This is a genomic window from Streptosporangium sp. NPDC000239, from assembly GCF_040300765.1.
Taxonomy (GTDB): domain Bacteria; phylum Actinomycetota; class Actinomycetes; order Streptosporangiales; family Streptosporangiaceae; genus Streptosporangium.
Window position 1 is genome coordinate 510,786 of sequence record NZ_JBEPEI010000004.1, and the last position, 51,193, is coordinate 561,978.

The following is a 51,193-nucleotide window of genomic DNA, read 5'->3' on the forward strand; positions in this document are numbered from 1 at the left end:
CTCCAGGTCGGGTTCGCGCTCGATGAGCGCCCGCAGCCCCATCCGTACGACGGCCTGGTCGTCGGCGAGCGCCACCCGGATCGGCGCCGTGCCCGCGCGCTCGTTCATACGACCCTGGGCGGGAGGCCGGTCGCGGACGGGAGATCGCCCTCGGGCGAAAGGCCGACTCCAGATGGAAGACCGGCTTCGGACGAAAGACCGGTCGCGGACAGAAGATCGGCTCCGGACGGGAAGTCGGCTCTGGAGGTGTTCGCCTTCACCGGGAAGTCGGTCTTGGTGGAAGCCGTCCCCGGCGGGAAGTGGGCCGTGACGTGGAAGCCGCCGTCCTCCCGGGGGCCGGCCTCGAACGAGCCACCGGCCCGGACCACCCTGGCCCGCATCCCGGTCAGCCCGCGTCCCTCGACGGGCGTGCCCGCCGTACCGGCCGGTGCGCCCGCCGTACCGGAACCCCGGTCGAGGACCTCGACGCGCAGGCCGTCCCGGTCGTGCGCGATCCTGACGGCGGCCTGGGTGGGACCGGCGTGGCGCAGCACGTTGGTCAGCGACTCACGCACCACCCGGTAGACCACGTCCTCAAGCTGCGGCGGGACGTACGGCCTGGCGGGCTCGACCGTGACGGCGAGCCCCGCGGCCCGCACCCCGGCGAACAACTCCGACAGGTCGTGACCGGAGGGCCCCGACTCGACGAGGTCGAGTGCGGAGCGGAGCTGGCCGAGCGCCCGTGTGCTGGTCGCGCGGATGGCCTCAAGCGACTCGCGGACCTGGTCGGGGTGTTCGTCGAACATCAGCAGGGCGAGCCCGGCCTGCATGGCGATGGTCGCCAGGCCGTGCCCCGCCGCGTCGTGCACCTCTCCGGCGATGCGTGCCCGCTCCCCGGCGATCAGCCGGGCCAGGTCTCCCTCGGCCCCGGGCTTCCCGGCCCCCGGCTCCTCGGCCTCCCCGGCGCAGGGTTCCTCGGTGCAGGGCGGGACCGGTGACGGTGGTTTGACCAGCGTCGGCGGAGGCGCGGCGGGCGCGGCGGCGAGGGTCCACGCCGTCCCCGCGGCTGCGGGCCGTACGGCGGGGGCGGCGGGGGCGTCCATGTCCTGGACGCCGGTGGTCAGGCCCCTGGCCTGGGTCAGGCCACTGGACGGCCACGGGATGGCCAGCCAGCCGACCCACGCCAGTGTGAGGATGACCGGCAGGTCACGCAGCCGCCCCAGCCGGGACAGCGCCGCCGCGGCGGCCACGAAAGAGCCACGTGGACGGTGTTCCTGAGGCGTGTGCTCGGTCACCGTCCCCCCTCGGGTCTCCCCCAGCACAGGGCATATCCCTCTGATCCTAACCATTACCGGCCCGGGGTGTGGGGTTCAAAGTGTGGCCGTGACGACGGTCAGGACGCCGCTCAGCACCGAGACGGCCAGGCACCACAGGGCGAGCTGGATCAACCGGTACTTCGTGGAGACGATATGGCTGATCGTGTGGATCTGGTCGGTGAGCCGTCCCAACTCGTCGGGGGACGGCCCTTCGAGCGAGGCGCGCAGAGCCTCGGGGCCGGAGTGCGCGACCACGTCCCCGAAGTAGGCGTTGACGAACGGGCGGCGCAACCCGATCCGCCTCGGATACAGGGCCATCAACAGCATCGTGACCGACAGGAAGGCCGCCCCCGCCGCGGTCCAGCGCAACCACGGCCAGGAGGCCCCCCACGACCCGTTCACGACGCCGTTCACCATGTCGCCGACCACACCGCTGACCGCGATACCGATGGCCCCCAGCAGAATCGACGCCTTGGTGTCGGCCCTGTTCACCTCCTCGCGGGTCTCGGCCAGGATCGCCGTCGCCCGCATCCGCGCGTCCGGTGCCTCACTCCGGGCCCGAGCCGACCGAACCGCCCAAGCCACCGGCCCGGTCCGCGGCCTGGCCTCCGCTCCCGTCCGCCGCGAACGCCTAGTCCTCACGTTCCCCCTCCCCCATCCGGCCGGTCGAATCCGTCCGGCCGGTCGAATCCGTCCGGTCCGCCGATGCCGTACGGCCCGCCGGTGTCCCGCTCCACTGGGCCGTCAGCCGGCCGCGTACCTCGGCGAACTCCCGCTCCAGTTCCCCCGGCTCGTACCTGCGCAGGACCTCCTGCACCTCCCGCAACGCGCCGTACTCCGGGACGGGGCCGGCCACCCCGGAGAGCTCGTCCCCGATCCACTCCGGCAACGGTGGCTCCCCCTCGGTCCCGCCGGAACCCCGGTCGGCCCTCCTGGAACCGGGGACGAACACCGGGGGCAGTTCCCCGGCCTTGCCGTGGAACCCCCGGGCGTAGGTGATGAACCGGTAGGCCTCGCCGTACCGTTCGATGACCCCGGCCACGAGGTCGTCGCGCATGGCCCGCAGGTCGCTCCAGGCCGTGACGTGCAGGCGCAGCCTCCCGCCCGCGCGCCGTACCAGAGTCCGCTCCGACCTGCGGGCCCGCGCCAGGCGGCGCCGTACCTCGGACTCCCGGGTGACGTAGGGGTCATGGGCGGCGACCTTCACCGCGATCGCGCAGAGCGACAGCGTCACGACCAGGACTGCCACGAAGTCCGCCGGGAGGGGCAACCTGCCTCCCGCGTTCACGTCCACCACCCGGAACAGCGCCCACAGGGTGGCGACCACGAGCAGCAGCGCGGGCAGGACCAGGCGCAACACCCACAGACCGAGGTTCGCGAACAACCGTGCCGCCCCGCCCCTGCTCTCCCGACGTTCCTCGTGGGCACGTCTGGCCTGGTAGACGGCCTTGCCGAGGGTGGTCCCCGCGATGACCATGCCGAGTGTCAGCACGACACCGGGAAGCAGGGTGATCACCTGCTCCAGGAGGGAGACCGCCCGGTTGCCGACGAGCCGCTGGAAGACCCCCTGGAAGTACCAGGTGTCGAAGGCTCCGGCCGCGACGATCGCCGGCCACGCGACCACCCGAAGCCACATCGGGGGCCGGACCTTCCTGTCCGCCATGACGTCGTCGAGCCGTTCCCGTTCCCTTACGGCCCTCGTCAGCGCGCCCTCGTCGGCGAACGCCCTCAGCTCGCCCAGGGCGACCGTGGCCTCCCCGTGGGTCTTGATGAGCCTGCGCCGCCCCAGCGCCATGGGGTCGAGGTGCCGGTGCAGATGCCGTACGGCACGGCCCTTGGCGGTCAGCAGCGCGTGCATCTCCACGCTGTCGAGCTGGTCGGGCTCCCGCTCGGGGGTGACGGCGAGGTAGCGGTCGAAGTTGCGCTGCCAGCAGTCGCAGCCGTGGTGGCACAGATGTACCTCACGGGTGTCCAGCGGGGGAGGCGCCGTCTTCTCCGACACGACACGGCCCTGGATGACCGTCTCGTCCCCGGAATGGGAGTGAGCGCCGTTCGTGTAAGCGTCGTCCATGTCAGCCACGCACCCTGTAGACGATCTCGACGCGCCGGTTGCACGCCTTGGTGTCCCCCGCGCTCGGAGAGGGGCAGTTCCCCGCGACCTCTCCCCGCCCCTCAGTGCGGACGCCGCGCAGTCCCGCCTGTCGCAGGACGTCGCCGACGGCCCGCGCCCTGCGCCGGGAGAGGTCCTCGTTGTAGGTGGTGCCGCCCCGGTCGTCGGCGTATCCCGCCACCCTGACCGACTCGGGCGCCTGCCCGGCCAGTTCGTCGGCGAACCGTGTGAGCAGTTCCCGCCCACTCGCGTGGAGCACCGCGGACCCGGTCGGGAAGAGCAGGTCCTCCGGGAGGACCTTCTTCACGAAAGGGTCGGGGGCCCGTTCCGTGGAGGAGAAGGCGATGACCGGGTCGGCGACGCTCACGGGAACGCCCGGGGTCCCCTGGGCGGGGTCCGTGGGGCGACCGTCGGCGATCCGGCACGGGTGGGCGCCCGTCGCGGCGCACAGCCCGCTCCACAGGCTGGTCAGCCACTTCCTGTGGCTCTGCCGTGGCTGCGGCCTGTCCGCTCCCGGGTGGCCGAGCCATGGCATCTCCACCCGCCATCCCCGCAGGTCCGGCACGGCCCGCTGCCCCTGGCAGGCCCGGACGATCCTGCCGACGATGGTGAGGTCCCGCATGGCGGTCCGTTCCAGGGAGGCGCACCCCTGTGTCGACAGGCCGTCGGTGGCCACCACGAGCCGGTGTTCGGCGTCCGGCGCGGTCGCCGGGGCGCGGTCGACGTCGAGCGCCCCGAGGACGGCGCTGCCCGGTTCGCGGGGCGGGGACGCCGCGGCGCGGCCGACGGCGTCCCTGAGGCAGTCGCCCACGTTGAGCGCGTAGGAGGAGCGGTAGCCGTCCGCCGTGGCGGTGAGGTGGGGCAGCAGGAGGTCGCCGACGACCCATTCGACCGACCCCTCTCCGTCGAACGCGCCGATCCTGATCCTCGCCGGGGTGGGGAGGCGTGTGTTCGGGAACGTGACGGCGTCGCCGACGGCCGTGCCCTCGCCGCCGAAGACGGCCCGGTACCAGTCCCACGCCCTGCCCTGCCCGTCACGGGCCGAGGCGCTGCGGTCCACGAGGAGAACGAGGTCCAGCCGGGCCTGGGCGGCGTCGGCGGCCTGTTCGCCGAGCCACCGGCACGCCTGGCCTGACGTTCCCCCGCCCGGCGCCTGGGCCGTCTGGCCGAGCAGGCCGCCGACCGAGCATCCCGTGACGGCCGTCATCGCCGTGACCGCGAGCAGGTGACGCGCCTTCATCGCTCCTCCAGCCAGGGCAGGTCGGAGGCGGGGGGCGGGACGGGCACGCCGAGCCGTTCCAGGGCGATCCGCAGCACGCCGTCGCTGGCCGCGACGAGGTCGAACACGTCCACGCTCTGCTGGGCGGCGACGACCTGTTTGACGACGTCCAGGAAGCTCTGCGCGTCCTGCCTGCGCTCCTCGACCATCGTCGTCATGACCCCGGCGACCTCCCTCGGGCTCTCGGCGAGCCGTACGGCGAAGCGCGCGGTCCAGTCCTCCATGCCCTCCGTGAGGAAGCCCCGCCAGGCGTCGCGGGCCTGTGTCATGTTGGCCATGATCATCGCATCGATCTCCGCCTTCGCCTGGATCTCCAGGAGCACCCGGCCGAGCTGTTTGCGCAGTTCACGAACCTCCTCGGTGAGGCCGACCTTGGCCTTGACGGTCGCGGTGATCGTCACGTCGTCGCACTGGTGCGGCGGGCGGGCGAACTCGACCGTGAGGGCCTCGTTGACCGCCTCCTCCGCCTCACCGGGCAGGTACGGTTCGAACCGTCGGGCGACGCGCCGGATGACCTCCTCCGCGCGCTCGTGGATCTTCGGCCGTTCGGCGGCGATGTCGGCCTTGAGCCCCGTCGTGGTGCGGCCGTCACCCGAGGTCACACACCAGGCGACCGTGACGACGACCTGGAAGGAGAAGGCGTCCCCACGGGCGGGGACGGTGAGCTCCAGCGGGGCGTCCCGTTCGTGCAGGCCCTGCTCGTCGTAGATGGAGTGCGGCGCGGGCGGGGGCTGGAAGAACCGGCGCACCGAGCCGATCGGACCGTCCTCCCCGTCCTTCCAGGGGTGGGCGATGCCGGCGGCCGCGCGGCGGGGGAGCCTTCCGAGGAGCCGGTACACGAATCTCATGAGCCTTCCGTCCTTTTCATGTGGTGGTCCAGGCGGTGGTAGAGGGGGATGTCGACGATCCGCCGCAGGTACCAGTGGCGCAGGTGGAAGCGGAGCGGCCCGCGCAGGTGGTGGTGTCCGGCCGCCTCGAAGACGGCCTCGACGACCGGCCGCACTCCGGGCGTCGTGCCCCAGTTGGCGACCCACTCGGCGAAGACATCCCAGGCGGCGCGGATCGGACTACCCGTGACGCCCGTCGGCCTCCGGGCGAACAGCCCGCATCTGAGGGCGTTTCCCCACAGGGTGACGAGGTGTTCCCGCGCCCAGCCGTGTTCCTCTCCGGTGAACTCCGTGAGCAGCAGCCTGCAGGTGTCGTTCTCCACTCCTGAGGCCAGCCGGGTCAGGGCGAGCGCGGCCGTACGGCGCAGCCCTGGATGGCCGCCGACGGCCCACTCCGCCAGTTCGGAGAGGATCTTGGACGCTGTCCCGGGGCCGTAGATCTCCATGAGTGTCCGCGAGACGGCGTCCTGGGTCGTGGAGCGCGAGGAGCGCAGCGCGATCTGCCTGAGGGCGGGCAGCGCCCGGTCGATCTGTTCGACGCCGACGCCGAGGCCGTACGCCCTGGCGACGATGGCCTGCTTCGCCGCGCTTCCCGCGGCCCACTCGCGCAGCCGGTCGAGCAGCCGGGGCACGACGTGCGGGGACAGCAGTGCCGCCTCGATGGCCCAGGCCGCGAGCCAGTGGTCGCGGGTCCTGCCGGAGACGCTCCAGCGGCGCAGGAACTCACCGTCGATGACGTCGAAGTCGTAGGTGGCGAGCCTGCCGATGGCGTGGGCGGCCTTGATGCGGACCGCCTGGTCGGGATGTTCGCACAGCCGTCCCAGCCAGGCGAGCAGGGCCTCCCTGATCGTCGGGTGTTCCTGCCAGGCGACTTCGAGCACGACGGAGGCCATGGAGGAACGGCTCAGCCGGATCCGGCTGCCCTGGCCGTGCTCGTCCGGCACCTGGGACGCCTGGGCGTAGCTCACCCACTCCGACAGCGCGTCCCACGACTCGGGATCGACGAGCACGTGGTCGGGGTCGGCGAGGATCTCGGTGAGCCGGAGTGCCGCCCGCGTGATCGTCACCGAGGGCAGTTCGTTCAGCACGGCCACTCCGAGCAGGAAGCAACGCCGCCGTACGTCGTGCTCGGGGGAGAGCAGGGCGCAGACCTGGGCGCGCAGCCTGCGCGGTTGCCCCGCGAGCGCGTTGTCGAGCCCGCCGCCCCCGCGCAGGGCCTCCGCGACGTCCTTGGCGAGCTGTACGGCGTCGGCGAGGGCGCAGCCCTCCTTCAGGTGCTCCTGGACGCCGTCGTGAGCGGTGACGTCCACCGGGGCGGCGCCGTCCAGCTCCCAGGACAGCCACCGTTCGAAGACCTGGCCGGGGGGTGGGGCGTCGTGGTCCACGGCCGACACGACGCCGGGGAACCCCTGGTCGACGAGGACCACGATCCTGGCGTTCCGCACGGCGGCGACGGCGGCGAGGTGCTGGAAGAGACCGTCCGCCGACGCGCGTGTCCACGCCCTGCCCGTGACGTCGAGGACGTAGCCGCCCTTCTCGTCGAGTTCCTCCCCCGTCAGGTCCAGCGGGTTGACGGAGTCGCGCACCCATCCGACGGGCGTCCCCTCCGTACGGCGGAACCCGAGCAACGCCATCCAGCCGGTGTCCCTGCGACCGCTGCCCCGCCCGCCCCGCAGCGCGACGACCGGCTCGTCACGCAACAGTTCGGCGAGACGCCCGCACGAGACGGTCCTGACGTGTACCCGGTTGAGGAGTTCCCGCTGGCTCGGCGCGAGGTGGACGACGCCCCCGCGCCCCTCCTCCCCCTTGCCGCCGAAGAAGATCCGGTCGGCGTGGTAGATGTTTCCCGACCTGACCCGGTAGGCGCTCCCGGCGATCGCGTCGCGCCCGGCGCGCGGAGCCTCGCCGTATAGGTCACGCAGGTTGGCCTCGCGCAGGTGCCGTTCCTCGTCCTCGGCGGCCATGCGCTCGCGCAGGGGAAGGTCGAGCTCGCCGTCCTCGTCCTCGATCTCTCTGGAGGTCTCAGCGCGTGCCTTCTCCGCCGGGGGTTCCTTGCCGGCCTTGGCGGGCTCGGGCTTCGCGGGCTCCTCCGGCGGCCTGTCGCCCGGCTCCTGGGGCGTGGGCTCGGCGCTCATCGTCCACCGTGTCCCGCGTCGAAGCGCATGTCGCCCTGGGACTGGTAGATGTTGCCGTTCTTGACGCGGTGCTGGTCGCCCATGATGACGTCACGCGCGGCGCCGAAGGGCTTCGTCGGGCGCGGGCCTTCCGCATCCCGCGCGGGGACCGGGTCGTCGTCGGCGGGTGGGTCGAAGGCGTCCAGTTCCCGCAGCTCGTGGACGTCGACGTTCGGCAGGTAGAGATAGGCCAGGAAACGCTGCCTCTTGACCTGGACCGTCACGGGACGGAACCGCACAGGGCGGGGGTGACCGTACCCCTGGGACAGGTAGTCGTCGAAGACCCGGTCGGAGACGATCAGGACGAGGTCGGCGGCCGGGCACACCCGCAGGGCCGCACAGGCCGCGGGCGCGTTGACCAGCCGGTTCACCTGTACGGCGTGCGGCCCCGGCACGCCCATCGGTCCGGCGGGGAGCACGGGCCCCACGTGCAGGGCGACGCGCAGCCGTACCCGGGTCCAGTTGTCGCCGTACTGCCTGCGGTTGTGCACGGCGAGGGCGACGTCGAGCTCACGCACGAAGGGGTCGGCCAGGTCGAGCACGGAGGCGGGCTCGGTCAGCACCGAGAACTCTCCGTCGCCGGACACCTGTCGCGACCAGCGCGGGCGTTCGAGCCTGGCCTCCCTGGCGGCGGTGTCGAGGAGATCCGCCAGGGTCGTCTGCAGGACGGCCTGTTCACCGGCGTTGCGTGAGCCGTAGTCCTCGATGTCGCCGGAAATCATCGCCCGATATTCAGGCATGACGGCTTCCGTCATCCGCTTCCCCTTTGTCAGATCGGCGTGTCCCTTTTCGGGAGCACGGCCAACGATGACGCCGGAAGCGCGAAAGGAAGCCCTATAAATATGGTTTCGGAGAAATATCCGGTGTCACCCGGAAACGATCATCAGTTCACCTCACTCAGCTCCGCGTACGTCATGAGGGAGTGACGGTCGAGAATGACGACCCTGCGGTGGCCGACCCTGACGAGGCCCCGGTCCGCCAGGCCCCGCAGCGCCTTGTGGACGGAGATCTCCTTGGCTCCGATGAGCGCGCCGAGCTCGGACTGCGACAGCCGTACACCGATGTCCACCCCCTCGGCGCTCTCGCGGCCGTGCAGGCGGGCGAGATCGACGAGCACCCGGGCCAGGCACACGCCGACGCCGTAACCGGTGAAGTCGAGCCTGCGCCTGTTCGCCCAGCGCAGCCGGTCGCTCAGCATCGAGTTGAGCACCAACCCGGCGGAGGGGTGTTCGGCGAGATAGCCCAGAAAGGGGCGCTTACCGATGCGGATGACCATCGAACGCGCGCACGTCGTCACCGTCGCCGAACGGCTCGCCCCGTCCAGGACGGCCATCTCCCCGACAAGGTCACCGCCGATCCTGATGCCGAGAAGGGCCACGATCCCGTTCTCGACCGTGGCGGTGACCGTCACCAGCGCGTCGATCAGGAGGACCACGTGGTCACCGGGAGCCCCCTGGGCGAGCAGAACCTCCCCGGGCGGGCAGACCCTGGGTCTGCCCAGGCTGAGTAGCGAACGGCGATCCGCCTCCGCCAGTCGTGCAAGAAATGTCCCTTTAGGCCATGAACGGTCGGGACGACCGGACGGCTCGGAAACCATTGGCTCTCCGTGGGCGCCGACAAAGTACGGTCAACGCCAACCTAACACTCTCTTTCCGATGGCTCTTCGCACATGGTCAACATCGGGAAAATCCGCTTCCCGGATCTTGGACTCCATCTTGGCCTCGGATCCGGGGCGGAACATCTGCCTGGTTATCCTCGGAAAAGAACACCGGCCGCGATACGGAGGTGCCCTGTGACAGAGCGCAAACCCCTCGGCGTCAGCTTCGAGACGTGGATCGACCGGCAGATCCGCGAGGCCACCGAACGCGGCGAGTTCGACGACCTGCCCGGTGCCGGCAAGCCCATCCCCGGCGGGGGCAAGCAGGACGACGAGATGTGGTGGATCAAGCGGAAGATGCAGGAGGAGAACCTCTCCTTCCCGCTGCCGGGGACGCTCGCCCTGCGCAAGGACGCCGAGGACTCCAGGGCGACGGCGGTGGACGCGCGCACCGAGGCCGAGGCCCGGAAGATCATCGACGAGCTCAACGCCCGCATCCGCGTCGCCCACGGCAAACCCCTGTCGGGGCCGCCGGTCTTCCAGCCGACCCTCGACGTCGAGGAGGTCCTCGCCGAGTGGCGCGAACGCCATCCCGTCGAGGACCCCCCGGCCTCCTCCGAACCCCCGACCCGGAGGAGACGCTCCTTCTTCCGCCGCGGGAAGGGCTGAACCCCCCCCCCCGCCACCGGAGACCCCCACCGCGGGAACGGCCGAACCCCCGCCACGGAAGACTCCCGCCGCGGGAACGGCCGAACCTCGCCGCGGAAAACTTCCGTCGCGGGAGCAGCCGACCCCCGCCACGGAACAGATCAGGACAGGACGGATCAGACCGCGGCGCGGTCGTCCGTCGTACGGCGGCGCAGCGCCACGTCGGTCAGCGCGGGCGGCTGCCAGGCCCCGTCCGGGTGGTAGACGTCGGTGCCGGGCGGCACGATCTCGTCGATCCGGTCGAGGGTCGCGTCGTCGAGGACGAGCGAGGCCCCCTTCAGCGTCGCGTCGAGCTGGGCGGGGGTCCGCGGCCCGATGATCACGGAGGTGACGGCCGGGTGCGCGGCGGGGAAGGCGACGGCCAGCTCGGGCAGCGTGCAGCCGAGTCCGTCGGCGACCTCGACGAGCTGCTCGACGACGTCGAGCTTGGTCGCGGTCAACGGCAGTGCGGGGTCGAAACGCGCGGGCGCCAGGGCGGCGCGACCCGTGGTGAGGTCGATGTCCTGCCCCTTGCGGTACTTGCCGCTCAGGAAGCCCCAGGCCAGCGGGCTCCAGGTGAGCGCCCCCATGCCCAGCCGCCGGCAGGTCGGCAGCACCGAGCGCTCCGCGCCCCTGGCCAGCAGCGAGTACGGCGGCTGCTCGGTCCTGAAGCGCATCAGTCCCCGGCGTTCGGCGACGTGGTAGGCCTCGACGACCTCCTCGGCGGGGAAGGACGAGCAGCCGAAGGCGCGGATCTTGCCCTGCCGTACGAGATCGCTCAGGACGGAGAGGGTCTCCTCGATGTCGGTCCTGTGGTCGGGGCGGTGGACCTGGTAGAGGTCGATCCAGTCGGTCCTCAGCCGCCTGAGGCTCTCCTCGACCTCCTTGACGATCCAGCGCCGGGAGTTGCCGCTCCGGTTGGGGCCCTCGCCCATCGGGAAGTGGACCTTGGTCGCGAGGACGACCTCGTCGCGGCGGCCGAGCAGCGCCTTGCCGACGATCTCCTCCGACTCGCCCGCCGAGTACATGTCGGCGGTGTCGACGAAGTTGACGCCCTGGTCGAGCGCGGTGTGGATCATCCGGACGCACTCGTCATGGTCGGGGTTTCCCACCGCGCCGAACATCATGGTGCCCAGACAGTGGACGCTCACCTCGATGCCGGTGCCGCCGAGAACGCGGTAGCGCACGGTCGTGCTCCTTCGATGGTCGTTTTCGGTGACCGGCACTCTAGGTGCTGGAGTCCACTCCAGGGCAAGCCGTGCCTCCTGGACCAAGCGGGTCACAGCAGCCCGGCGTCACGGACCTTCATCGCGACCTGGACGCGGTTCTCCACCCCGAGCTTGGCGAAGATCCGGGTGACGTTCGCCTTGACGGTCGCCACGCTCATGTGGAGGCGTTCGGCGATCTCGGTGTTCGAACCGCCCCGCGCCACCTCGACCGCCACCTCGCGCTCACGCTCGGTGAGCCTGTCCAGCTCCCGCCGCGCCCCCGCGTCATACGGGCCGTGCGGCCCCTGCGCGCCGTACGGCCCGCCGGTCGCGGCGGCGATCACCTGGTGGGTGACGCTCGGCGAGAGCACCGCCTCGCCCCTGGCGACGGCGCGGACCGCCTCGACCATCCGGGGCGGCGGCGTGTCCTTCAGCAGGAAGCCCGCGGCGCCGAGCCGCAACGCCCGCAACACCATGTCGTCGGCGTCGAAGGTGGTGAGCACGACGATCCTGGGGGCGTCCGGTTCGGACAGCAGCAGTTCGGTCGTGGTCAGCCCGTCCTGCTCGGGCATCCGGATGTCCATCAGCACGACGTCGGGTTCGAGGTCGCGGATCACGGCCATGGCCCGCAGGCCGTCCCCGGCCTCCCCGACGATCTCCAGGTCGGACTCGCCGCCGAGGATGAGCCGCAGCCCGGTGCGCACCATCGGGTCGTCGTCCACGATCACCAGCCGGATCACGGGTCAAGCCTCCCACGGAAGATGGACATCAAGAACAAAGCGCCCCTTCCGTACGGCGTGGTCGAGCGTGCCCCCGGCCATCCTGGTCCGTTCCGCCAGGCCGACCAGCCCGTGCCCCCCGTGCTCCCCGCCGGGGCTCGGGGGCGTCCCCCACGACACCGGGTTGCTCACCCGGATGCGCAGCCCCTTGCCCGGCCTGCCGTCCAGCTCGGCCGCCACCTCACTGCCCGGCGCGTGCTTGCGCGCGTTGGTCAGGGCCTCCTGGACGATGCGGTAGGCGTGGCGGCCGGTCTGCGTCGGCAGCGACTCCCGGTCCTCGACGGTGTCGGCGACCTCGACCCGTTGCCCGGCCGCGCGCACCTCCTCGAACAGCGCCCCCATGTGCTCAAGGCCCGGCTGCGGCGCCTCAAGCGCGCCGTCCCTCCTGAGCGTGCCGAGTACGGCCCGCAGCTCGTTGAGCGACCGGTGGGCGTTCTCCTGGATCGCCAGCGCGATCTCCCGGGTCTCCTCGGGACCCAGGTCCTTGCGGTAGGCCAGGCCCCCGGCGAGCATCGACAGCAGCGACATCCGGTGGGCCAGGACGTCGTGCATCTCCTGGGCGATCTTCGCCCGCTCGGCCAGCTTGGTCTGCTCGATCTGCTGCAGTCGTTCGCGTTCGGCGGCCAGCCCGGCCTCCCGCCGGGAGGCTTCCAGGTCGCGCAGCCCCCGGAGATACAGCCCGAAGAGGGTCAGACCGCCCAGGATCACGGTCCCGGTGACCTGGCTGACGACGGCCGCCGAGGTGAGGCCGTACCGGGTGGTGTTGACCAGCAGGAACAGCCACGACGCGACCGCGACCGGCAGCGTCCAGCGCCACCTGCGGTGCGTGACCAGGGAGACGTAGGCGACCTGGGCCGGGCCGGTCGCGGTGATGGAGAAGCTGGTCAGCAGGGCCGTGGCCAGCGCGGTCTGCCACGGCAGGCGGCGGCGCCAGCGCATCAGGACCAGCCCCGCCACCCCGAGCGGGATGTCGACCAGCATGGGGACGAGCCGGTCCGGCGAACGCCGCGCCCCCATGACCAGGATGACGCCGTAGAACAGCATGGGCAGCGCCGCGCACAGATAGCGCAGGGCCTCGCCCCGCCGGTCCAGTGGTGTGTTCTCCCGCACGCCACCAGCCTAGGAAACGCCGCCCTGTGCCCCCAGCGACCTGGGTCCACACCCTGACCTCCGAAGGCGATACCTGGGTCGGTATCCCTCTCGCCCCAGGGCCGATGACCGGCGGCGCCGGATCCGGTGGACTTGACGCATGATCGAGTTCAGTCACGTAAGCAAGGTCTACCGAGGGGTCCGGGCACTCGACGACGTGTCCTTCACGGTCGAACCCGGCGGCGTCACCGGGTTCCTCGGGCCGAACGGCGCGGGCAAGTCCACGGCCCTGCGCGTCCTGGTCGGTCTCTCCCGCCCCACCTCCGGCTCCGCCACCGTGTACGGCCTGCCGTACGGCGGGCTGGGCAACCCCGGGACCCGGGTCGGGGTGCTGCTCGACGCGGGCGCCCTACATCCGGGCCGCAGCGGGCGGGAGGTGCTGAGGCTCGGCGCGACGACGCTCGGCCTGCCGGAGTCGCGGGTCGGGGAGATCCTCGACCTGGTCGGGCTCACCGGCCAGGAGGCGCGGCGCCCGGTCGGCGGCTACTCGCTGGGGATGCGGCAGCGGCTCGGCATCGGCCACGCGCTCCTCGGCCGCCCCGGGACGCTCATCCTGGACGAACCCGCCAACGGCCTCGACCCGCAGGGCATCCGGTGGCTGCGCGAACTGCTGCGCCACCTGGCCGACTCCGGCTGCGCGGTGTTGCTCAGCTCGCATCTGATCCACGAGGTGGAGCAGATCGCCGACCACGTCGTGATGATCGGCCGGGGCCGGGTCCTCGCCCAGGGGTCGGTCGACGGGCTCGGCGGCGGCCGTTCGCTCGAAGAAGTCTTCCTGAACCTCACCTCTGACACGGACCGGAGTGCGGCGTGACCTCGATCCCCTTCCACAGGCTGCTGCTCGTCGAGACCCGCAAGATCTTCGACACCCGGAGCGGGAAGGTCCTGACGGCGGTCCTGGTCGCGCTGACGGTCGCCTCCGTCGTGGGGCGCGGCCTCGTCGCCGGTCCCCGGCTGTTCACCCTGACCGGCACGGCCGGGATCGGGTTCGGCATCCTGCTGCCCGTGCTCGCCGTACTGTCGGTGACCGGCGAGTGGAGCCACAGGACCGCCCTGACCACGTTCACGCTCGAACCCCGCAGGACGCGGGTGCTGGCCGCCAAGTTCCTGCCGCCGCTGGCCGTCGCCGTGGTGGCCACGGTGTTCGCGCTGCTCGTGGCGGTGCCGGCCACGGCCGTCGTCGCCGCCGTCCGGCACGTCCCGGCCGACTGGGCCGTCCCTCCCCTGGCCCTGCCCGGCATGGCCGCGACGTTCGTCCTGCTGACCGCGATGGGCTCCGCCTTCGGCCTGCTGTCCCTGAACGCCCCCGTCGCGATCGTGGTCTGCCTGACCAACACGATGCTGTGGAGCGTCGTCAGCAGACTCGGCGAGACCGGCCGCGTCCTGGCGGAGTGGTTCGACCTGGGCAACGCGACCGGCCCCCTGGCGACCGGCACCATGACGGGCGGCGACGCCGTACGGCTGGCCACGTCGGTCCTGCTGTGGATCGCCCTCCCGGCGGCCCTGGGCGCGCTCCGCGTGTCCCGCGCCGAGATCCGCTGACGGGGTCGGTTGAAGTCGAGGCCGAGTTGGCGGGGGTCAGGGACCGGGTGCCCGTGCCATGCTGACCGGCGAGCTCTGAACCGGGTGGGTCAGAGGTCGGGGTCGTTCTGCTGGGCCTCGGCGAGGGCGACGAGGAGGCCGTCGGCGGCGCCGCGGAACATGCGGTGCAGGTCGCGGACGTTGTCGACGATGACGACGCTGTCGAGCAGGTCGGCGCGGAGCCTGGCGGCCCTGACGTCACCGGCGCCGTCCGGGTCGAAGGCGGTCGCGGCGAGGAACAGGCCGCCGACCCCGGAGGCCACGGCGGCGTCGCGGGCGGCCGTGCCGTCGATGGCGGAGATGTCGTCGGGGACCCCGGGCAGGATGGGGCGGCCGTCGCGGAGCATGAGGGTGAGCGGGCGGATCGGGAAGTCCTCTCCGGCGATGCCCTCGGGAACGAAGGGCTCACCGGTGAGACAGCGGGTGCGGTTGTCGGGGTAACCCCAGGGCTTGCCTCTGGCCTGGTCGGCGAGGCCCGCGCGGGTGAACAGGCCGCCCTCGGCGTCCAGCACGAGGTCGCCGGGCTGCCAGCGCTCGCCCTCGTAGGGATGGTGCTCGTCGCTCACACCCGGCACGTTACCCCCCACCACCGACAAACAGCCCGAACGAGGGGTTCCGGCGACCGTACGGCCCGCCTGACGGCTCCGGACGTACGGCCCGCCTGACGGCTCCGGACGTACGGCCCGGCCGGCGGTTCCGGGTCGTGGTCCCCGATGGTGGTCCCCGATGGTGGTCCCGGATGGTGGTCTCCGTGGGAAAAGGGGAGAGCCCGCGTCCCCGGTGAAGGGGGCGCGGGCTCTCAGTGACGTACTGGCGTCACCGGATCACTGGCGCTGCCAGAGGGCCGGGACGTTCGGCGGCTCCCAGCCGGGGAGGGCGGTGTGCTGCTGGAGGCAGCGGTAGGTGGTGCCGTTGTAGATCGCCAGGGCGCCCGACGTGTAGACGGTGCCGGCGGCCCACGGGGAGGCCGGGCCCTGGGTGGGCGTGACGGTCGGGGTCACGGTCGGCGTGACCGTGGGGGTCACGGTGGGGGTCGCGGTCGGCGTGACCGTGGGGGTCACGGTGGGGGTCGGCGACGGGTCGGGACCGCCACCGACGTTGACGTCGACGCAGTTGTAGAAGGCCATCGCGGTGTCGGCGATGTTCCAGATGGCGTAGATCTTCTGACGGCCGCTGTAGTTGCCGAGGTTCACCACGTGCGAGACCGTGGAGCCGGGAATCTTGCCACGGTCGTTGAACTCCGCGACGCGGGTGTTGCCGACGTAGTACTGCCACGTGCTGGTGGAGTGGCGGGCCTCGATCCGCCAGTTGAACGTGACGCTGCTGCCGACGTTGGTGACCGGCCACGCCTTGCTGTCGTCGTCCAGCGGGGACCAGCGGGCGTCACCTCCGCTGCAGTTGTGCTGGCCCTTCGGGCCCTCGACGCTCGCGGGCTCCCAGATGATCTGGCCGCAGTTGGAGACCTTGCCCTGAGCGCACAGGGCCTGCCTGCTGGGAGGAGAGGTGATGTAACCGTGCGCCGACGCGGGCGTGGCGGTGAGCAACACCGTGGCGAACGCGATGACCGTCGCTGATGCGACTGAGATCGTTCTGCGCATGTTGATTCCTTCGCTGGGGGGAAATCCAAATATAAAGGAAACTTTACTAACAGTAAATATCCCTCGAACTGGGATTCCACCCAAACGGTCAACGCGCCCCAAGGCCTCAGGAAAGGGTCACTCGTCCTCTTCGGGGAGAGCCGGAGGCAGTCGCGTGGCGCCCGTCCCCTCCTCCGCCAGGCTGTCCTGCGGGTTGAGGACACGGCAGCGCCGCAGGGACAGACAGCCACAGCCGATGCATCCGGTGAGTTCCCGTTCGAGCCGTTCGATCTCCCGGCGGCGGGCCTCAAGGAGGGCGGCCCAGCGGCGCGAGATGCGCTCCCAGTCCCGCTTGGAGGGCATCCGGTCGCCGGGCAGGCCCTCGAAGACCTGGGCGACCTCCGCCAGCGGGATGCCCATGCGTTTGGCGACCAGGATCAACGAGATGCGCCGCAGGACGTGCCTGCGGTAGCGGCGCTGGTTGCCCGCCGTACGTTCGGAGACGATGAGGCCCTGCTGCTCGTAGAAGTGCAGCGCGGAGACGGCGACACCCGCGCGGCGGGCCACCTCTCCCACGCTGAGAAGGTCCGTCGGCGTGAGCTTGTCCATACCCTCTTTACCTCAAGTGGACTTGAGGTCATAGCTTACCGGCCATGGCAGCGTCATCCACGGAAGATATCGGGAAAACACCTCCGCGCTCCCCGGAAAAAGGTCCTCGCCCAGGCAGTTGGGGAGACCTGTTCCGCCGTGATCACCTGGCCGCGGCGCTCGTTCTCGCCGGAGGCGTCGCTCTCTACGCGATGAACCTCTACCTCACCGCCGCCCTGATGCCCTCGATCGTCCAGGAGGTCGGCGGAGAGCGGTACTACGCCTGGGTCGCGACCGGCTTCCTCATGGCCGCGGTCATCGCCTCGATGCTCGTCAGCCGCCTCCTCGTGTCCCTCGGGGCGAGCGGCGCCTACGTCCTGGGCTTCCTCGTCTTCGCCGCCGGAGCCGCCCTGAACGCGCTGAGCCCCACGATGGAACTCCTGCTCGTCGGCCGGGTCGTGCAGGGCTTCGGCGGCGGCCTGCTGGCCGGGCTCGGATACGCGGTGATCCGGGGCGCGCTGCCCGACCGGCTCTGGGCCCGGGCGGCGGGACTCGTCTCGGCCATGTGGGGTGTGGGCACCCTCGTCGGACCCACCCTCGGCGGCCTGTTCGCCCAGCTCGGCGCGTGGCGGTGGGCCTTCGGCCTGCTCGCCGCCGTCGCGCTCGTCCTGGCGGCCCTGGCCCGCCGCGCGCTTCCCGGCCACACCCGGTCCGAGGCGGACCGCGAAGCCGTACCCGTGCTCTCGCTGGCCGTGCTGACCCTCGCGGCCGCGGCGTTCAGCGTCGCCTCGACCCTGCCCCAGGGCTGGGGAACCCTCGGCGGGGTGGCCGTCGGCGCCGTGCTCGTCGTCGCGTTCGTCGTCGTCGACAGGCGTGGCGCCGCGACCGTGCTCCCCCGGCTGACCTATCTCGGGGGCAACGGCCTGAAGTGGATCTACCTGACCGTCGCGGTGCTGTGCGCGGGGGTCATGACGGAGAACTTCATCCCGCTGTTCGGCCAGCGGCTCGGCGGCCTCAACCCGCTCGTCGCGGGCTTCCTCGGCGCCGCCGTCTCCGCGGGCTGGGTCGTCTCCCAGCTGTTCAGCGTGGGCATCACCGCCGAACGGTCCAAGACCCTGGCCGTCCGTTGCGGATCGTTCCTGCTGCCCGCCGGTCTGCTCGCGTACGGCTTCCTCCAGAGCGCGGACGCCTCCGGGCCGCTCGTCGCGCTCTGGGCGGCCGTCCTGGTCCTGGCCGGGGTCGGGATCGGCGTCGCCTACCCGCACCTGAGCGTCGCCGCGATGCGCAGCACCGACGACGAACGGGAGGGCGCCAAGGCCGCCGCGGCGCTCAGCACCACCCAGCTCATCGCCTACACCGTCGCCTCGGCCCTGGCGGGCATCCTGCTCAGTCTCGGCGGCTCGTCCCTGGTCGCCTCCGCCCGCTCCATGATCCTCGGTCTCGCCGTCGTCACCGTCCTCGGTACGGTCACCACGGCCCTCGCCCTGCGAGGGTCGCACGGACAACGGTGAGGCGTCGCCGTACGGCCGCCGCGTCCCCGCTGAGCTGGAGGGGCGCGGCAGCTTTCTGCTGTGCGGGATGGGTTTCTGCCTTACGGGAAGATGATCTGGCTTTGCGGCGAAGAGATGGTGAGAGCACCCACCGACCGAAAGGCAGGCTCATGTCGGAGACAAGAGCTTGATCACCGAAGCGGATGAGCTGACCGACGCCGAACTCGTCGCCCGCTACCGGCGGGACCCCGACCTGTTCACCGTCGTTCACGACCGCTACCACCGTGACGTCCACCTGTACGTCGCCGGGCGGCTGGACACGCAGATCGCCGAGGACATCGCGGCCGAGACGTTCCTGGTGGCCTTCGACCGACGTGACCGTTTCGACCCGGAACTCGGGGAGTTGCGGCCCTGGCTCTTCGGCATCGCCACCAATCTGATCGCCAGGCACAGGCGCAAGGAGACACGGCACTACAGGGCGCTGGCCCGCCTCGGACCGGACCCCGACGTCGAGGGGCACGAGAACCGGGTCGTCACCTCCGTCACGGCCCAGCGCATGCAGCCGTATCTGGCCAGGGCACTCGCCGCGCTCTCCGGGGGCGAGCGCGACGTCCTGCTCCTGGTGGCGCTCGGCCAGCTCGGCTACGAGGAGGTGGCCCAGGCGCTCGGCATCGCCGTCGGCACCGTGGGGTCCCGGCTCAGCCGGGCACGCGCGAAGATCCTCACCCTCATCGACAAGGAGAAGGTCCGTGGATGACCTGGACGACATCGCCGCCCTGCTCACCAAGCCCGAACCGCCCCGCGAGGTCCTCCTGCGCAGCCGGGGACGACTCCAGGATCGGATCGACGGCCGCACCCGGCACCGTCGCCGCGTCAACTGGCTCGTGCCCTCGGTCGCCCTGGCGGCCACGGTCACCGCGGCCGTCGCCGTGGTCACGGTGGACCCGGCCCCGTCCGCCGTACCCGCCGCGCCCACCACGACCACCTCGGCCGCCGTCTCGGTCGGCGACCTCTCCGGCAAGGAGATCCTGCTCATGGCGGCCGTCAGCGCGGAACGCACGCCCCAGACGACCGGGACCTACTGGCACGTCACGTCCACCTCCCTGAACTCGGACATGCCTCCGATAGAGAGCTGGACCAGACGTGACGGCCGACGCTGGACCAGAGCCATGCCGGGAGACCCCGCCGACACCGTCCTGCAGAGCAGGAACCCGCTCTCCCTCAAGGGCGCGGACATCAGCCTCGACGACCTCGCAGGGCTGCCGACCGATCCCGAGGCGTTGAAGACCTGGATCGTCCAGCGTCAGGGAAACCCCGACGACATGAGCCTGTCCGAGCAGCGAGACGAACCGCTCTTCCCCCTGATCACGCTCATCTCCGAACTGCCGACGCCCCCCGAGGTCCGCGCCGCGGCGTTCAAGGCGCTCGCCACGACACCGGGGGTCAGGAGCACGGGCGCGGTCGAGGGCGGCCAGGCACTGGCCATCCCCGATCCCGGCTACCACGGCTGGGAGATCAAGATGGTCGTCGACCCCGAGACCGCCCAGGTGAAGCGCACCAACTTCCTTCTCGGCGGAGACGGAAGCGTGACCTTGTCCGGGGATGCCATCGCGTTGGCCACCGAGTGGACGGACGAACTTCCCAAGCAAAGATATTCCGCGTTCGCCCACGGTGACCTGGAAGGGCTCGCGAAGGCGTGACCCTGGGCGAACACATCCCCCTCAACCCCTAGGAAGGCCATGATCTTCGGCAAACCGTTCCTCGCCGTCGCTCTCGCGGCGACGGCCCTGGGCGTCACCCCGACGACTCCCTCCCAACCACCTCAACCGGCCGACGGGGTCACCCTGATCACCGGGGACCGCGTCGTCATCGTCGGCCGTGGACACCGGATCATCCCCGGCCCCGGCCGTACGGAGGTCGTCTTCGCGAGCCGGACGCGGGACGGGCACCTGCACGTGACCCCCTCCGACGCCCAGCCCCTGATCGCCAAGGGCGTGCTCGACCCCCGGCTGTTCGACGTCACCCAACTGCTCCAGTGGCGGTACGGCGACGCCGACACCCCCGACATCCCACTGATCACCCGGTCGGAGAACGGCCCGGCCCCCGCCCTCGGGAGCGCGCGGGGTCTGCGGCGGCTCGACGGCCTCGGCATGGCCGCCTTCCACCTGCCCAAGAACGGCGCGGCCCAGGCATGGAAGGACCTGGCGGGCGGCCGTACCCTGGCCCCGGCTACCGCCAAGATCTGGCTGGACGGCCGCCGGTCCTTCAGCCTCGACCGGAGCACCGCGCAGATCGGCGCCCCCGAGGCGTGGAAGCAGGGGCTGACCGGCAAGGACGTCACGGTCGCCGTGCTCGACTCCGGCTACGACCCCGACCATCCGGACCTGAAGGGCGTGGTGACCCAGGAGCGCAACTTCAGCGAAGACCCCGACATCCGCGACACCCTTGGCCACGGCACCCACGTCGCCTCGATCGTCGCGGGCAACGGGGAGAAGTACCGGGGAGTGGCCCCCGGTGCCCGGCTGGCCATCGGGAAGGTCGGCGGCGAGCTGGGTCCCTCGGACTCCGCCGTCCTGGCGGGCATGGAATGGGCCGCCCGCGAGGTCAAGGCCAAGATCGTCAACATGAGCCTGGGCTACGACGACCAGCCGGGGATCGACCCCGTGGAGGAGGCGGTGAACACGCTGTCCGCGGAGACCGGCACCCTGTTCGTCGTCGCCGCGGGCAACGACGGCGGCAGCCTTCCGGTGAGCAGCCCCGCCGGCGCCGACGCCGCCCTCGCGGTCGGTGCCGTCGACAGGCGGGACCAGGTGGCCTACTTCTCCAGCCTCGGCCCCCGGATCGGCGACCACGCCGTCAAGCCGGACCTCACCGCACCGGGTACGGACATCGTCGCGGCGGCGGCCCAGGGCACCGCCGACGGTCCCCACGTCGCCGCGAGCGGCACCTCCATGGCCTCACCACACGTGGCCGGGGCCGCGGCCATCCTCGCCCAGCGGCACCCCGACTGGACCGGGCAGCGGCTCAAGGCCGCCCTGGTCGGCAGCGCCCGTCCCACGTCCGGCGCCACGCCGTACCAGCAGGGCACCGGGCGGGTGGACGTGGTCCGCGCGCTGAGGCAGCAGGTCACGGCCCAGTCCGAGGGCACCTGGGCCGCCTTCCCCTGGAAGGGGCCCGACGGGCGGGAGAAGACCGGGACCATCACCTACGCCAACGCGGGCGAAACCCCGGTCAGCCTCGACCTGACCGTGGAGGGGGACGTGCTCCGGCTCGGCACCCAGCGCCTCGACGTGCCCGCCGGAGGGCAGGCCTCGGTCACGGTCACCGTCGACGCGGCCGGCAAGGCCCCGGGGGAGCACGTGGGGACGGTCACCGCCACCTCCGGTGACACCGTGGTCCGCACCTTCGCCGGCGCGTACGTCGAACCCGAGTCCTACGACGTCACCGTCAACGCCCTCGACAGGCAGGGGCAGCCGGTCGATCCCTGGATGGCCGAGATCTACGACGCGAAGTCGGGCAAGACCATGGGCCTGACGTTCCAGAACGGCACGGCCACCGTACGGCTCGCCAAGGGCGACTGGAACCTCTTCACCGAGACAGCGGAACGGGTGGACGGCAGGAGCTCCTTCACCACCGCCGTCTCCCCGTTCAAGGTCGACGGTGCGGACCTCCGCCTGACGACGGACGCGCGTCAGGGCAGAGCGGCCGGGGCCACCCTCGACGACCCGACCGCCGAACGCCAACGTGGCTTCGACCTCGGACTGGTCCACGGCGCGTGGAGCTTGACGGCTTTCGCGACTGCTGACGTCGGTTCCCAGCGCTTCGTCCCGGTTCGTCTGGCGGGCCTGACCTACGACCTGCACACCACATGGCTGAGCAAGGACGTCACGCCCAGCCCCTACGTCTACGACCTGGTGGACCACCACACCGACGGCCTCCCCGACAACCCCGTCTACGACGCCAGGAAGCGGGACCTCGCGAAGATCACCACGACCTACCGCGCCTCGGGAACCGCGGCCACCGGGGCGCCGATGTCCGGGCGTTCCTCCGACAAGTTCCCCGGCACACTCATGGGCATTCCCGTCGGGGACATCCCCCTGCCGGGAACGCTCGTGCACTACCGGACCCCCGGGGTGGCCTACGAGGACGGCCTGCAGGTCGGTGACTCCATCGTCTTCGGCGCGGGCGGGCTCGCCAGGCGCGGACAGACCGGCGAGACCGTGAACGCCGCCGTCACAGGTCCGTCGTTCCTGCTGCCGAACGGCGGCCGCACCGGCGACGAACTGCTCTTCACCGGGGCGGGGATGTTCGCCGACGGCGGCCGGGAGAGAACCGGCTCCGACAGCGCCGCGACCGGCACCGCCACCCTCACCGGGGACGGAAAGACGCTGGCCACGGCCGACCTCGTCGGCTGTGACGCCTTCGACACGCGGACCTGCGAACTCCGTACCGCCCTCCCCGCCGGGCCGGGGACCTACACGCTGACCGCGTCGATGCGCAGGCAGGTGCCGTACTCGACACTGTCCACCGCCGTCGAGTCCGCCTGGACGTTCCGCTCGGCGACCACGGCCAAGGAACAGCCGCTCCCCCTGACCGCCGTCCGGTACGGCCCGGCGGGCCTGGACCCCTTCAACCGCGCCAAGCCCGGCAGCCTGACCCGGCTCCCCCTCTGGCTCGACCACAACCCCGGCTCCTCACCGTCGGCCGCGCCTTCCTCGGACTCCTCGACTGCGCCTTCCTCTGTTTCTTCGGCCGCGTCTTCCTCTGGTTCCTCGGCCGGCTCTTCGGCTGGGACTTCCTCTGGTTCCTCGGCCAGGTCTTCGGCCGGGGCTTCGGGGTGGTCGTCGAGCCGGACCTCGATCCGGTTGGAGATGTCGGTCGACGACGGTGCGCACTGGCGTCGAATCCCGGTCGTCCGTACCGGCTCCGGCTGGACCAGCATGGTGCCGAACCCGCGTACGCCCGGTTTCGTCTCCCTCCGCGCGACCGTGACCGACCCTTCGGGCACCGGCCTGACCCAGACGATCACCCGCGCCTACGCCATCGGCTGATCCAACACCCCAAACCCCTCAGGCCCGGTCACCCCGAACCCGGGCCTGAGGCCTTTTCATCCGTACGGCCCGCGTTGATCCCACAGGCTGTGGACACCCACCCCACGAAGCCACCCAGAGCCCGGCCGATCACTACCCTGGCTACCAGCGTTCGCCTCTCCCCAAGAGACACCATGCCCGAGATGTCCAACTCAACAGAAGTAATGAATTTCAGCTCCTCACGCCGATAAACCCCCAGGTCACCAAGGGTGCTCCCCGCGTACGCGGGGATGGTCCCTCATCGGCCTTCTCAGCGAGACGCGCTTCGAGGTGCTCCCCGCGCACGCGGGGATGGTCCCCCGGCGGCCAAGCCCAAGGCCAAGGGGCGCCGGTGCTCCCCGCGCATGCGGGGATGGTTCCTCACGTCCGTCTCCGACGGGACCTCCTAAGGGGACGGCGCGACGAGCCGATGAGAGCCCTCAGGTGACGGCACTCCGTCGGCAAGACCGGTGGGACCCCCCTCTCAGGAGCCTGTCCGGTCCGGCGGATCCCTCCTGAGAGGGGGGTGGGAGTTCGCTCGTCGCGGCGATGTCCACAAAGTCGTGAAAAACCAGGATTAAGGAGGTCAGCCTCACCAAGGAGTCAACGAGATGAACCCCCGTATCGCCTTCGTCGCCGCCCCCGTCCTCACCTTCACCTACGGCGTGCTCCGCATCCTCGACGGCCTGGACGGTGTCCGCGGCCCCGGCGTCGCCTGGACGACCGGGCACCTGGCCTTCGTCGGTGCCCTGGTGTTCTTCGCCATGGCGTTCCACGAGATGCGAAGGCTGGCCGGTCGCGGGCCCCTGGCCACCGGGCTGGCTTCCGCCGGATATATCGGCATCACCACACTGATCGCCCAGTTCTCCATCGACATCGTCCTGGGGTTCCGGGCAGCCGACCACGCCGAGATGGGCGTGCTGTTCGACCAGGTCCAGGCGGTTCCCGGCGTTCAGCAGGTGGTCTACGACTTCGGTCCGCTGCTGTTCTTCGTCGCCCAGATCGGCCTGGTCGTACAGCTGGCGGCCCAGCGCCGCGTCAAGGCGTGGACGCCCGTCCTGGTGATCGCCGACGTACTGGTGCCGTTCGTGGACAAGGACCTGATGCCGCTGGGCGGCGCCTGCCTGCTGGTCTCCTTCCTGGCGCTGGCCCAGGTGTCCCGCGCGTCCCGCCTGGCCGACGGCCGGCACCGCGTGGTCGAGCCCGCCGTACCGGCTTCTGTGTGACGAGTAGAGAATGCGCATTATGCCCCTTTTTGATCGGCTGCGCGCCATCCCGGCACTCCAGCTGGACGTGGCACTCACCGCGCTGGTCCTGGTGGTCCAGCTCTGGCCGCTCCTCTCCGCCGCCCAGGAGTCGTTGAGCTGGTGGGGGTACGCCGTCGTGCTCGCGGCGACCGTGCCCCTGATGTGGCGGCGGCGGGCACCGGTGGTCACGCTCATCGTCATCCTCGGCGCCGTCGCCCTCTACGACCTGTCCGACCGGGTCGCCGCCCAGCCCGTCTGGTACGGCGCGCTGGTGGCGATGTACTCCGCCGCCGCCTACGCCTCCTGGTGGCCGCGTGTCATCGCGCTGGCCGTGGCCACCGTCGGCGGGCTCGCGTTCACCGGGTCGTCCGACACGGCGGTGCGCGGCGTCGTGCTGTTCGTCGCCGCCTACGCCGTCGGCCGGGCCGCGGCCGTCTCCCGGAGCCACGCCGCCGCCCTTGAGGAGCGGGCCGCCCAGCTCCAGCGCGAACGCCGGATCGAGGCCGAACGGGCCGTGGAGCGCGAGCGGGCCCGCATCGCCAGGGACATGCACGACATCCTGGCCCACGCGGTCAGCCTCATGGTCGTCCAGGCCGAGGCCGGGCCGGTCGTGGTGCGCACCGATCCCGACCGGGCCGAGGCCACGTTCGACGCGATCGCCGCCTCGGGGCGCGACGCGATGACTCAGCTCCGCAGGCTGCTCGGCGTGCTCAAGGAGGGCGAGGGGCAGCGCGCGCCGCAGCCCACGATCGCCGACCTGCCCGGCCTGACCGACCAGGTCGCGAACCCCGGGCTGGCCGTGAACTACGTCGTCACCGGCACCCCCGTCCCGCTCCCCGGTGACGTCGACGTCGCGGCCTACCGGGTGACCCAGGAGGCGCTCACCAATATCGTCAAGCACTCCGGCGCCACCCGCGCCGACATCCGACTCGACTGGCGGGACGACGAACTCATGATCCACATCACCGACGACGGCAAGGGAGCCTCGCGCGCGCTCCCCCGTGGCGGTAACGGCCTGATCGGCATCCGTGAGCGCGCCGCCGCCTGCCACGGCACCGCCTCGGCGGGACCGCGCTCCGACGGCCCCGGCTTCGAGGTCGTCGTCCGTCTTCCCCTCGGGGTGGCGGCGTGAGCGGCCTGCGTGTCGTCATCGCCGACGACCAGGAGCTCGTCCGGACCGGGTTCGGCATGATCCTCGACGCCCAGCCCGACATCGAGGTCGTCGCCGAGGTGGGGGACGGGGTCGAGGCCGTCGAGGCGGCCCGCGCGCACAGGCCGGACGTGCTGCTGCTCGACATCCGGATGCCCAGGATGGACGGCATCCAGGCGGCCGGGATCGTCTCGGCCGAGACGCCGTGCCGGGTGCTCATGCTGACCACGTTCGACCTCGACGACTACGTGTTCGAGGCGCTGCGGGCGGGCGCGAGCGGGTTCCTGCTCAAGGACGTACGGCGGGACGACCTGGTGCACGCCGTACGCGTGGTGGCGGCCGGTGAGTCGCTGCTGGCCCCCTCGGTCACCCGCAAGCTGATCGCCGAGTTCACCTCCCGGGTCCAGGCCGTGAGGCCACCGGCCGGAGAACTCGACGTGCTGACCGCCAGGGAACAGGAGACCCTGCGGATGATCGCCCTGGGGCAGTCCAACGCCGAGATCGCCGCCACGATGGTCCTCAGCGAGCACACCGTGAAGTCCCACGTCAGCAACATCCTCACCAAGCTCGGCCTGCGTGACCGGGTGCAGGCCGTGATCGCGGCCTACGAGGGCGGCCTGGTCGTGCCGGGTCACGGTCACACCTGATCCCGCCGTGGTCGCCGGTCGCGCCCGGTGAGCGGCTCGACCGGACGGCGCCGCGCCGTGACCCTCAGACGTCGAACCAGGGCCTCCCCGCGACCCAGTGCTCGACCCATCCGGCGAACCCCGAACTCCCCGTGGTGGTACCGAACTCCGCGCCGAAGGGGACGGCGCCCTCGCCGCTGATCTGCCAGACGTGCCCCCGGTGTGGGCCGCTGACGACGAGGTGCCAGTACATGCCGCACCCGTCGGTGCCCAGCACGATCGAGCCGTGGTAGAAGACCCGTTCGAGCAGAGGGTCGATCTCCTCCGACGGGCGTGGATCGTCCTCCCACGCCCACACCGCCGTCAGCGGGAAGGGCAGGGCCAGGACCCGTCGCGGCCGACGGTCCCCCCAGTCCCTGGGCAGCTCGGCCAACGGCACCAGCCCGAAGTCCGGCGGCCCCGAGCGGGACCCGTCACAGACCTCGGCGACGAACGTCCGGTACGGCTCCGGCAGGACGATCCCGTGTTCCGCCTCGAAGGCACGCACGGCGTCCCAGCCCAGGGGCGGCCCGCACGTCCCGACGTCGAACGCGGCACGGAGCGCGGCAAGGTCGCTGTCCATGCGACCAATGACTACCACGCGGCCCTGTCCCGCTCGGATTCGGTGAACGTCCAGGGGGCTTGAACGACGGAACCCGGGCCGCGTACGGCCCGGGTTCCTTGTCTGACGGGATGTCGCCGGATCAGCAGGAGGGCGCCACCGCGTCGATCTTGCCGCCGAAGTCGTTGTCGTAGACCCTGCGGTAGTCGCCGCTACGCACGACGCGGGTCTCCCTGCGGTCGGGGACGTGGATCCAGTTGATGAAGCAGCCGTTGGCCTGGGCCCTGAAGGAGCCGACGTTGTCGTGCAGGGCCGGGGGGACGTCGACGTAGCCGTTGCCGGGGTTCCAGCACCACGAGGCGCCGGTGTAGTTGCGCCCGCTCCACAGGCAGATGTCGCCGGCCGTCGCGGTGGTCGTCGAGGTGGGGACGGCGGCCGAGGCCGGGGTCGCGCAGGCCAGGGCGATGAGCCCGAGAGCGCCGACGGCGACGGCGATCCGGGCGGTGGAGGTCGTTACCTTCATGGTGGTTTCTCCTTTTCTGGGTGGTTAAGGAAGATCCCTCAAGGCACTTCCAGCACAGTATGTAATGGATCGAGTTCGAAGGGTAATGGTTTTTGCATCCGTGTTCTTCGCCGCCCCTCGGAGCGCCCGCACTCTCCGCCGCTCCTGGAGAACGCGACGACGGGGGTGGATCGTGCCGCAGCGCGCCGACCATGATCATCATCGTCCGGCTCATGACCGGCCGAACCGGTCCTGCCGCCCGCCGGGCACATCGCGGGTGCCGCAACCAGGTGTGTCACCCATCCGGTACGCGGATGGCTCCGAAGCTTTTGTGGCCGGTGCTGTGCCGGTCGGGGCAGGAGGATCCGCATGGGAGCGCGTGACCGGTCGCCGGTGGGCGAGGACCGTCCGGATGGCGGCCCGCCGGGGCTGGAGGAGTTGCTGCAGGAGGTCGGCAGGGGCGGCCGGGCGGCGTTCGAGCGGCTGTATGAGGTGCTGGCGCCACAGGTGTTCGGGCTGGTGCTGCGGGTGCTGCGGGATCGGGCGCACAGCGAGGAGGTGGCCCAAGAGGTGCTGGTGGAGGTGTGGCGCAGCGCCGCCCGCTACGATCCGGGCAAAGGATCGGTGATGGCGTGGGCGCTGACCATCGCACACCGGCGGGCGATCGACCGGGTGCGTGCGGCGCAGGCGGGCGCCGACCGGGAGGAACGGGCCGCACGGCTGGAGCCGCATCGCTGCTTCGATGAGGTGTCGGAGCTGGTGGTGGGCCGGTTGGAAGGTGAGCGGCTGCGCCGCTGCCTGGGCAATCTCACCGAGTTGCAGCGTGAGTCGGTCACCTTCGCCTACTACGGCGGCTACTCCTACCGGGAGGTCGCCGAACTGGTCAAGGCCCCGTTGGGGACGGTCAAGACACGGATGCGCGATGGGCTGATCCGGCTGCGCGACTGCCTGGGAGTGGACCGATGAGGGAACGAGAGGACGGGTTCGACCCGCACACCCTGGCAGGTGCCTACGCGCTGGACGCCATCGACGATGAGGGCGAGCGGCGCCGCTTCGAGCGGCATCTGGCCGGATGCGCCGAGTGCGCTCAGGAGGTCGCCGGGTTCACCGAGGCAGCCGCGCGCCTCGGCCTGGCGGTGGCGGCCGAGCCGCCGCCCGGCCTGCGGACGCGGGTGCTGGCCGAGATCCACCAGGTGCGTCAGCTGCCGCCGGTGCTGCCACCCGCAGCGCCCTCCAGGCGGCTACGGGGAATCAGGTGGCGGCCGTGGTCGGCGGCGGTGAGTGTGGCGGCGACGTTGGCCGTGGTGGCCGGGCTCGGCGTGAGCACGGTGCAGGCGCGTCAGGAACTGGCGCAGGCCCGGCGCGCGGAGCAGCGAATCGCCGCGGTGCTGGGCGCGGATGACGCCCGGGCGGTAACCGTCCCGGCCGCCGCGCCGTCCGCCGGGGGCGGGCGTGGGCGCGGCACGGTGGTGCTGTCACGCTCACAGGGCGCGCTGGTGTTCTGGGCGGCCGGGCTGGGCGATCCGCCCGCAGGCCGGGTCTACCAGCTGTGGCAGCTCGCGCCGGGGCGGATCACCTCGGCCGGCCTGCTTGCCTCCAGCGGGTCCGGAGGCACCGTGCCGGTGCTGAGCGCTCTCGGGGCCGATGTGGGTCAGGTGGGGGTGACGGTGGAGCCTGCCGGTGGTTCGCGGCAGCCGACCAGCACGCCGTTGCTGCTGGTCGACGTGTCCGCTGCCTGATCTTCCCTCCGCCGGGAAAGTGGCGCCCATCCGTTTCCGCGGTGACTCCGAAGCCCTGGTGTGACTGATGAGACACCGGCCCACAGCGTAACGGCCCCCGTTACGGGGGCCCAGACGCCGGGAGCCTGGGTGTCGGAGGTCTTCGGCGTGCTGGCCGCGGCTCTGGCGCTGGGGACGGCGGAGCTGACCGCCGCGCTGGCAGGTCGGCCCGAGGCCGGTCCGCTGCTCGCGGTGGGGTCGGCGTTCATCGACCTGAGCCCGGCGTGGCTGAAGGACTTCGCCGTCCGCGCCTTCGGCACCGCCGACAAACCGGTCCTGCTTCTGGGGTTGGTGACCGTGCTCGCGGTCGCGTCGGCGGCCGTCGGAACGGCCGCGCCCCGGCGTCCGCGCCTGGCCATCGCGGCCCTGGCAGGGCTCGCGGCGCTCGCCGGGGCCGCGGCGCTGTCTCGGCCGGGAGCCGGCCCGGTGGACGTGCTGCCCGCCACGGTGGGGGCGGCGGGTGGGACGTTAGCCCTGCTGTACACCCACCGCCGCCCCCGTCCGGGGCCTGAGAGCCGTATCACGCTCGGCGTCCCGCGCCACGACCGTCCCATCCAGCCACCGGCACCCGCGCCGGGAGCCGACCGGCGGGCGCTGCTCACCCGCGGTGCCGCCCTGCTGGGAGTGGCCGTGCTGAGCGGCGGCGCCGGCAGGGTGATCACCTCGGCCCGCCAGGCCACCGCCGACGGCCGCTCCCTGGTGCTGCCGCCTCCCTCCGACCCGGCCCGGCCGCTTCCGCCGGAGGTCGGGCTGAACGTGCCGGGGCTCGGCCCGTTCACCACTCCCGACAACTCCTTCTACCGGGTCGACACCGCGCTGATCGTCCCGCGCGTTCCGCACCATGAGTGGACGCTGCGCGTGCACGGCCTGGTCGACCGCCCGATCGAGCTCACCTTCGCCGACCTGCTGGCCCGCCCGCTCACCGAGCGCGATATCACCCTGACCTGCGTGTCCAACGAGGTCGGCGGTCCATATGCCGGAAACGCCCGCTGGCTCGGCGTCGACCTGGCGGCACTGCTGCGCGAGGCCGGAGTACAGGCCGGAGCCGATCAGATCCTGTCCCGCTCCGTAGACGGGTGGAGCGCCTCCACCGCGCTGGAGTCGGTGCTGGACGGACGCGACGCGCTGCTGGCCGTCGCGATGAACGGCCGCCCGCTGCCGCCCGCCCATGGATTCCCCGCGCGGATGATCGTGCCCGGCCTGTACGGGTACGTCTCGGCCACCAAATGGGTCACCGACCTCAAACTCACCCGCTTCGCCGACGAGCAGGCGTATTGGACCCGGCGAGGCTGGGCCGAACGAGCGCCGATCAAGACCGCCTCCCGCATCGAGGTGCCCAAACCCTTCGCGGAAGTACCCGCCGGAAGCGTCACCGTCGCAGGGACCGCGTGGGCGCAGCACCGCGGCGTCGCCGCCGTCGAAGTCCGCGTCGACGGCGGTCCTTGGCGGCAAGCCGACCTGGCCGCCTCCGCGGGGCCCGACACCTGGCGGCAGTGGCGTACGACCTGGCAGGCCACCCCCGGACAACACCGCCTTGAGGTCCGCGCCACCGACGCCACCGGCCACACCCAGCCCGCCGAACGCGTGCCGCCGATCCCGGACGGCGCCACCGGCTGGCACACGGTCCTGGTGACCGTCACCTGAGCCCCCCAGCACACCCATCCACCAGACACGGGAGATGTCCGAACATGAACATCCGTCACGTCATCGCCGCTCTGCCGATCACGGCCGTCGCCGTCTCGATGACCGGCTCGGTCGCGTTCGCCTCCGCCCCGCACGCCACCGCCGCAGGAGGAGGAGCAGTCGCCCTCGCCGCGGCCCGGCAGCCCTTCGGTCCGGCCTGCTCGGCCGTGCCCGCCACGGGCAAGGGCAGCTTCGCCGGCATGGCCGCCGACCCGGTCGCCACCGCCGCCTCCAACAACCCCGCCCTGTCCACCCTCGTCGCCGCGGTGAAGAGGGCGGGCCTGGTCGACACCCTCAACGGGGCAGACGGCATCACCGTCTTCGCGCCCACCAACCAGGCGTTCGCCAAGATCGACAAGAGAACCCTCGCCAAGGTGCTGGCCGACAAGAAGACCCTGACCGCCATCCTCACCTACCACGTCGTCCCCGGGCGTAAGACCCCCACCGACCTGCGGCGCGGCAGCTTCACCACCCTGCAGGGCGGCAAGGTCACCACCACCGGCTCCGGCACCACCTACAAGGTCAACAACGCCCGCGTGGTGTGCGGCAACGTCCCCACCCGCAACGCCACCGTCTACATCGTCGACACCGTCCTCATGCCCACCAGGTAGCCGCAACGGCGGGCCCGCCGCACCGGCGGGCCCGATCGCGACGACGGCCTCAGACACCTCCGCACCACACCGATCGTGATCGCGGTCATCTACCGGCCGTCCGCGGCCCCGCTCACCCCCTTTCCACCCGCCCCCGCCTCACCCCGGTAAGGAACCTCACTCATGATCACGAACAAGCGCCTGGCCGCCGCCCTGCCCCTGCTGGCCCTGGCCGCGTCCCTGACCGCCTGTGGCGGCACCAGCGGCCAGACCAACGCGGACACGGGCGCCGCCCCCTCCGGCAGCGGCGCCGCCCCGACCTCCACCGGCAGCGCTCCGATGGCCACCGGCTCCGCCGCCGAGCCCGTCGCCGACACACCGTTCGGCATGGCCTGCTCCGCGGTTCCCGCCTCCGGAGAAGGCAGCTTCACCGGCATGGCCGACGACCCCGTCGCCACCGCCGCCTCCAACAACCCCGCCCTGTCCACCCTCGTCGCCGCGGTGAAGAAGGCCGGCCTCGTCGACACCCTCAACTCCGCCGACGGCGTCACCGTCTTCGCCCCGACCAACGACGCCTTCGCCAAGATCGACAAAAAGACGCTGACCAAGGTGCTGGCCGACAAGAAGACCCTGACCGCCATCCTCGCCTACCACGTCGTCCCCGGCCGCAAGACCCCCACCGACCTGCGGCACGGCAGCTTCACCACCCTGCAGGGCGGCAAGGTCACCACCACCGGCTCCGGCCGGGACTACATGGTCGGCGACGCCCGGGTGGTGTGCGGCAACGTCCCCACCCGTAACGCCACCGTCTACATCGTCGACACCGTCCTCATGCCCGGGAAATGACCCCGGAGCCGGACTCTCCGAACCTCTTCGGCGATGGTGCGAACGGATTGGATGAACGCCCCCGGTCCGCTCCGGGGTGTCTTTCCGCCGTATTCGTGCGACACCCCGTGGAGACACGGCCCGGAGTCACACCGGCCCGGCATGCGAGCGCCCGGGGTGATACGACGCGGGAGGACCGGAGAACGCGCCCGAGCATGCTCCCGGTCACGGTGCCGAACGTCAGACGCGCCAGAGGGCGGCGAGCTGCCGGGTGGCCAGCCGGGACGGTACCGCGCGCAGCAGGGCGTCACGCAGCGACGCGGCGAGGCCGGTCCGGGAGGTCAACCATGACTGCCGGGACGCCGCCCGCATCATGCGGTTGGCGCCGGGCCTGCGCTCGGCGTCGTAACGCAGGAGCCGCCGGGCGGCGTCCGCCGGTTCCGCACCGGTCAGGTGGCGGGTCAGCGCGGCGGCGTCCTCGAAGGCCTGGCTGGCCCCCTGGCCGAGGTCGGGCGGCATGGCGTGTGCGGCGTCGCCGAGGAAGGCGACCCTGCCGACCGCGAACGAGGGCAGGGGCGCGGCCAGGCAGGCGATCGGGTCGACGTAGATGTCGGCGGGCGGGGTGGCCTCGATCAGCGTCGCGACGAGGGGATGCCAGTCGGCCATCAGGGACAGCATCCACCGGCGCGCCTCCTCCGCGTCCGGCGGCATGCCGTACAGGACGGAGTCGGTGAACCAGTACAGGAGGTCCTCGCCTACGGGGTACAGGCCGAACATCGCCCCGGTGCGGCGGTCGACCAGCTGGCTGGTGAGCAGGTCCGTCACCAGACCGGGCGGGCGGGGCAGCATGCCGCGCAGATCCATCCGGCCGGTCCGCCGCAGCCCGGGGTGGCCGGGGAAGAGCTGTGCCCGCAGCCTGCTGCCGATGCCGTCGGCGGCGATCACGACGTCCGCCCTGGCGACGGGCTCACCGTCGGCGATCACGGTCACCCCGGTGGAGTCGGGTTCCAGACGCTCGACCGGGGTGGAGGTTCGCACCCGCTCGGCGGGGAGCGGGGCGCGTAGCGCCCGGTGCAGGCGCGCCCGGTCGATGATGACGGGAATCCCGATCCGCTCCCGCACCTGGGCCACGTCGGTGATCAGCAGCGGCCGTCCGTGCCGGTCGCGCAGCCCTCCACGGCCTTCACGCATGACGTGCTCACGGACGTCCTCGGCCAGCCCCAGCGTGTCCAGTGCCCGGAGCCCGTTGGGCATGACCACGATCCCGGTCCCCGCCTCCCTGAGCTCGGCGCCGCGTTCGAAGAGCGTCACCTCATGGCCCAGGCGATGCAGCCCGACCGCGGCCGCCACTCCTCCAAGCCCGGCGCCAACCACCACGATCCTCATGGAACCTCCTCGATTCACTACGATCGTACTAGTACGCCTACTGGTATAGCGTGACTGTATGCCGCCCACCAATCCGGCCCGTCGCCGCGCCCTGACCGATGCCGCCATCGCGCTGCTGGCGTCGTCGGGCGTGCACGGGCTGACCCACCGCGCGGTGGAGAAGGAGGCGGACCTTCCGCCGGGAACCGCCTCCAACTACTTCCGTGACCGGGAGACGCTGCTGGTGGCCGCCGCGGAGCGCGTCGTCGAGCTGCACCACACAGACACCGGCCAGGCCACCGACCAGGCCACCGACCAGCCCGCGACGCTGGACGACCTGCTGACCGAGTCGCTGTTCACGGCGGCGACCACACTGCGCGACCGCTACCTGGCGATCTTCGAGCTCCAGCTGGAGTCCGTACGCCGCCCGGCGCTCGCCTCGGCCCTCGCGGGCCTGGGGGACGCGGCGGTACGGATCACCGCAGGGCAGCACGACAAACTCGGTCTCACCCTCCCCCGCGAGACGATTCCCACCCTGATCGCGCTCTACGGGGGCGCGCTGTTCACCCTGGTCACCGCACCACCGGAGACCGTCAACAGGGACACCGTCCAGGCCCTGGTCCGGACCATCCTGGATGGCTGCGCCTCCCCGGAGGAGAAGATCTGAGGCCTGCCATCGGCGCTCCGGCGGCAACGACGCCGCAGGTCGGCGGCCTGACCTCCAGACCGTTCACGGGGCACCGCCACCCCTGTCCCGGCCCGCCGACCTACGATCCGGGTCGGACCAGGCCCGCCTCGTAGGCCGCGATGACCGCCTGGACACGGTCCCGTAGCCCCAGCTTGGTCAGCACATTGCTGACGTGCGTCTTGACCGTGTGCCCGCTGACCACCAGGTGCGCCGCGATCTCCGGGTTCGACAGGCCTCGGCCGAGCAGGGTCAGGATCTCGCGCTCCCGCTCGGTCAGCACGCTCAGGTCCGCGGTCGGGGCGCCGGGCCGGGTTCGGCGGCGTACGACGTCGTCGATCAGCCGGCGGGTGACCGCGGGCGCCAGCAGGGCCTGCCCGTCCGCGGCCACACGGACGGCGTGCACCAGGTCGTCGGCGCGCACGTCCTTGAGCAGGAAACCACTGGCCCCGGCCTCAAGCGCGTCGTAGACGTAGTCGTCCTGGTCGAACGTCGTCAGCATGACGACCTTGGCGGCCGTCTCGGCGCACACGATCCTGGCGGCGGCGATGCCGTCGAGCCCGGGCATCCGGATGTCCATGAGGATCACGTCCGGGGCCAGGTCGCGAGCCGCCTCCACGGCCGTGCGGCCGTCGCCCGCCTCGGCGACGACACGCATGTCGGGCTGGCCGTCCACGATGAGCACGAAGCCGCTGCGCACCAGCTCCTGGTCGTCGGCCACGACCACGTTGATCGTCACCGCGACGCCCCGGCGGGGAGCCTCGCCACGATCTCGAACCCGGCCGCGACCGCGCCCCAGGTGAGCGTTCCGCCGCAGGCCACGGCACGCTCTCGCATCCCGATCAGGCCGTGGCCTCCCGCGCCCACGGAGGCCGGGCCGCCGCCGTTCGTGACGGTGATCATGAGTTCGTCGTCCTTCCAGTCGAGCCGGACCTCACCGGTCGCGGCCCCGGCGTGCTTGACCAGGTTGGTGAGCGCCTCCTGCACGATCCGGTACGCCGCCACCTCGGTGTCCGCCGGCAGTGTCACCGGCTCGCCGACGACGGTCAGCCGCACCTCGGGGCCCGTCGCCGAGACCCGCTCCACCAGCTCCCCGACACCGTCGAGCGTGGGCTGCGGCGCCAGTGCGGGCTCGCCGTCCTTGAGCAGGTCGAGCATGCGGCGCAACTGCGCCTGCGCGTCCCGCCCGACGTCGGCGATCGTCCGGAACGCCTGAGCCGCCCGTTCCGGCGAGGTCCGTGCGGCGTACGGCCCCGCCTCCGCCTGCACGATCATGATGCTGATGCCGTGCGCGAGGATGTCGTGCGTGTCGCGGGCGATTCTGGCACGTTCACGTTCGGCGGCCCGCTCGGCCACGAGCGCCGCGTACTCCCGGTGCTGTACGACGGCCCGGCCCATCACGTACGCGGCCAGTGCCGTCAGCGTGCTGCGCACGAAGGTTGTGGGTGACACCGTGACCGCCGGGGCCAGGCTGAGCAGGATCGCCGCCACCCGCTGCCACCGCGGTGACCGCTCGGCCACCGTGTAGAGGGCGACCAACCATCCGTACGGCACCGGCTGAGACGGGACGTCGGGGCCCAGGGCCGCGTAGACCTCCGAGGCCGCCGCCACCACGACGAACACCGCCATGGGGAACCGGCGGCGCAGCAGCAGTGGCAGCGAGGAGAACAGGATCGGCCAGTACTCGGCGAACGTCCACGGCTCCAGGCCGGCCATTCGCTCGGTGAACAGGAACGGGACGGTCTGTCCGACGAGCACCGCGAACACGACGGCGGCGTCGGCGGCCCCCGGCGGGAGCGCGCGGAGCCGGGCGCGCACGGTGCGCAGGGTGTTCGTCACCGCCCGGTGGAACCTGTCGTACATCACCGCCAAGTATCGCCCGCGTGGGTGAGTCCTCAGATCGCCTGCGTCGGCGATGTGATCAAAGGCTGATTTATCAAGACTTGTCGGTGCAATTGATCCGTTGACCTGGAGAGATACCGATGAAGCTCGTGGCAGCCGCGCTCCTGGCGCTGTCCCTGCACCGCCCGGCCGCCGCCCCGGACGTCCCGTTGAAGAGCGTCGATGTCACCTTCACCACCCCGGACGGGCAGCGACTGGGCGGCAGGATCTTCCAGCCCGCCCAGGCCGAGGGCAAGCTCCCCGGCCTGGTGCTGGTGCACGGCTCGGGAGACGGCAACGGCTGGGAGGACCTGCGAGCCGAGGCCGAGGCGTTCGCCGCGCAGGGCATGGTGGTACTGGCCCCCGACAAACGTTCGGCCGGCTACTCCAAGACCGAGCGCGACTACGGGCAACTGGCCGACGACGCGCTGGCCGCCCTCACCGTACTGAGGAAGCAGCCGTCGGTCGGGCGGGCCGGGCTGTGGGGCGTCAGCGAGGGCGGCTGGGTGGCGCCGATCGCGGCCACCAGGTCCAAGGACGTGGAGTTCCTGGTCACGGTGGGCGGCCCCGGCTACTCGCCGCTGCGCACCCAGTCGTGGAACGCGGCCAACAAGGTGCACCGGGCGGGCGTGCGCGGGTCGCTGAACAGGGCGTACGCCGGCACGTTCCACCGGCTCCTGGGCGACGTGGGCCTCTTCCCCGAGGCCGACCACGACCCCGCGCCCACGCTCGCCCGGCTCACCCGGCCGGTGCTGGCCCTGTGGGGGGCCGAGGACAACCAGGTGATGCCCGCGGAGAGCGCCGAACGGTTCCGGGCGAACGTCCACGGCAGCCTGACCGTCAGGTTCTTCCCGAACGCCGGGCACTCGCTGCGCGCCGACGACCGGACCCTCGTCTCCGGCTACGCCGACACGGTCGGATCCTGGGTGCGACGGGTGGCCGCGGGCGAGACGCCGACTCCCAGCGCCGACCCTTACCCGGCTCAGGAAACACGGAGCGTGGAGCCTCCGGCACCGGCCTGGTGGTCCTCCTGGCAGCTCCAGCTCGGCGGGCTCGTCCTGATGCTGCTGGTGTTCCTGGGCGGAGTGGTGCGCTGGCGGCGTCTGGCGTGGTCCGCCCGCGTCGTGGCGGCCTCGGGCGTCCTGTCGCTGGCCGGGTTCGTGTTCACGATGGTCACGTTGGTCGCGACCTCGAACAGCAAGGGCGTCTCGCCCGGCCCCCTGCTGCTCGACCGGCCCGTAGCCTGGCTCGCGGCGCAGTTCCTGGCCGTCGGCACCACCGTCGCGACGCTGACCTGCCTGGCCCGATGGCGTACGGCCTCCCTGGGGGTGCGGGTGGTCACGGCGACGGGACTCGGGTTCGTCCCGTGGGCGCTCTACTGGGGTCTCCTGCTTCCCTGACCCACCTGACACGAAGCCGGGGTGTCACGACGGTGCCGTGACACCCGATGGGATTCTGTGGTGTGTTCGAAGAGAAGGTCACCGCCCTTTCCCAGATGACGGCCGAGCACATGGCCATGCCGTTCCCACCCGGCCTCCGTGGCCTGGACATCGCGGGCCACGACCTGGTGATGCTCGACGCGGACGCCTACGGCTACGCCGTACGCGTTCTCAACGGCTCGCTCGACGAACAGCGACATGCGAGCCTGACCCGGATGACGACGGTTCTTGAGAAGGTCCTCGCGGCGATCGAGGACGAGTATGCGACCACGTACTACACGCACGTCCGCGACCTGGCCGCGCTGGCCGTGGAGGTCGAGACGCTTCGCGGGAGATGACCCCCGCCGCACCGCGACAGGTCACCGAACGTGGTCGGAGAAGGTTTCGAGAACGTCCACGACCCGAAAAGCCGTCAATCCTTCTGGACGTGGGCCCGTTCATCCGCCGGATGTTCCGCCCTTGATCAGGAATCCCGGAAGGGTGATGCTGACATCGGTTCCCATGCACGGCTGGTTAGGCGGAGGAGTTTCATCCGGTTAGTGAGGTGTCATGACCGAGCGGACAGTCCTGATCTCCGGAGCCGGGGTCGGCGGGCCGACGGCGGCCTACTGGCTGGCCAGGTACGGCTTCCAGGTCACCGTCGTCGAACGCGCCGGGACGCCGTGCTCCAGCGGGAACCCGGTGGACGTCAGGGGCCCCGCCGTACAGGTCGTGGAGCAGATGGGGGTCATGCCCCGGCTGCGCGAGGCCGCGACCGGCACGACGGGCCTCACCTTCGTCGACGCGGCGGGCAGGCGGGTCGGCCGGATGGACATGCGCGCCTTCCAGCAGCCGGACGAGGTCGAGGTACCTCGCGGCGATCCTGTACGAGGCGAGCCGCGACCACGCCGAGTCCGTCTTCGACGACTCCATCGCGACCCTCGACCATGACGAATACGGGGTCGAGGCCACCTCGTCGTAGCCGTTGGTCAGGCGCCGCAGTACCCGGCCGTCGAGGGCCTCGGCTGGGCCCGATAGCGCCCGGCGGTGGGGTCGGTGATCGGGCGGCAGCTCGCCGTCAGTCCTTCGTGAGGACCGGACGGCACCCCGTCGGCAAGTGAGCATGGGACGACACGGGCGTGTTCATTGCCCTCAGGTCGGCTTGATCGCGATCAAGCCCTGCATACCTTACAGGTCGTGACAATTGTTAACTCTAAGTGGTTCCCGCGTGCTGCGGGAGCCGCCATGACCGCGGCGCTGGCATTCGTACCGACCGTCGCGCAGGCGGAACCGGGTAGCCGAACGTTCGGCTACACCGGGGCTCCGCAGACCTTCACGGTCCCGGAAGGGGTGTGCGAGCTGATCGTGGACGCCTTCGGAGCCGCAGGCGGCACCGCCGTCTACGGATCTCCCGGCGGGCGAGGCGGCGAGGTCAACGGAACCGTCCAGGTCAACCCAGGGGACGAACTGACGATCTACGTCGGTGGCGCGGGCACAGGCGGGAACCTCGAAACCGGCGAGCCCGCCGCAGGCGGCTTCGGCGGCGGCGGCCGGCCCGGCGGCTACCAGGAGGACCTCAGGCCCGGCAACGGCACCAACGGCGGTGGCGGCGGCGGCACGACGACGATCGCCCTTGGCGACCAGCCGCTCATCATCGCCGGTGGCGGCGGTGGAGGCGCCGGCAGTTTCGCGGGTGGAACGGAAGGCCAAGGTGGCGACGGCGGCCAGAACGGCACCGACGGTGCCACCCCGAACCAGCCCGGCGCCGGTGCCGGCGGCTCCTCGGGCGGTAACGGTGGCACAGGCGGCGCCGGTGGGCAGCCCCTGACCGAATCCGAGCTTCCCGGCCTTCCCGGCGGGGCCGCCCAAGGACGCGCCGGAGGAAACGGCGCCGTCAACCTCGCCGACCCGCACATGGGCGCGGGCGGGGGCGGTGGCGGTGGTGCGCAAGGCGGCGGCGCCGGCGGCTCCTCCTCCACCGACACCCTGTACGGCGGCGGCGGGGGCGGAGGGTCGAGCCTCGGCCCTGCCGGATCCACCTTCACCGTCGGTGTCCGCCAGGGCGACGGCGAACTGACCCTCACCTACGACACCGAGTCGTGCGGCGTCCCGCCCACGCCGAAGCCGTGCCCCGACAAGAAGCCCAAGTCCTCTGGCGATAACGGCGACGTAAGCGGCGGCGCAGGCGGCGCCGGTGGACGGTCCGGGACGGACTCCGATCGTCCCGGCCTTCTCGGCGGGGACACTCAAGGACGCACCGGCGGAAACGGTGGCGGTGGCGGCTCCGCCGGTACCACGTAGGGGTGCCCCTCGACGGTCAGACACGGAACCTCACCACCCGTCTGCGGCGCGCTCTCACGAGGCGTTGAGGAGGGCCTTGATGTCGGTTTCGCGGATGACGGCCGAGCAGACTGGGGCACGAAGGGCTTTGTCGGCGGGGTTGCGTTTGACGATGTCCACGGCGCTTCCCAGGCCGGCGCCATGGGCGACAACCGTGTTCTTGAACCCTTGGTCGACCAGCACTTTGGTCACGCTGCCCTCGGTGACGACGGTGACCCGGTCCAGCAGGGCGACCCCGGCCGTGTTCTCGTGGGCTGAGGCCGTGAGGACCGGTCCGATCAACGCCCACTGAGCGTCGGTTAAGTCGCTCGGGTACGGCTTGCGCTCAGCCATCGCGCCATCCCAGCACAACTGGCCCCGCAGACGGGCGGTAGCACTACAAAGCCACACGATCATCTGACGACATCACGGATGGGGGCTCGCGGAAGGCACTCTCAGGGGCTCAAGGGCGGCCAGGACGAGGTCGAGGCCGAAGACGAACTCCTTCGCCGGGTCGAAGCCGGCGGCGACGAGCGCCGCGGCGGACTCGTTGAGGTAGGGGAACTCGTCAGGAGGAAGCTGGGGTAGGTAGGCGTCCTCGATCACGTCCGCGAGCTCGTCGGCGGTGCCGAACGGCAGGCTGGCCGCCTGCAGGGCGAAGCCGTAGACATAGCTGTCGAGCAACCAGTTGGCGTGCGTCGCCATCAAGGCCGAGAAGCCGGCCCTCCGCAGGCAGGCGGTGACCGCCTCGTGGTGGCGGAGGGTCGCGGGCCCTGGCGACGTCCGCGACTCCATCAGGCCGTTCGCCCACGGGTGGCGTGCGAGAACCTGTTGGGCGGACACCGCCCGCCGTCGTATCGCCGACTGCCAGTCGGTCCCTTCGGGCGGGAGCTCGATCTCCTCGAACACGACGTCGATCATGGCGTCCAGCAGCTCTTCCTTGCTCGCCACGTAGTGATACAGCGACATCGCGCCCGCGCCGAGCGTGCCGGCCAGCCGGCGCATGCTCAGCCCGTCGACCCCCTCGCGGTCGGCGAGCCGGATCGCCTCCTCCACCACCCGCTGCTTGCTCAGCCCCGCGTCGGACGCGACCCGCCTTTGTTCCCTCGCAGCCAACGGGTCTCCTCGCCTGCTCGTACGGCTTGACAGTCGTACAGCGTACGTCCATAGTACGGTGTACGTGTTCGTACGGTGTACGACGTACGGTGTACGAAACAGCGGGCGTCGCGGCTCGGAGGAGGCTTCTGTGGGGACTGAACGAACGCCGGCGGCGAGTCCGGCCGGGACGGCGACGATGCGGGCCGCCGTCCAGCACCGCTACGGCCCGCCCTCCGTGCTCGTGATGGCCGAGGTCGGGCTACCGCTGCCCGGTCGAGGCGATGCGCTCGTCCAGGTGGGCGCGACCGCAGTACATCCTGGCGACTACTTCGTCATGACCGGTGAGCCGTACGTGGTGCGTCTGGTGTTCGGGCTCCGTCGGCCGCGTCACGGCATCCCTGGCAGGGACCTCGCCGGCGTGGTGGCGGCGGTCGGGAAGGACGTCACCGCCCTCCGACCCGGCGACAAGGTGTTCGGCTGGAGCACCACGGGAACGCTCGCGGAGTACGCCCGCGTCCCGGCGGACCACCTCGTGTCCGTGCCCGCCAACCTGTCGGACGTGGACGCGGCGGCGGTGCCCACGTCCGGCATGACGGCATTGCAGGCGTTGCGCGACATCGCGAACGTTCGACCGGGCCAGACGGTGCTGATCACGGGCGCGTCGGGCGGCGTGGGCTCCTTCGCCGTACAGATCGCCAAGGCGTTCGGCGCCGAGGTGACGGGTGTGTGCAGCACCCGCAACGTCGACCTGGTCCGGTCACTCGGCGCCGACCACGTCGTCGACTACACCCAGACCGACTTCACCCGCACCGGGAAGCGCTACGACGTCATCCTCGACAACGTGGAAGCCCAGCCCCTGGCGGCTGTCCGCCGAGCGCTGACGCCCACCGGCACCCTCATCCCCAACAGCGGACGCGGCGGCCGCCGGATCGGCCCCCTCGGCCGGATCGTCAAAGCGCGCGTGCTGTCCGGGTTCACCCGTCAGCGGCTGAGGCCCTTCACGTCGGTCGGGAAGCGCCAGGACCTGCTCACCCTGGCCGACCTGCTCGCGACCGGGCAGGTCACGCCCGTCATCGACCGCACCCACCCCCTCGACGAAGCAGCTGACGCCCTCCGCCACGTCGCGGCCGGCCACACCCGAGGGAAGGTCGTCGTCACCGTCTGACGACCGGACCGGCGAGAACGACCCGACCCGTGCGTGTGCACGCCCGAACCTGCCGCCGCTCCGGCGCAGGGGACCGCTCCTCCCGAAAGAAGAACCGGTGACCATCCGCACGAAAACCCCGAACCTGCTCGACGACCCCCCGGTCCCCGTTCAGGCCAAGCTCGCCGCCGCATGGGCCGGCTTCATGTTCCTCTACATCTACGTCGACTACTTCCACCTCTACAAGCCCGGCGTCATCGACGGCGTCCGCGCCGGCGTCGTCTTCGAGTTCGACGTCAGCCCGACGTTACTGACCGTGATGCTCGCGTCCGTAGCGATCCCGGCCCTGATGGTGATGCTCTCCATGACGCTGCCCGCCCGGGTGAACCGCGCCACGAACCTCGTCGTCGCATCGCTCTACATCCCCTACTCGGTGTTCAACGCGGTAGGGGAGTCCTGGGACTGGGCCTTCTTCTATGGCCTCTCCATCGGAATCGAGGTACTGCTCCTGGCCTTCGTCCTGCGCTCCGCCTGGACATGGCCTCGGACCCCCGCCGTTCCGGCCGGTCCCGCGACGACCGGCCTTCGGCAGGACGTTCGACGGTAGGTATCCGTGTAAGGCCCTACGGCGTGAAGCCCGTAGGCCGAACGGTGGCCGACCGGCCGCGACGACGAAGGGGGCATCAGCTCGCCTGACGCGCTCTCAGGCGTTCATGCCCCTGACGTCGTGGCCAGGGAGTCGAGCCGTTGAGGAGGACCTTGACGTCGGTTTCCCGGTAGCGGCGTCGGTCGCCGGAGGTCCGCGCCGAGGGGTCCCGGACTGCTTCACCCGCGCCGGCAGCTACGCGTCGCGCATCCGTAGGAGCAACCCGCCGCCCAGGAGCGCCGCGGCGGCCCACGCGGTGAGGACGCCCAGGCCGGCCCATGGGCTGAGGGGAAGGCTGGACAGGTGGGTGGTGGCCTGGATGGCGAGCCCGGCATTCATCGGGGAGATCTGCCACAGAAGCCGCTGCCAGTCATCGTCGGCGACCATGAGGATGAGGGCGGGGAAGAGGTAGAGCAGGCCGAGCACGACCCCGATGGCGGTGGCGGAGTCCCGTACGGCGGTGGCGACGCCCAGGCTGAACAGGGCGACCAGCGTCAGATAGAGGACCGAACCGACGGCGGCGCGCACCATGGGACCGCTGGTGAGAAGGAGCATGTCGGCGGGGAAGCCGTTGGCGAGCAGGATGCGCCGCGTGGCCAGCGCGGAGGCGAGCACGGCGACACTTCCGGCGATCAGGGTCAAGCCGACCAGAATGATCGCCTTCGCGACCAGGACGCCGACCCGGCGCGGCATGGCGGTCAGGGTGAGGTGGATCATGCCGGTGCCGTACTCGCCGGTGATCGCCGACACGGCCAGGATGGCGACGACCGCCTGGCTCACCTGGACCCCGAAAAGGCCGATCTTGGCGGGGTCGTAGCCGCAGCCTTCCGAGGCGCAGGACACGACGGCGGAGGCCGCGACGCTGACGGCGACGGTCAGCACCACGATCGCGAGCAGCAGCCAGCCGGTGCCGGCCAGGGTACGGAGTTTCGTCCACTCCGCATGCAGGTGCTCTCTCATGCGCTCCTCCCGCGACGCGGGAAGAGGTCCCGACGGGGATGTCTCATGCGTCCCTCCTGCGGAGTCGAAGGACGGCCAAGCCGAGGGCGAGCGCCGTATAACCGGCCAGCACGGCCAGACCGGCCCACGGCGGCAGCGGGTAGAACCCGGCGATGGGCGCGTAGTGGCCGAGCACGTGCGCGTACTGCGGGACGCTCTGCTGCGTGGCGAAGCCGGCCGCCGGGGTGAGGCGCAGCAGCCACTGCGCCGCGCTGTCGGGCAGGACCGAGGTGGTGGCGAGGACGTGCGGGACCACGATCACCGCGATCGCGGTGACGACCGCCGCGACGCTGCGCCGCAGCAGCGCGCCGAGGGCGAGGGCGAGCACGGCGGCCAGCGCGAACAGCGCCGCCATGCCGACCACGATGCGCACCTGGGTGAACAGGGACACCGGGAGGACGGCGTTGCCGTTGCCGCGCAGGATCCGCCCGCCGACCGTGAACGTGATCGCACCGGCGGGCAGCGCGGCGGCGAAGGTGACCAGGCCGAGCGCCAGCGCCTTGGCCGCCAGCGTCCGGCCGCGGCGCGGGCCGGCCAGCAGGGTGACGCGGATCAGGCCGTGCCGGTACTCGGCGGTGACGAACATGACCGCCACCACGATCACCAGGATCAGCCCGGTCAGCGCACCGCTGAGGGGACGTTCCGCGGTCGGGCCCTCGATGGTCGGCGCGATGTCGCCGACGCCGGTGACGGAGAAGGTGCCACCGGACTGGCCGGCGCGGCCCGGGTGGTGCTCGACCCCGTCGGGACCGACGGTGACGCCGATGTCGTCGTCGCGCCACGCGCCGGACGTGCTGCCCTCCAGCTTGACCTGGTCGAACTCACCGGTGGCTTCGGTGAAGCGGGCCGCCGCGACGGACCCGCCGAGATCCCCCTGCGTGACCGTCAGATCCCCGGGGGAGGTCGCGAACAACCCGATCTGTACGGTCTGCGGTAGTCCGGCCAGGGTCGCGGTGCCGATCCGCGTCCAGTCCGTGCCGTCGACGGACTCGTATCCGGTGAGGGTGTCGCCGGAGCGGGTCAGCCGGAGCCAGCGCGGCGACTGCCGGGAGACGCCGCCCGCCCGGCCGGCCACGTCGTGGGTGAAGTCGTGCTGCATCCGCACCCCGTGCTCGCCGGTCATCATCACCGCCGCGTAGGCGGAGCCCTGCCTGGTGCTCTCCTTGATCATGACTCCGGCCTTCGCCCACGGCACGAGGCCGGGAACCACGTTGCGCCGCCCCGGGGTGACATCGGGCTTGCGGATCTGGCCGGTCATGGAGGTGAGGCGGACGGTGATGCCGCCGTCCCCCACCAGCGGCCGGTGCACGAAATAGAACTTGTCGTCCACCGCCTCGCCGCCCGGACCCACCAGGGGCGGAGGACAGGCGACCTCGACCGGACCGGCGCCGCACGAGGCGTGGCCGCTGGACGCGGACAGCAACCCGAGCAGCACGGTGACCAGTGCCGCTGCCGTCAGGGCGACCACCCAGCCGCGCACCGTCCTGAACTTGGTCCACTCGGCGCGCAGCGACCGCCCGAACCCTCCGCGTCCGGCCCCCGGCTCCGCGTGGTGTGAGGAGCGGCGCGAAATGGCGCTCATCGTGCCGCTCCCCGGTATTCGACCGCGTCGGCGGTGAGGTCCATGTAGGCCTGCTCCAGCGTCACCCGGTACGTCGCCACCTCGGAGAACGGCACCGCGCCGGCGTTGAGTACGGCCACGACGTGCTCCGACGACAGCCCTGAGACGACGATCGTGTCGTGGTCGGTGACGGCCGTGGTGGCGCCGGCGTGACCCAGCGCGGACATCGCCGCCGAACGCGCCGCCGTCCGCAGTGTGACCCGGCCGCGGGAGGCGGTCGTGATGAGATCGGCCACGCTGGTGTCGGCGATGACGCGGCCCTTGCCCACCACCACGAGATGGTCGGCGGTGTCCTCCAGTTCGCTCATCAGATGGCTGGACACCAGCACGGTCCGCCCTTCGCCGGCCAGTGACCGCAGGAGGCCGCGCATCCACACGACGCCCTCGGGATCAAGGCCGTTGACCGGCTCGTCCAGCATGAGCACCGGCGGGTCCCCGAGCAACGCGGCCGCGATACCGAGCCGTTGGCGCATGCCCAGCGAGAAGCCGCCCGCCCTGCGCCGGGCGGCGGACCGCATGCCCACCTGTTGGAGCACCTCATCGACCCGCCTGCCGTCCAGGCCCTGGGAGTGGGCCAGCCACAGCAGATGGTTGCGCGCGGTACGGCTCGGCTGCAGCGCCCCGGCATCCAGCAGCGCGCCGACGTGGGTGAGCGGGTCGCGCAGGCCGACGTACGGCCGTCCGCCGATCAACGCCTGACCCTCCTCGGCCGCGTCCAGGCCGAGGATCACCCGCATCGTGGTGGACTTGCCCGCCCCGTTGGGGCCGACGAACCCGGTGACCCGGCCGGGCAGCACGGTGAACGACATGCCGTCCAGCGCAAGGGTCGGGCCGAACCGTTTGCGCAGCCCGCTGACTTCGATGGTTGCCTGCATGCGACCGGTTGTACGGACCCGGCCCTAACACGGGCCGAACAGAGGCTGTCACATCGCTGTTAGGTCCGGTACGGCATCCTGGAACCCATGCGAATCTGGCGACGGCCGGCGCGCACCGTACGACTGCGCTTCACCGTCTTGTACGGTGCCATGTTCCTGCTGTCCGCCGTCGGACTGCTGGTCATCACCAACCTCGTGGGCCTCGGAGGGACGCGGGTCAGCCGATCCGCACCCCCTGGGACCCCGCCGGTCGAGCCGACCACGCTCGCCGCCGCCACCGAGCGCATCGCGTGGCTCCAAACCCAGCTGTCGGACACCCACGCGGCCCAGTCACGCCAGTTCCTGATCGGCTCGGCGCTGGCGCTCGCGGTCATGGCCGTGGTGTCGCTCGTCCTGGGCCGCCTCATCGCCGGCAGGGTGCTGCGCCCGCTACGGATGATCACCGCGGCCACCCGCCGCATCTCCGCCGACAACCTGCACGAGCGGCTGGCCGCCCAGGGCCCGGCCGACGAAGTCAAAGATCTTGCCGACACCATCGACGACCTGCTGGAACGGCTGGAGAGCTCATTCGCCGCACAACGCCGGTTCGTCGCCAACGCCTCCCACGAACTCCGCACCCCGCTGGCCACCATGCGCGCGTCCCTGGACGTGGCCCTGGCCAAGCCGGAGCCCGTACCGGCGCAGACCGCCGCGCTGGCCGACCGGCTCCGCACCGAACTCGACCAGGTCGACCGGCTGCTCGAAGGTTTCCTCATGCTCGCCCGCGCCCAGCACGGCGCCCTGACCGACCGCACCACGCTCTCACTCCACCAGCTGGCGACCGCCGCCCTGCACGCCCGGACCGCCGACATCGCCACCAACAACCTCACCGTCCGCTCCCCCGCCGCCGCCGACACCCCGGGCACCGCGCACGACAGCGCGTGGACGCAGGGAAACAGGACGCTCATCACCCGCATGATCGACAACGTCATCGACAACGCCATCACCCACAACCACGAAGGCGGCTCGATCCTCCTCGCCACCACCACCGACGGCGCAACGGCTCGGCTCGTCGTCGAGACCGGCGGACGCGTCCTCGACCAGCGACAGGTCGACCGACTGGCTCAGCCCTTCCAGCGACTCGGCGCCGACCGCACCCACTCCGGCGACGGCTCCGGGCTCGGCCTTTCGATCGTCGCAGCCGTCGCCGCCGCGCACGGCGGCACCCTCGACCTGCGGGCCCGGCCGGAAGGCGGTCTCCGCGTCGTCATCTCGCTGCCGGCGGCGGCCGTACCGGCGGAGGTCGCGGCGTGAGGGTGCTCGTGGTGGAGGACGCGCGCTCCCTCGCCGCCGTACTCGCCGAAGGCCTGAGCGATCAGGGCATGGCCGTGGACGTCGCCCACGACGGCCTGGAGGCCGCAGCCAAGCTCGACCTCAACGCCTACGACGTGGTCGTCCTCGACCGCGACCTGCCGGGTATCCACGGCGACACCCTCTGCCGGATGATCACTGAACACGACGACCGTGTCATGGTCCTGATGCTGACCGCGGCCGACGAGCCCGGAGACCGGGTCACCGGCCTGACCCTGGGAGCCGACGACTACCTGACCAAGCCCTTCCACTTCCCCGAGCTGGTGCTGCGCATCCGCTCCCTCGCCCGCCGCCGTCCCACCGCCCAGCCCCGTACGCTGCGCGCGGCCGGCATCGAGCTCGACCCGCTGCGCCGCACCGCCACCCGCGACGGCCGCCACCTGGATCTGTCGGTCAAAGAGTTCGCCCTGCTCGAAGCCCTCCTCCGCGCCGCTCCCGCGTTCCTCAGTGCCGAGGACCTGCTCGAACAGGTGTGGGACGAGCACGCCAACCCCCTGACCAACACCGTCACGGTCACCGTCGGCCGCCTGCGCCGCAAACTCGGCGACCCCCCTGCCATCACCACCACGCCCAGGGTGGGATACCGGATCACGGCCCACGATCTCCGGGAAGACCCCGTCATCTGACCACCCGGCCGACGCGGGAGAACCGGAGACAGGTGGCTCCTCCTCCACCGACACCCTGTACGGCGGCGGCGGGGGCGGCGGGTCGAGCCTCGGCCCTGCCGGATCCACCTTCACCGTCGGTGTCCGCCAGGGCGACGGCGAACTGACCCTCACCTACGACACCGAGTCGTGTGGCGTCCCGCCCGCGCCGGAGCCGTGCCCCGACAAGAAGCCCGGGCCCTCGAACGACAACGGCGACGTAAGCGGCGGCGCAGGCGGCGCCGGTGGACGGTCCAGGACCGACTCCGACCGTCCCGACCGTCCCGGCCTTCCCGGCAGGGACACTCAGGGACGCACCGGCGGAAACAGTGGTGGTGGCGGCTCCGCCCATACCACGTAGGGGTGACGCTCGACGGTCAGACGCGGAACCTCGCCACTCGCCTGTGGCCCGCCGTGGCCGCCACCGTCCGGCTGCGGCGCGCTTTCACGAGGCGTCGAGGAGTGCCCTGATGTCGCTTTCTCGGTAGCGGCGTTGCCTGCTGGGTGTCCTGACCGAGGGAATCTTCCCGGTGAGCGCCCACCGGTTCACGGTCTTGGGGTCCACGCCGAAGATCCGAGCCACTTCTCCGGGGGTGAGAAGTCGTTCGGTGGTGTCGGGCCCGGTGACGAAGGTGCCGTCGGGGGCGACGGCCTTGAGGGGGGACATAAGGCTCTCCTTCAGTGGCGGAGGGTGTGCAGGATCTGGTCGTGGTGGGTCAGCGCATGGACCAGGCGGTGCGGGGTCGTACGGCCCAGCACGTCCCGGGCCCCGGCCCCATGCTGGTCAGGGCGTAGCGGATGGCCCACCATCGGGGCAGGCCGGGCAGGTCGTGTCGCTCGTACCGCCAACCGGGGTGGGTGCTGATGAGCAGGCTGATCAGACGTCGCTCGTCGTCGGTCATGGCCACCCTGGTTCGGAGGGTGGACGGGAACACATGTCGTTCAGGCCGGGGCTTTCGCTCGGGGAGGGGTCCCGCTCGCTCGAACCATGAAGTCCAGGCGTCTTCGTTCGGCGCGGGCTTTCGAGGGCCTTCGCCCGGGCCACGGGGTCCGGGTTCGGGCCGTGAGTTCAGGGGTCCTCGTCCAGGCCGGGAGCCCGGGTCGTGAGACCCAGGATCCGACCGCTCAAGCCATGGGTCCGGGGTCTTCGTTCGGTTTGCGAGGTCCGGAATGCAGGGCCTTTCGTGGGACGGGTGCTTTCAGAGGCGGGTGCCCGGCCCCGAGCCGGGGAGCACTTGGCCGGGCACCCTGGAGGAGGACCGGCCCCAGGACACAGGGCCGGTGCGCCAGACGGCTCCCCTTCCCCAGCACGCCCGGAACGTGCACGGAAACCGCCTGCGAGGGAGTGCGGCCCAGACCCCTCCCGCCTGGACCGCACGCTTATGGGGGTGTGAAGGGTGTGCGGCCCAGGTCCCTCATCCCTGAGCCGCACGTCATGGGGTACGGCGAGCGACGGGTGGGATGAGTTTCCACGCCCGCCGTACCGGCTTTCAGGAGCGCAGCAGCCCGCGCAACGCCGTGGCCCGACCCGGTTGAGCCGCCTGACCAGGACATACGGCCTGACCGACCCGGGAGACCCGGGCCAGCTGCCTGACCCGAGCGGCCTGGATCGCTCGGGCGACGGCGACGGCCTGAATGCTCGGCGGCACCACCGGAACCACCTGAGCGGCCAACTTACGGTCCAACTCCTCGGCCGACCCGGCCCGCACCAGGAGCACCTCCCCGGCGTACGGCCTGCCGAACAGGGCGCTCCGGTAGGCGCTCCACAACCCGGTCGTCGAGCTGTGGAAGACCAGCCATCCGGGATGAGCCGTCTGCAGGGAGGCACAGGTTCGATCGGAAAACTCAGAAATTTGACGGGCCGTCCAGGCCGGAAGCGTCATGCCGCCCTCCCACCCGGCGAACGCCGATCCCCGGCGGAAACCGTTTCCCCACCCGGCGAAGACCGTCTCTCACCGGACATCATTCCCTCACCTGACGAAGGCCGTCCCCCGACGGGCGCCGTTCCCCCACCCGACGAACCCCGCTCCCCACTGGGCTCCTTGGTGATCACCTCGGTTCGCGTCCCACCGAACTCCTCGACGACCGCCCCTCCGGAGGGCCCTCCCCGCCTGCGGGAAGCCCTCCTGCGAACCGGCGCCGGGGAAGGCTGCGGCACGGGAGCCGTGAGCCGGATGGCCCGGATCATCTCCGCCTCCCGCATCCGCTCCTCCAACCCGTCAGCCGTGGGGTCCTCGACGATCACCGGCCGGGGGCCGTCCCAGGCGGCCACGGCGTAGAAGGAGCGTCGTCCCAGGCTGTAGAGCACCGTCCAGTCCACCCAGGCCTGGTCGATCCGCTCGGCTTCGGCGCGTGCCGGGCCGTCCCACACCCGCCGGTACACCGGGGCGTACGGCTGGCCGTCGCGGTGTCGTCCGGTCACGAGGTCACCCCCGCAACGGCGTCGCGGGCGGTCTTCTCCTGCTCGGCGATGACGGCCTGGACCTCCTCAAAGGTGTCGGCGTCCACTGCCGACTGCGCCCCGGCCCGTACGGCGATGCGGGGAAAGAGGTGGTTGCGGAAGGCCCAGAACCGGCCCGCGTCACTGATGATCAACCGCCAACCCGGGATCACCGGACGGCCGGGGGTGTCGTGCATGATCTGGACCTCCACGATCCGACCAGAGGCATGCCTGGC

Annotated in this window: 53 protein-coding genes and 1 pseudogene (1 of these 54 running past the window's edge); 24 read left to right on the plus strand and 30 right to left on the minus strand. The window is 71.4% G+C overall.

Annotation, left to right across the window (positions count from 1 at the left end):
* The 9 genes from ABT340_RS14635 to ABT340_RS14675 all read right to left on the minus strand — a co-directional run.
* Positions 1 to 108 carry the start of a response regulator gene (locus ABT340_RS14635; protein WP_352011220.1) on the minus strand. Its footprint begins 564 nt before the window's first position, so the window shows 108 of its 672 coding nt (coding positions 1-108); it begins with the start codon at positions 106 to 108; its stop codon lies off the left edge, out of view.
* The gene (locus ABT340_RS14640; protein WP_352011221.1) at positions 105 to 1,274 is read right to left on the minus strand and encodes a sensor histidine kinase; all 1,170 of its coding nucleotides are present in this window, start codon (positions 1,272 to 1,274) and stop codon (positions 105 to 107) included. The genes ABT340_RS14635 and ABT340_RS14640 overlap by 4 nt, the downstream gene beginning before the upstream one ends.
* Positions 1,275 to 1,349: 75 nt before the next feature.
* Positions 1,350 to 1,826, minus strand: coding sequence for a Pycsar system effector family protein (locus ABT340_RS14645; RefSeq protein ID WP_352011222.1), 477 nt, complete (start codon positions 1,824 to 1,826; stop codon positions 1,350 to 1,352).
* A 100-nt stretch (positions 1,827 to 1,926) separates the two neighbouring features.
* Positions 1,927 to 3,366 carry a hypothetical protein gene (locus ABT340_RS14650; protein WP_352011223.1) on the minus strand — a complete coding sequence of 480 codons (1,440 nt, stop codon included), beginning with the start codon at positions 3,364 to 3,366 and terminating at the stop codon, positions 1,927 to 1,929.
* 1 nt (position 3,367) lies between these two features.
* The gene (locus ABT340_RS14655) at positions 3,368 to 4,645 is read right to left on the minus strand and encodes an OmpA family protein (protein ID WP_352011224.1); all 1,278 of its coding nucleotides are present in this window, start codon (positions 4,643 to 4,645) and stop codon (positions 3,368 to 3,370) included.
* Positions 4,642 to 5,532, minus strand: a complete 891-nt coding sequence (locus ABT340_RS14660) for a hypothetical protein (protein WP_352011225.1) — start codon at positions 5,530 to 5,532, stop codon at positions 4,642 to 4,644. Before ABT340_RS14660 ends, ABT340_RS14655 begins: the two co-directional genes overlap by 4 nt.
* Entirely contained in the window at positions 5,529 to 7,706 is a 2,178-nt protein-coding gene (locus ABT340_RS14665; RefSeq protein ID WP_352011226.1) for a hypothetical protein, read from the minus strand. The genes ABT340_RS14660 and ABT340_RS14665 overlap by 4 nt, the downstream gene beginning before the upstream one ends.
* The gene (locus ABT340_RS14670) at positions 7,703 to 8,500 is read right to left on the minus strand and encodes a hypothetical protein (RefSeq protein WP_352011227.1); all 798 of its coding nucleotides are present in this window, start codon (positions 8,498 to 8,500) and stop codon (positions 7,703 to 7,705) included. The genes ABT340_RS14665 and ABT340_RS14670 overlap by 4 nt, the downstream gene beginning before the upstream one ends.
* A 128-nt stretch (positions 8,501 to 8,628) precedes the next feature.
* On the minus strand, positions 8,629 to 9,342 hold the full coding sequence (locus ABT340_RS14675) for a Crp/Fnr family transcriptional regulator (protein WP_352011228.1): 714 nt from the start codon (positions 9,340 to 9,342) through the stop codon (positions 8,629 to 8,631).
* Between the two features lie 195 nt (positions 9,343 to 9,537).
* On the opposite strand from ABT340_RS14675, the gene ABT340_RS14680 reads away from it, so the two are divergent.
* Entirely contained in the window at positions 9,538 to 10,011 is a 474-nt protein-coding gene (locus tag ABT340_RS14680) for a DnaJ family domain-containing protein (RefSeq protein WP_352011229.1), read from the plus strand.
* Between the two features lie 155 nt (positions 10,012 to 10,166).
* Here ABT340_RS14680 and ABT340_RS14685 read toward each other — a convergent pair whose 3' ends face one another.
* The 3 genes from ABT340_RS14685 to ABT340_RS14695 all read right to left on the minus strand — a co-directional run bounded on the left by ABT340_RS14685 (position 10,167) and on the right by ABT340_RS14695 (position 13,126).
* Positions 10,167 to 11,216: an aldo/keto reductase gene (locus ABT340_RS14685; protein WP_352011230.1), complete on the minus strand. Its 1,050-nt coding sequence runs from the start codon at positions 11,214 to 11,216 to the stop codon at positions 10,167 to 10,169.
* Positions 11,217 to 11,308: 92 nt separating this feature from the next.
* Entirely contained in the window at positions 11,309 to 11,977 is a 669-nt protein-coding gene (locus ABT340_RS14690) for a response regulator (RefSeq protein WP_352011231.1), read from the minus strand.
* 3 nt (positions 11,978 to 11,980) lie between these two features.
* Positions 11,981 to 13,126: a sensor histidine kinase gene (locus ABT340_RS14695; RefSeq protein ID WP_352011232.1), complete on the minus strand. Its 1,146-nt coding sequence runs from the start codon at positions 13,124 to 13,126 to the stop codon at positions 11,981 to 11,983.
* A gap of 139 nt (positions 13,127 to 13,265) precedes the next feature.
* Between ABT340_RS14695 and ABT340_RS14700 the strand changes: the two genes are divergently transcribed.
* Positions 13,266 to 13,979, plus strand: a complete 714-nt coding sequence (locus ABT340_RS14700; RefSeq protein ID WP_352011233.1) for an ABC transporter ATP-binding protein — start codon at positions 13,266 to 13,268, stop codon at positions 13,977 to 13,979.
* Positions 13,976 to 14,707: an ABC transporter permease gene (locus ABT340_RS14705; RefSeq protein ID WP_352011234.1), complete on the plus strand. Its 732-nt coding sequence runs from the start codon at positions 13,976 to 13,978 to the stop codon at positions 14,705 to 14,707. Before ABT340_RS14700 ends, ABT340_RS14705 begins: the two co-directional genes overlap by 4 nt.
* 89 nt (positions 14,708 to 14,796) lie before the next feature.
* Here the strand turns inward: ABT340_RS14705 and ABT340_RS14710 are convergent, their stop codons facing one another.
* The 3 genes from ABT340_RS14710 to soxR form a co-directional block, all read right to left on the minus strand.
* Entirely contained in the window at positions 14,797 to 15,312 is a 516-nt protein-coding gene (locus ABT340_RS14710; protein WP_352011235.1) for a hypothetical protein, read from the minus strand.
* Positions 15,313 to 15,570: 258 nt separating this feature from the next.
* On the minus strand, positions 15,571 to 16,344 hold the full coding sequence (locus ABT340_RS14715) for a lytic polysaccharide monooxygenase (protein ID WP_352011236.1): 774 nt from the start codon (positions 16,342 to 16,344) through the stop codon (positions 15,571 to 15,573).
* 117 nt (positions 16,345 to 16,461) lie between these two features.
* Positions 16,462 to 16,932: a redox-sensitive transcriptional activator SoxR gene (gene soxR / locus ABT340_RS14720; RefSeq protein ID WP_352011237.1), complete on the minus strand. Its 471-nt coding sequence runs from the start codon at positions 16,930 to 16,932 to the stop codon at positions 16,462 to 16,464.
* A gap of 44 nt (positions 16,933 to 16,976) precedes the next feature.
* On the opposite strand from soxR, the gene ABT340_RS14725 reads away from it, so the two are divergent.
* The 7 genes from ABT340_RS14725 to ABT340_RS14755 all read left to right on the plus strand — a co-directional run bounded on the left by ABT340_RS14725 (position 16,977) and on the right by ABT340_RS14755 (position 26,514).
* The gene (locus tag ABT340_RS14725; RefSeq protein ID WP_352011238.1) at positions 16,977 to 18,422 is read left to right on the plus strand and encodes an MFS transporter; all 1,446 of its coding nucleotides are present in this window, start codon (positions 16,977 to 16,979) and stop codon (positions 18,420 to 18,422) included.
* A gap of 169 nt (positions 18,423 to 18,591) precedes the next feature.
* A complete protein-coding gene (locus ABT340_RS14730; RefSeq protein WP_502992505.1) occupies positions 18,592 to 19,158 on the plus strand; it encodes an RNA polymerase sigma factor in 567 nt (188 codons plus the stop codon).
* A complete protein-coding gene (locus ABT340_RS14735) occupies positions 19,151 to 20,101 on the plus strand; it encodes a CU044_5270 family protein (protein WP_352011240.1) in 951 nt (316 codons plus the stop codon). The genes ABT340_RS14730 and ABT340_RS14735 overlap by 8 nt, the downstream gene beginning before the upstream one ends.
* 39 nt (positions 20,102 to 20,140) lie before the next feature.
* The gene (locus ABT340_RS14740; RefSeq protein ID WP_352011241.1) at positions 20,141 to 23,452 is read left to right on the plus strand and encodes a S8 family serine peptidase; all 3,312 of its coding nucleotides are present in this window, start codon (positions 20,141 to 20,143) and stop codon (positions 23,450 to 23,452) included.
* A gap of 629 nt (positions 23,453 to 24,081) precedes the next feature.
* Complete coding sequence (locus tag ABT340_RS14745) at positions 24,082 to 24,696, plus strand: hypothetical protein (protein WP_352011242.1); 615 nt, start codon at positions 24,082 to 24,084, stop codon at positions 24,694 to 24,696.
* Positions 24,697 to 24,715: 19 nt separating this feature from the next.
* Entirely contained in the window at positions 24,716 to 25,849 is a 1,134-nt protein-coding gene (locus tag ABT340_RS14750; RefSeq protein WP_352011243.1) for a sensor histidine kinase, read from the plus strand.
* Positions 25,846 to 26,514: a response regulator gene (locus ABT340_RS14755; RefSeq protein WP_352011244.1), complete on the plus strand. Its 669-nt coding sequence runs from the start codon at positions 25,846 to 25,848 to the stop codon at positions 26,512 to 26,514. Before ABT340_RS14750 ends, ABT340_RS14755 begins: the two co-directional genes overlap by 4 nt.
* A 64-nt stretch (positions 26,515 to 26,578) precedes the next feature.
* Here ABT340_RS14755 and ABT340_RS14760 read toward each other — a convergent pair whose 3' ends face one another.
* On the minus strand, positions 26,579 to 27,115 hold the full coding sequence (locus tag ABT340_RS14760; RefSeq protein WP_352011245.1) for an SMI1/KNR4 family protein: 537 nt from the start codon (positions 27,113 to 27,115) through the stop codon (positions 26,579 to 26,581).
* 121 nt (positions 27,116 to 27,236) lie between these two features.
* Complete coding sequence (locus ABT340_RS14765) at positions 27,237 to 27,617, minus strand: peptidase inhibitor family I36 protein (RefSeq protein WP_352011246.1); 381 nt, start codon at positions 27,615 to 27,617, stop codon at positions 27,237 to 27,239.
* A gap of 348 nt (positions 27,618 to 27,965) precedes the next feature.
* Here ABT340_RS14765 and sigK point away from each other — a divergent pair, with 348 nt between their 5' ends.
* The 5 genes from sigK (at position 27,966) to ABT340_RS14790 (ending at position 32,493) form a co-directional block, all read left to right on the plus strand.
* Positions 27,966 to 28,562 (plus strand): ECF RNA polymerase sigma factor SigK, encoded by a 597-nt coding sequence (gene sigK, locus ABT340_RS14770; protein WP_352011247.1) that lies wholly within the window; start codon positions 27,966 to 27,968, stop codon positions 28,560 to 28,562.
* The gene (locus tag ABT340_RS14775) at positions 28,559 to 29,335 is read left to right on the plus strand and encodes an anti-sigma factor (RefSeq protein ID WP_352011248.1); all 777 of its coding nucleotides are present in this window, start codon (positions 28,559 to 28,561) and stop codon (positions 29,333 to 29,335) included. Before sigK ends, ABT340_RS14775 begins: the two co-directional genes overlap by 4 nt.
* 129 nt (positions 29,336 to 29,464) lie before the next feature.
* Entirely contained in the window at positions 29,465 to 31,018 is a 1,554-nt protein-coding gene (locus ABT340_RS14780) for a molybdopterin-dependent oxidoreductase (RefSeq protein WP_352011249.1), read from the plus strand.
* Between the two features lie 44 nt (positions 31,019 to 31,062).
* On the plus strand, positions 31,063 to 31,668 hold the full coding sequence (locus ABT340_RS14785; RefSeq protein WP_352011250.1) for a fasciclin domain-containing protein: 606 nt from the start codon (positions 31,063 to 31,065) through the stop codon (positions 31,666 to 31,668).
* 162 nt (positions 31,669 to 31,830) lie between these two features.
* Complete coding sequence (locus ABT340_RS14790; protein WP_352011251.1) at positions 31,831 to 32,493, plus strand: fasciclin domain-containing protein; 663 nt, start codon at positions 31,831 to 31,833, stop codon at positions 32,491 to 32,493.
* Positions 32,494 to 32,712: 219 nt separating this feature from the next.
* Here the strand turns inward: ABT340_RS14790 and ABT340_RS14795 are convergent, their stop codons facing one another.
* Positions 32,713 to 33,858 (minus strand): FAD-dependent oxidoreductase, encoded by a 1,146-nt coding sequence (locus tag ABT340_RS14795; protein WP_352011252.1) that lies wholly within the window; start codon positions 33,856 to 33,858, stop codon positions 32,713 to 32,715.
* Between the two features lie 58 nt (positions 33,859 to 33,916).
* On the opposite strand from ABT340_RS14795, the gene ABT340_RS14800 reads away from it, so the two are divergent.
* The gene (locus ABT340_RS14800; RefSeq protein ID WP_352011253.1) at positions 33,917 to 34,504 is read left to right on the plus strand and encodes a TetR/AcrR family transcriptional regulator; all 588 of its coding nucleotides are present in this window, start codon (positions 33,917 to 33,919) and stop codon (positions 34,502 to 34,504) included.
* 100 nt (positions 34,505 to 34,604) lie between these two features.
* Here ABT340_RS14800 and ABT340_RS14805 read toward each other — a convergent pair whose 3' ends face one another.
* Positions 34,605 to 35,261 carry a response regulator gene (locus ABT340_RS14805; protein ID WP_352011254.1) on the minus strand — a complete coding sequence of 219 codons (657 nt, stop codon included), beginning with the start codon at positions 35,259 to 35,261 and terminating at the stop codon, positions 34,605 to 34,607.
* Complete coding sequence (locus tag ABT340_RS14810; protein ID WP_352011255.1) at positions 35,258 to 36,385, minus strand: sensor histidine kinase; 1,128 nt, start codon at positions 36,383 to 36,385, stop codon at positions 35,258 to 35,260. Before ABT340_RS14810 ends, ABT340_RS14805 begins: the two co-directional genes overlap by 4 nt.
* Before the next feature lie 119 nt (positions 36,386 to 36,504).
* On the opposite strand from ABT340_RS14810, the gene ABT340_RS14815 reads away from it, so the two are divergent.
* The 4 genes from ABT340_RS14815 (at position 36,505) to ABT340_RS14830 (ending at position 40,122) form a co-directional block, all read left to right on the plus strand.
* Complete coding sequence (locus ABT340_RS14815; protein ID WP_352011256.1) at positions 36,505 to 37,803, plus strand: alpha/beta hydrolase family protein; 1,299 nt, start codon at positions 36,505 to 36,507, stop codon at positions 37,801 to 37,803.
* A gap of 62 nt (positions 37,804 to 37,865) precedes the next feature.
* Positions 37,866 to 38,180, plus strand: coding sequence for a hypothetical protein (locus tag ABT340_RS14820; RefSeq protein ID WP_352011257.1), 315 nt, complete (start codon positions 37,866 to 37,868; stop codon positions 38,178 to 38,180).
* A gap of 211 nt (positions 38,181 to 38,391) precedes the next feature.
* Positions 38,392 to 38,772, plus strand: a complete 381-nt coding sequence (locus tag ABT340_RS14825; protein WP_352011258.1) for an FAD-dependent monooxygenase — start codon at positions 38,392 to 38,394, stop codon at positions 38,770 to 38,772.
* 294 nt (positions 38,773 to 39,066) lie between these two features.
* On the plus strand, positions 39,067 to 40,122 hold the full coding sequence (locus ABT340_RS14830) for a hypothetical protein (RefSeq protein ID WP_352011259.1): 1,056 nt from the start codon (positions 39,067 to 39,069) through the stop codon (positions 40,120 to 40,122).
* A gap of 297 nt (positions 40,123 to 40,419) precedes the next feature.
* Here the strand turns inward: ABT340_RS14830 and ABT340_RS42460 are convergent.
* Both ABT340_RS42460 and ABT340_RS14840 read right to left on the minus strand, forming a co-directional pair.
* A pseudogene (locus ABT340_RS42460) lies at positions 40,420 to 40,494 on the minus strand (transposase); the annotation flags it as partial.
* A gap of 72 nt (positions 40,495 to 40,566) precedes the next feature.
* The gene (locus tag ABT340_RS14840) at positions 40,567 to 41,256 is read right to left on the minus strand and encodes a TetR/AcrR family transcriptional regulator (RefSeq protein WP_352011260.1); all 690 of its coding nucleotides are present in this window, start codon (positions 41,254 to 41,256) and stop codon (positions 40,567 to 40,569) included.
* Between the two features lie 130 nt (positions 41,257 to 41,386).
* On the opposite strand from ABT340_RS14840, the gene ABT340_RS14845 reads away from it, so the two are divergent.
* Both ABT340_RS14845 and ABT340_RS14850 read left to right on the plus strand, forming a co-directional pair.
* On the plus strand, positions 41,387 to 42,403 hold the full coding sequence (locus tag ABT340_RS14845) for an NAD(P)-dependent alcohol dehydrogenase (protein ID WP_352011261.1): 1,017 nt from the start codon (positions 41,387 to 41,389) through the stop codon (positions 42,401 to 42,403).
* Positions 42,404 to 42,500: 97 nt separating this feature from the next.
* Positions 42,501 to 42,989 (plus strand): DUF6326 family protein, encoded by a 489-nt coding sequence (locus ABT340_RS14850; RefSeq protein ID WP_352011262.1) that lies wholly within the window; start codon positions 42,501 to 42,503, stop codon positions 42,987 to 42,989.
* A 234-nt stretch (positions 42,990 to 43,223) separates the two neighbouring features.
* Here ABT340_RS14850 and ABT340_RS14855 read toward each other — a convergent pair whose 3' ends face one another.
* Genes ABT340_RS14855 through ABT340_RS14865 form a run of 3 tightly spaced genes read right to left on the minus strand, consistent with a single transcriptional unit; the run spans position 43,224 to position 46,523 of the window.
* Entirely contained in the window at positions 43,224 to 43,988 is a 765-nt protein-coding gene (locus tag ABT340_RS14855) for an ABC-2 transporter permease (protein WP_352011263.1), read from the minus strand.
* A 43-nt stretch (positions 43,989 to 44,031) separates the two neighbouring features.
* Positions 44,032 to 45,609, minus strand: a complete 1,578-nt coding sequence (locus tag ABT340_RS14860; RefSeq protein WP_352011264.1) for a DUF1349 domain-containing protein — start codon at positions 45,607 to 45,609, stop codon at positions 44,032 to 44,034.
* Positions 45,606 to 46,523, minus strand: a complete 918-nt coding sequence (locus tag ABT340_RS14865) for an ATP-binding cassette domain-containing protein (RefSeq protein ID WP_352011265.1) — start codon at positions 46,521 to 46,523, stop codon at positions 45,606 to 45,608. The genes ABT340_RS14860 and ABT340_RS14865 overlap by 4 nt, the downstream gene beginning before the upstream one ends.
* 87 nt (positions 46,524 to 46,610) lie before the next feature.
* Here ABT340_RS14865 and ABT340_RS14870 point away from each other — a divergent pair, with 87 nt between their 5' ends.
* Both ABT340_RS14870 and ABT340_RS14875 read left to right on the plus strand, forming a co-directional pair.
* The gene (locus tag ABT340_RS14870; RefSeq protein ID WP_352011266.1) at positions 46,611 to 47,816 is read left to right on the plus strand and encodes a sensor histidine kinase; all 1,206 of its coding nucleotides are present in this window, start codon (positions 46,611 to 46,613) and stop codon (positions 47,814 to 47,816) included.
* The gene (locus tag ABT340_RS14875) at positions 47,813 to 48,499 is read left to right on the plus strand and encodes a response regulator transcription factor (protein WP_352011267.1); all 687 of its coding nucleotides are present in this window, start codon (positions 47,813 to 47,815) and stop codon (positions 48,497 to 48,499) included. Before ABT340_RS14870 ends, ABT340_RS14875 begins: the two co-directional genes overlap by 4 nt.
* A 463-nt stretch (positions 48,500 to 48,962) precedes the next feature.
* Here the strand turns inward: ABT340_RS14875 and ABT340_RS14880 are convergent, their stop codons facing one another.
* The 5 genes from ABT340_RS14880 to ABT340_RS14900 form a co-directional block, all read right to left on the minus strand.
* Positions 48,963 to 49,184 carry a BldC family transcriptional regulator gene (locus tag ABT340_RS14880; RefSeq protein WP_352011268.1) on the minus strand — a complete coding sequence of 74 codons (222 nt, stop codon included), beginning with the start codon at positions 49,182 to 49,184 and terminating at the stop codon, positions 48,963 to 48,965.
* Between the two features lie 49 nt (positions 49,185 to 49,233).
* Positions 49,234 to 49,419, minus strand: coding sequence for a hypothetical protein (locus tag ABT340_RS14885; RefSeq protein WP_352011269.1), 186 nt, complete (start codon positions 49,417 to 49,419; stop codon positions 49,234 to 49,236).
* Positions 49,420 to 50,007: 588 nt separating this feature from the next.
* Positions 50,008 to 50,400 (minus strand): hypothetical protein, encoded by a 393-nt coding sequence (locus ABT340_RS14890; RefSeq protein WP_352011270.1) that lies wholly within the window; start codon positions 50,398 to 50,400, stop codon positions 50,008 to 50,010.
* On the minus strand, positions 50,397 to 50,939 hold the full coding sequence (locus ABT340_RS14895) for a hypothetical protein (RefSeq protein ID WP_352011271.1): 543 nt from the start codon (positions 50,937 to 50,939) through the stop codon (positions 50,397 to 50,399). The genes ABT340_RS14890 and ABT340_RS14895 overlap by 4 nt, the downstream gene beginning before the upstream one ends.
* The coding region (locus ABT340_RS14900; protein ID WP_352011272.1) for a hypothetical protein at positions 50,936 to 51,193 on the minus strand (258 nt) is incomplete at its 5' end. The genes ABT340_RS14895 and ABT340_RS14900, both read right to left, overlap by 4 nt.

Coding starts and splice junctions, on each gene's coding strand:
- ABT340_RS14645 (WP_352011222.1), bottom strand. CDS start 1,826: ATGCGGGCGACGGCGATCCTGGCCGAGACCCGCGAGGAGGTGAACAGG.
- ABT340_RS14650 (WP_352011223.1), bottom strand. CDS start 3,366: ATGGACGACGCTTACACGAACGGCGCTCACTCCCATTCCGGGGACGAG.
- ABT340_RS14655 (WP_352011224.1), bottom strand. CDS start 4,645: ATGAAGGCGCGTCACCTGCTCGCGGTCACGGCGATGACGGCCGTCACG.
- ABT340_RS14660 (WP_352011225.1), bottom strand. CDS start 5,532: ATGAGATTCGTGTACCGGCTCCTCGGAAGGCTCCCCCGCCGCGCGGCC.
- ABT340_RS14665 (WP_352011226.1), bottom strand. CDS start 7,706: ATGAGCGCCGAGCCCACGCCCCAGGAGCCGGGCGACAGGCCGCCGGAG.
- ABT340_RS14670 (WP_352011227.1), bottom strand. CDS start 8,500: ATGACGGAAGCCGTCATGCCTGAATATCGGGCGATGATTTCCGGCGAC.
- ABT340_RS14675 (WP_352011228.1), bottom strand. CDS start 9,342: ATGGTTTCCGAGCCGTCCGGTCGTCCCGACCGTTCATGGCCTAAAGGG.
- ABT340_RS14700 (WP_352011233.1), top strand. CDS start 13,266: ATGATCGAGTTCAGTCACGTAAGCAAGGTCTACCGAGGGGTCCGGGCA.
- ABT340_RS14715 (WP_352011236.1), bottom strand. CDS start 16,344: ATGCGCAGAACGATCTCAGTCGCATCAGCGACGGTCATCGCGTTCGCC.
- soxR (WP_352011237.1), bottom strand. CDS start 16,932: ATGGACAAGCTCACGCCGACGGACCTTCTCAGCGTGGGAGAGGTGGCC.
- ABT340_RS14725 (WP_352011238.1), top strand. CDS start 16,977: ATGGCAGCGTCATCCACGGAAGATATCGGGAAAACACCTCCGCGCTCC.
- ABT340_RS14740 (WP_352011241.1), top strand. CDS start 20,141: ATGATCTTCGGCAAACCGTTCCTCGCCGTCGCTCTCGCGGCGACGGCC.
- ABT340_RS14745 (WP_352011242.1), top strand. CDS start 24,082: ATGAACCCCCGTATCGCCTTCGTCGCCGCCCCCGTCCTCACCTTCACC.
- ABT340_RS14750 (WP_352011243.1), top strand. CDS start 24,716: ATGCCCCTTTTTGATCGGCTGCGCGCCATCCCGGCACTCCAGCTGGAC.
- ABT340_RS14760 (WP_352011245.1), bottom strand. CDS start 27,115: ATGGACAGCGACCTTGCCGCGCTCCGTGCCGCGTTCGACGTCGGGACG.
- ABT340_RS14765 (WP_352011246.1), bottom strand. CDS start 27,617: ATGAAGGTAACGACCTCCACCGCCCGGATCGCCGTCGCCGTCGGCGCT.
- sigK (WP_352011247.1), top strand. CDS start 27,966: ATGGGAGCGCGTGACCGGTCGCCGGTGGGCGAGGACCGTCCGGATGGC.
- ABT340_RS14775 (WP_352011248.1), top strand. CDS start 28,559: ATGAGGGAACGAGAGGACGGGTTCGACCCGCACACCCTGGCAGGTGCC.
- ABT340_RS14785 (WP_352011250.1), top strand. CDS start 31,063: ATGAACATCCGTCACGTCATCGCCGCTCTGCCGATCACGGCCGTCGCC.
- ABT340_RS14790 (WP_352011251.1), top strand. CDS start 31,831: ATGATCACGAACAAGCGCCTGGCCGCCGCCCTGCCCCTGCTGGCCCTG.
- ABT340_RS14795 (WP_352011252.1), bottom strand. CDS start 33,858: ATGAGGATCGTGGTGGTTGGCGCCGGGCTTGGAGGAGTGGCGGCCGCG.
- ABT340_RS14800 (WP_352011253.1), top strand. CDS start 33,917: ATGCCGCCCACCAATCCGGCCCGTCGCCGCGCCCTGACCGATGCCGCC.
- ABT340_RS14810 (WP_352011255.1), bottom strand. CDS start 36,385: ATGTACGACAGGTTCCACCGGGCGGTGACGAACACCCTGCGCACCGTG.
- ABT340_RS14815 (WP_352011256.1), top strand. CDS start 36,505: ATGAAGCTCGTGGCAGCCGCGCTCCTGGCGCTGTCCCTGCACCGCCCG.
- ABT340_RS14825 (WP_352011258.1), top strand. CDS start 38,392: ATGACCGAGCGGACAGTCCTGATCTCCGGAGCCGGGGTCGGCGGGCCG.
- ABT340_RS14830 (WP_352011259.1), top strand. CDS start 39,067: ATGACCGCGGCGCTGGCATTCGTACCGACCGTCGCGCAGGCGGAACCG.
- ABT340_RS14855 (WP_352011263.1), bottom strand. CDS start 43,988: ATGAGAGAGCACCTGCATGCGGAGTGGACGAAACTCCGTACCCTGGCC.
- ABT340_RS14860 (WP_352011264.1), bottom strand. CDS start 45,609: ATGAGCGCCATTTCGCGCCGCTCCTCACACCACGCGGAGCCGGGGGCC.
- ABT340_RS14865 (WP_352011265.1), bottom strand. CDS start 46,523: ATGCAGGCAACCATCGAAGTCAGCGGGCTGCGCAAACGGTTCGGCCCG.
- ABT340_RS14870 (WP_352011266.1), top strand. CDS start 46,611: ATGCGAATCTGGCGACGGCCGGCGCGCACCGTACGACTGCGCTTCACC.
- ABT340_RS14880 (WP_352011268.1), bottom strand. CDS start 49,184: ATGTCCCCCCTCAAGGCCGTCGCCCCCGACGGCACCTTCGTCACCGGG.
- ABT340_RS14885 (WP_352011269.1), bottom strand. CDS start 49,419: ATGACCGACGACGAGCGACGTCTGATCAGCCTGCTCATCAGCACCCAC.
- ABT340_RS14890 (WP_352011270.1), bottom strand. CDS start 50,400: ATGACGCTTCCGGCCTGGACGGCCCGTCAAATTTCTGAGTTTTCCGAT.